55 protein-coding genes (2 of these 55 running past the window's edge) are annotated in these 55683 nt (G+C 71.7%); 15 read left to right on the top strand and 40 right to left on the bottom strand.

Annotation, left to right across the window (positions count from 1 at the left end; translation table 11 throughout):
• Positions 1 to 615, top strand: the 3' portion of a protein-coding gene (locus tag ACIBBF_RS16085; protein ID WP_397415070.1) for a DivIVA domain-containing protein. 933 nt of this gene lie to the left of the window's left edge; the window shows 615 of its 1548 coding nt (coding positions 934-1548); its start codon lies off the left edge, out of view; it ends in the stop codon at positions 613 to 615.
• Positions 616 to 681: 66 nt separating this feature from the next.
• Here the strand turns inward: ACIBBF_RS16085 and ACIBBF_RS16080 are convergent, their stop codons facing one another.
• The 3 genes from ACIBBF_RS16080 to ACIBBF_RS16070 are packed head-to-tail and all read right to left on the bottom strand — an operon-like array spanning position 682 to position 2675.
• Entirely contained in the window at positions 682 to 1515 is an 834-nt protein-coding gene (locus ACIBBF_RS16080) for an alpha/beta fold hydrolase (protein WP_397415067.1), read from the bottom strand.
• Between the two features lie 58 nt (positions 1516 to 1573).
• Positions 1574 to 2338 carry an alpha/beta hydrolase gene (locus ACIBBF_RS16075; RefSeq protein WP_397415064.1) on the bottom strand — a complete coding sequence of 255 codons (765 nt, stop codon included), beginning with the start codon at positions 2336 to 2338 and terminating at the stop codon, positions 1574 to 1576.
• A gap of 37 nt (positions 2339 to 2375) precedes the next feature.
• Positions 2376 to 2675, bottom strand: coding sequence for a hypothetical protein (locus tag ACIBBF_RS16070; RefSeq protein WP_397415062.1), 300 nt, complete (start codon positions 2673 to 2675; stop codon positions 2376 to 2378).
• A gap of 138 nt (positions 2676 to 2813) precedes the next feature.
• Between ACIBBF_RS16070 and ACIBBF_RS16065 the strand changes: the two genes are divergently transcribed.
• Together ACIBBF_RS16065 and ACIBBF_RS16060 are read left to right on the top strand one after the other, a co-directional pair.
• Positions 2814 to 3788 (top strand): FKBP-type peptidyl-prolyl cis-trans isomerase, encoded by a 975-nt coding sequence (locus ACIBBF_RS16065; protein ID WP_397415060.1) that lies wholly within the window; start codon positions 2814 to 2816, stop codon positions 3786 to 3788.
• A 154-nt stretch (positions 3789 to 3942) separates the two neighbouring features.
• Entirely contained in the window at positions 3943 to 4470 is a 528-nt protein-coding gene (locus ACIBBF_RS16060) for a phosphoribosyltransferase (RefSeq protein ID WP_397415058.1), read from the top strand.
• On the opposite strand, the gene ACIBBF_RS16055 is transcribed toward ACIBBF_RS16060, so the two are convergent.
• Positions 4412 to 5164 (bottom strand): phosphatase PAP2 family protein, encoded by a 753-nt coding sequence (locus ACIBBF_RS16055; protein ID WP_397415056.1) that lies wholly within the window; start codon positions 5162 to 5164, stop codon positions 4412 to 4414. The genes ACIBBF_RS16060 and ACIBBF_RS16055 overlap by 59 nt on opposite strands.
• Positions 5165 to 5306: 142 nt before the next feature.
• Between ACIBBF_RS16055 and ACIBBF_RS16050 the strand changes: the two genes are divergently transcribed.
• Positions 5307 to 6884, top strand: a complete 1578-nt coding sequence (locus ACIBBF_RS16050) for a sensor histidine kinase (RefSeq protein ID WP_397415054.1) — start codon at positions 5307 to 5309, stop codon at positions 6882 to 6884.
• On the top strand, positions 6881 to 7552 hold the full coding sequence (locus ACIBBF_RS16045) for a response regulator (RefSeq protein WP_397415052.1): 672 nt from the start codon (positions 6881 to 6883) through the stop codon (positions 7550 to 7552). The genes ACIBBF_RS16050 and ACIBBF_RS16045 overlap by 4 nt, the downstream gene beginning before the upstream one ends.
• Positions 7553 to 7571: 19 nt before the next feature.
• Here the strand turns inward: ACIBBF_RS16045 and ACIBBF_RS16040 are convergent, their stop codons facing one another.
• Positions 7572 to 8000 (bottom strand): pyridoxamine 5'-phosphate oxidase family protein, encoded by a 429-nt coding sequence (locus ACIBBF_RS16040; RefSeq protein WP_397415050.1) that lies wholly within the window; start codon positions 7998 to 8000, stop codon positions 7572 to 7574.
• A gap of 423 nt (positions 8001 to 8423) precedes the next feature.
• Here ACIBBF_RS16040 and ACIBBF_RS16035 point away from each other — a divergent pair, with 423 nt between their 5' ends.
• The 3 genes from ACIBBF_RS16035 (at position 8424) to ACIBBF_RS16025 (ending at position 11954) form a co-directional block, all read left to right on the top strand.
• The gene (locus ACIBBF_RS16035; RefSeq protein ID WP_397415048.1) at positions 8424 to 10283 is read left to right on the top strand and encodes a glycoside hydrolase family 15 protein; all 1860 of its coding nucleotides are present in this window, start codon (positions 8424 to 8426) and stop codon (positions 10281 to 10283) included.
• Positions 10284 to 10508: 225 nt separating this feature from the next.
• The gene (locus tag ACIBBF_RS16030; RefSeq protein WP_397415045.1) at positions 10509 to 11516 is read left to right on the top strand and encodes a cupin domain-containing protein; all 1008 of its coding nucleotides are present in this window, start codon (positions 10509 to 10511) and stop codon (positions 11514 to 11516) included.
• 27 nt (positions 11517 to 11543) lie between these two features.
• The gene (locus tag ACIBBF_RS16025) at positions 11544 to 11954 is read left to right on the top strand and encodes a DUF4260 family protein (RefSeq protein WP_397415043.1); all 411 of its coding nucleotides are present in this window, start codon (positions 11544 to 11546) and stop codon (positions 11952 to 11954) included.
• A 121-nt stretch (positions 11955 to 12075) separates the two neighbouring features.
• Here ACIBBF_RS16025 and ACIBBF_RS16020 read toward each other — a convergent pair whose 3' ends face one another.
• Positions 12076 to 12774, bottom strand: coding sequence for a GNAT family N-acetyltransferase (locus tag ACIBBF_RS16020; RefSeq protein ID WP_397415041.1), 699 nt, complete (start codon positions 12772 to 12774; stop codon positions 12076 to 12078).
• Between the two features lie 2 nt (positions 12775 to 12776).
• Positions 12777 to 13229, bottom strand: a complete 453-nt coding sequence (locus ACIBBF_RS16015) for a carboxymuconolactone decarboxylase family protein (protein ID WP_397415039.1) — start codon at positions 13227 to 13229, stop codon at positions 12777 to 12779.
• Between the two features lie 189 nt (positions 13230 to 13418).
• Here ACIBBF_RS16015 and ACIBBF_RS16010 point away from each other — a divergent pair, with 189 nt between their 5' ends.
• Both ACIBBF_RS16010 and ACIBBF_RS16005 read left to right on the top strand, forming a co-directional pair.
• The gene (locus ACIBBF_RS16010) at positions 13419 to 14117 is read left to right on the top strand and encodes a response regulator transcription factor (protein ID WP_397415036.1); all 699 of its coding nucleotides are present in this window, start codon (positions 13419 to 13421) and stop codon (positions 14115 to 14117) included.
• Positions 14114 to 15241, top strand: a complete 1128-nt coding sequence (locus ACIBBF_RS16005) for a sensor histidine kinase (RefSeq protein ID WP_397415034.1) — start codon at positions 14114 to 14116, stop codon at positions 15239 to 15241. Before ACIBBF_RS16010 ends, ACIBBF_RS16005 begins: the two co-directional genes overlap by 4 nt.
• Before the next feature lie 92 nt (positions 15242 to 15333).
• Here ACIBBF_RS16005 and ACIBBF_RS16000 read toward each other — a convergent pair whose 3' ends face one another.
• From ACIBBF_RS16000 to ACIBBF_RS15950, 11 genes are all read right to left on the bottom strand, one after another.
• On the bottom strand, positions 15334 to 15843 hold the full coding sequence (locus tag ACIBBF_RS16000) for a hypothetical protein (RefSeq protein WP_397415032.1): 510 nt from the start codon (positions 15841 to 15843) through the stop codon (positions 15334 to 15336).
• Positions 15844 to 16079: 236 nt separating this feature from the next.
• Positions 16080 to 17060 (bottom strand): class 1b ribonucleoside-diphosphate reductase subunit beta, encoded by a 981-nt coding sequence (gene nrdF, locus ACIBBF_RS15995; RefSeq protein WP_397415029.1) that lies wholly within the window; start codon positions 17058 to 17060, stop codon positions 16080 to 16082.
• A 51-nt stretch (positions 17061 to 17111) separates the two neighbouring features.
• A complete protein-coding gene (nrdE, locus tag ACIBBF_RS15990) occupies positions 17112 to 19193 on the bottom strand; it encodes a class 1b ribonucleoside-diphosphate reductase subunit alpha (RefSeq protein WP_397415199.1) in 2082 nt (693 codons plus the stop codon).
• A gap of 62 nt (positions 19194 to 19255) precedes the next feature.
• A complete protein-coding gene (nrdI, locus tag ACIBBF_RS15985) occupies positions 19256 to 19690 on the bottom strand; it encodes a class Ib ribonucleoside-diphosphate reductase assembly flavoprotein NrdI (protein WP_397415027.1) in 435 nt (144 codons plus the stop codon).
• A 35-nt stretch (positions 19691 to 19725) separates the two neighbouring features.
• Positions 19726 to 19968, bottom strand: coding sequence for a glutaredoxin-like protein NrdH (gene nrdH, locus ACIBBF_RS15980; protein WP_020017613.1), 243 nt, complete (start codon positions 19966 to 19968; stop codon positions 19726 to 19728).
• Positions 19969 to 20346: 378 nt separating this feature from the next.
• A complete protein-coding gene (locus ACIBBF_RS15975; RefSeq protein WP_397415024.1) occupies positions 20347 to 21768 on the bottom strand; it encodes a serine hydrolase domain-containing protein in 1422 nt (473 codons plus the stop codon).
• 151 nt (positions 21769 to 21919) lie between these two features.
• Positions 21920 to 23356 (bottom strand): GH1 family beta-glucosidase, encoded by a 1437-nt coding sequence (locus tag ACIBBF_RS15970; RefSeq protein WP_397415021.1) that lies wholly within the window; start codon positions 23354 to 23356, stop codon positions 21920 to 21922.
• Positions 23353 to 25629, bottom strand: coding sequence for an alpha-xylosidase (gene yicI, locus ACIBBF_RS15965; RefSeq protein ID WP_397415018.1), 2277 nt, complete (start codon positions 25627 to 25629; stop codon positions 23353 to 23355). Before yicI ends, ACIBBF_RS15970 begins: the two co-directional genes overlap by 4 nt.
• Before the next feature lie 34 nt (positions 25630 to 25663).
• A complete protein-coding gene (locus ACIBBF_RS15960; RefSeq protein ID WP_397415015.1) occupies positions 25664 to 26551 on the bottom strand; it encodes a carbohydrate ABC transporter permease in 888 nt (295 codons plus the stop codon).
• 1 nt (position 26552) lies between these two features.
• A complete protein-coding gene (locus ACIBBF_RS15955; protein WP_397415012.1) occupies positions 26553 to 27530 on the bottom strand; it encodes a carbohydrate ABC transporter permease in 978 nt (325 codons plus the stop codon).
• Positions 27523 to 28827: an ABC transporter substrate-binding protein gene (locus tag ACIBBF_RS15950; RefSeq protein ID WP_397415009.1), complete on the bottom strand. Its 1305-nt coding sequence runs from the start codon at positions 28825 to 28827 to the stop codon at positions 27523 to 27525. The genes ACIBBF_RS15955 and ACIBBF_RS15950 overlap by 8 nt, the downstream gene beginning before the upstream one ends.
• A 214-nt stretch (positions 28828 to 29041) precedes the next feature.
• Between ACIBBF_RS15950 and ACIBBF_RS15945 the strand changes: the two genes are divergently transcribed.
• Positions 29042 to 30061 carry a LacI family DNA-binding transcriptional regulator gene (locus ACIBBF_RS15945; RefSeq protein ID WP_397415006.1) on the top strand — a complete coding sequence of 340 codons (1020 nt, stop codon included), beginning with the start codon at positions 29042 to 29044 and terminating at the stop codon, positions 30059 to 30061.
• On the opposite strand, the gene ACIBBF_RS15940 is transcribed toward ACIBBF_RS15945, so the two are convergent.
• From ACIBBF_RS15940 to ACIBBF_RS15930, 3 genes are all read right to left on the bottom strand, one after another.
• On the bottom strand, positions 30058 to 30666 hold the full coding sequence (locus ACIBBF_RS15940; RefSeq protein WP_397415003.1) for a GNAT family N-acetyltransferase: 609 nt from the start codon (positions 30664 to 30666) through the stop codon (positions 30058 to 30060). The genes ACIBBF_RS15945 and ACIBBF_RS15940 overlap by 4 nt on opposite strands.
• 85 nt (positions 30667 to 30751) lie before the next feature.
• Positions 30752 to 31372: a DUF402 domain-containing protein gene (locus ACIBBF_RS15935; RefSeq protein WP_397415000.1), complete on the bottom strand. Its 621-nt coding sequence runs from the start codon at positions 31370 to 31372 to the stop codon at positions 30752 to 30754.
• 25 nt (positions 31373 to 31397) lie between these two features.
• Positions 31398 to 32675 (bottom strand): N-acetylglucosamine-6-phosphate deacetylase, encoded by a 1278-nt coding sequence (locus ACIBBF_RS15930; RefSeq protein ID WP_397414997.1) that lies wholly within the window; start codon positions 32673 to 32675, stop codon positions 31398 to 31400.
• 262 nt (positions 32676 to 32937) lie between these two features.
• On the opposite strand from ACIBBF_RS15930, the gene ACIBBF_RS15925 reads away from it, so the two are divergent.
• Genes ACIBBF_RS15925 through ACIBBF_RS15910 form a run of 4 tightly spaced genes read left to right on the top strand, consistent with a single transcriptional unit; the run spans position 32938 to position 38108 of the window.
• Positions 32938 to 34242 carry an ABC transporter substrate-binding protein gene (locus ACIBBF_RS15925; protein ID WP_397414994.1) on the top strand — a complete coding sequence of 435 codons (1305 nt, stop codon included), beginning with the start codon at positions 32938 to 32940 and terminating at the stop codon, positions 34240 to 34242.
• 5 nt (positions 34243 to 34247) lie between these two features.
• Positions 34248 to 35141, top strand: a complete 894-nt coding sequence (locus tag ACIBBF_RS15920) for a carbohydrate ABC transporter permease (protein WP_397414991.1) — start codon at positions 34248 to 34250, stop codon at positions 35139 to 35141.
• A complete protein-coding gene (locus ACIBBF_RS15915; protein WP_397414988.1) occupies positions 35141 to 36037 on the top strand; it encodes a carbohydrate ABC transporter permease in 897 nt (298 codons plus the stop codon). Before ACIBBF_RS15920 ends, ACIBBF_RS15915 begins: the two co-directional genes overlap by 1 nt.
• A 34-nt stretch (positions 36038 to 36071) precedes the next feature.
• Positions 36072 to 38108, top strand: coding sequence for a beta-galactosidase (locus ACIBBF_RS15910; RefSeq protein ID WP_397414985.1), 2037 nt, complete (start codon positions 36072 to 36074; stop codon positions 38106 to 38108).
• Between the two features lie 477 nt (positions 38109 to 38585).
• Here ACIBBF_RS15910 and nucS read toward each other — a convergent pair whose 3' ends face one another.
• The 19 genes from nucS to thrC all read right to left on the bottom strand — a co-directional run.
• Positions 38586 to 39281, bottom strand: a complete 696-nt coding sequence (gene nucS / locus ACIBBF_RS15905) for an endonuclease NucS (protein WP_397414982.1) — start codon at positions 39279 to 39281, stop codon at positions 38586 to 38588.
• Positions 39281 to 39706 carry a DUF2550 domain-containing protein gene (locus tag ACIBBF_RS15900; protein ID WP_397414979.1) on the bottom strand — a complete coding sequence of 142 codons (426 nt, stop codon included), beginning with the start codon at positions 39704 to 39706 and terminating at the stop codon, positions 39281 to 39283. The genes nucS and ACIBBF_RS15900 overlap by 1 nt, the downstream gene beginning before the upstream one ends.
• A gap of 13 nt (positions 39707 to 39719) precedes the next feature.
• Complete coding sequence (locus ACIBBF_RS15895) at positions 39720 to 39980, bottom strand: F0F1 ATP synthase subunit epsilon (RefSeq protein WP_253837753.1); 261 nt, start codon at positions 39978 to 39980, stop codon at positions 39720 to 39722.
• An 88-nt stretch (positions 39981 to 40068) separates the two neighbouring features.
• Complete coding sequence (gene atpD / locus ACIBBF_RS15890; protein ID WP_397414975.1) at positions 40069 to 41550, bottom strand: F0F1 ATP synthase subunit beta; 1482 nt, start codon at positions 41548 to 41550, stop codon at positions 40069 to 40071.
• A gap of 57 nt (positions 41551 to 41607) precedes the next feature.
• Positions 41608 to 42501 (bottom strand): F0F1 ATP synthase subunit gamma, encoded by an 894-nt coding sequence (locus ACIBBF_RS15885; protein WP_397414972.1) that lies wholly within the window; start codon positions 42499 to 42501, stop codon positions 41608 to 41610.
• Between the two features lie 2 nt (positions 42502 to 42503).
• Positions 42504 to 44129 (bottom strand): F0F1 ATP synthase subunit alpha, encoded by a 1626-nt coding sequence (atpA, locus tag ACIBBF_RS15880; protein ID WP_397414969.1) that lies wholly within the window; start codon positions 44127 to 44129, stop codon positions 42504 to 42506.
• A 56-nt stretch (positions 44130 to 44185) separates the two neighbouring features.
• Positions 44186 to 44998: a F0F1 ATP synthase subunit delta gene (locus ACIBBF_RS15875; protein ID WP_397414966.1), complete on the bottom strand. Its 813-nt coding sequence runs from the start codon at positions 44996 to 44998 to the stop codon at positions 44186 to 44188.
• A complete protein-coding gene (locus tag ACIBBF_RS15870; protein ID WP_397414963.1) occupies positions 44998 to 45588 on the bottom strand; it encodes a F0F1 ATP synthase subunit B in 591 nt (196 codons plus the stop codon). The genes ACIBBF_RS15875 and ACIBBF_RS15870 overlap by 1 nt, the downstream gene beginning before the upstream one ends.
• Positions 45588 to 45824 (bottom strand): ATP synthase F0 subunit C, encoded by a 237-nt coding sequence (locus ACIBBF_RS15865; protein ID WP_192861434.1) that lies wholly within the window; start codon positions 45822 to 45824, stop codon positions 45588 to 45590. The genes ACIBBF_RS15870 and ACIBBF_RS15865 overlap by 1 nt, the downstream gene beginning before the upstream one ends.
• Before the next feature lie 129 nt (positions 45825 to 45953).
• Entirely contained in the window at positions 45954 to 46847 is an 894-nt protein-coding gene (atpB, locus tag ACIBBF_RS15860; RefSeq protein ID WP_397414960.1) for a F0F1 ATP synthase subunit A, read from the bottom strand.
• Between the two features lie 136 nt (positions 46848 to 46983).
• Entirely contained in the window at positions 46984 to 47433 is a 450-nt protein-coding gene (locus ACIBBF_RS15855) for a hypothetical protein (RefSeq protein WP_397414957.1), read from the bottom strand.
• Positions 47430 to 48668, bottom strand: coding sequence for an MraY family glycosyltransferase (locus ACIBBF_RS15850; protein ID WP_397414955.1), 1239 nt, complete (start codon positions 48666 to 48668; stop codon positions 47430 to 47432). Before ACIBBF_RS15850 ends, ACIBBF_RS15855 begins: the two co-directional genes overlap by 4 nt.
• The gene (locus tag ACIBBF_RS15845) at positions 48665 to 49372 is read right to left on the bottom strand and encodes an L-threonylcarbamoyladenylate synthase (protein WP_397415196.1); all 708 of its coding nucleotides are present in this window, start codon (positions 49370 to 49372) and stop codon (positions 48665 to 48667) included. Before ACIBBF_RS15845 ends, ACIBBF_RS15850 begins: the two co-directional genes overlap by 4 nt.
• 2 nt (positions 49373 to 49374) lie before the next feature.
• Entirely contained in the window at positions 49375 to 50376 is a 1002-nt protein-coding gene (locus ACIBBF_RS15840; RefSeq protein ID WP_397414953.1) for a N5-glutamine methyltransferase family protein, read from the bottom strand.
• 105 nt (positions 50377 to 50481) lie between these two features.
• The gene (prfA, locus tag ACIBBF_RS15835; protein ID WP_397414951.1) at positions 50482 to 51570 is read right to left on the bottom strand and encodes a peptide chain release factor 1; all 1089 of its coding nucleotides are present in this window, start codon (positions 51568 to 51570) and stop codon (positions 50482 to 50484) included.
• A gap of 187 nt (positions 51571 to 51757) precedes the next feature.
• Complete coding sequence (gene rpmE, locus ACIBBF_RS15830; RefSeq protein ID WP_119142620.1) at positions 51758 to 51976, bottom strand: 50S ribosomal protein L31; 219 nt, start codon at positions 51974 to 51976, stop codon at positions 51758 to 51760.
• A 134-nt stretch (positions 51977 to 52110) separates the two neighbouring features.
• Positions 52111 to 54009, bottom strand: a complete 1899-nt coding sequence (gene rho / locus ACIBBF_RS15825; RefSeq protein ID WP_397414949.1) for a transcription termination factor Rho — start codon at positions 54007 to 54009, stop codon at positions 52111 to 52113.
• A gap of 331 nt (positions 54010 to 54340) precedes the next feature.
• Positions 54341 to 55336 (bottom strand): homoserine kinase, encoded by a 996-nt coding sequence (gene thrB / locus ACIBBF_RS15820; RefSeq protein ID WP_397414947.1) that lies wholly within the window; start codon positions 55334 to 55336, stop codon positions 54341 to 54343.
• Positions 55336 to 55683 carry the end of a threonine synthase gene (gene thrC / locus ACIBBF_RS15815; RefSeq protein ID WP_397415193.1) on the bottom strand. It continues 768 nt past the right edge of the window, so the window shows 348 of its 1116 coding nt (coding positions 769-1116); the start codon falls outside the window, past its right edge; its stop codon occupies positions 55336 to 55338. Before thrC ends, thrB begins: the two co-directional genes overlap by 1 nt.

Genomic DNA, 55683 nt, shown 5'->3' with positions numbered 1-55683 from the left:
GCCGCCGAGGCGGAGAAGCGCGTGGCCGTGGCGCTGGAGCAGGCGGAGAAGATCCGCTCGGAGTCCGACGTCTACGTCAAGGACCTCGTGGCCGACGCCCGCAAGTCCGCCGACCGGATCGTCGCGGAGGCCCGCGAGTTCGCGGAGCAGACCATCGACGACGCCCGCGCCGAGGCCGAGTCCAGCCGGTCCGCCGCGCAGCACCAGCTCGAGGACCTCACGCGTCAGCACGACTCGATCAACTCCTACCTGGACGAGCTGCGTGGCATGCTCGGCACGCCGGGCGACGCCGCTCCGGCCAAGCCCGCGCTGCCGGCCAAGCCGAAGGGTCTGTCCGGGGCCACCCCGGCGCAGCAGGCACGGTTCGCGGTCGTCGGCGACGGCACCGAGGCCGAGCCCGAGGTCTCGACCGACACCGGGTCCATGCCGGCCTCGATCCCGCCGAGCAACCCGACGCCGGTGCCCGTCGGCAACGCCACCGTCGTGATCCCGTCGGTCAAGGGCACGAAGGCCAGCACGAAGGCCGGCCAGAGCGCGGCCGACTCGGCCTCGTCCCCCGCCGAGAGCGAGGACGCCGAGGAGCCGGTGGCCGAGAAGGCCGGCGCCTCCAGCTGACGCCCGTCTCGTACGACGAACGGCGGCCCTCCCGTGCGGGAGGGCCGCCGTTCGTCGTACGGGCGCTCAGTGGTGGTGGTGGGCGACCACCTGGTTGTGCAGCAGGGCCAGGGCCGCGGCGACCGCCTGCGGGTCCTCGACCACACTCATGTGGCCGACGCCGGGCACCACGGTGAGGGCGGCGTCGCCCGTGGTGGCCCCCGAGGGGGAACCGGCCGCGGCCCGCACCATGTGCTCGGCCTCGGCGAGCGGTGTGATCGTGTCCTCGGTGCCCACCACCACCGCGACCGGCGCGTCGAAGCGTTCGAGCACCGCCGTCCGGTCGGGACGCGCCGCCATGGCGCGCTGGGCCCAGGCGACCCCCGCCGGGGACTGCGCCCGGATCCACGAGTCGAGCACGGGGAAGAGCTGCCGGCGGTGCTCGGTCGTCGTGGTGCCGACCAGGGCGGCGGGCATGCCGAGCACGGCGTCCACGGTCTGGCTGTCGTCCGCCGCGGCGGCGATCCGGAGCCGCTTGGCTCGGGCCTCGTCGGTGTCTGCGGTGGACTTGGTGCCGACCAGGCCGAGTCCGGCCACGAACCCCGGGTGCCGTTCGGCCAGCGCGAGAGCCACGTACCCGCCCATGGAGTGCCCGACGACGACGGCGTTGCCCTCGCCCTGCTCGACCATGGTCCGGTAGACGCAGTCCGCGGCGTGCTCGATGCTCGGGGCGTACCCGTCCAGGTCGCTGTGCCCTGCGCCCGGCAGGTCCACGCCGATCGCCCGCGTACCGGGCGGCAGGTGCTGCGCGCAGGTGGCCCACATGCGGTGGTCGAGGGGGAAGCCGTGCAGCAGCACGAGCGGAAGGCCCCCGCCCTCGTGCAGCGGATAGGTCGCCAGGGTTCCGTGGGATGAGGTCATCGTCGTCCTCCTGTGGTCGTTGCTGCCATGGTGCGTCGATGCCGCCCGGTACGCGCGCTCAGGACGTGCCCAGCGGCCCGTCCCAGTGCGTGGGCAGCGGGAGCGGGTGGCCGGGCAGCACGTGGGCGACGATCTCGTTCAGCACGCGCGCGACGGCGGGCTCGCCGACCCACAGGTGCTTCGCCCCGTCGACCCCGATCACCTCGGCCTGCGGCACCCGCGCGAAGCGGCGGCGCGCCTCCTCGGGCCGGAGGTAGTCGTCGAGCTCCGGCACCAGGACCACGAGCGGCTTGCCGAACGCGGCCCAGCGGTCCAGGTCCTCGTCCGTCGCGCGGTGCAGTGGCGGGGACAGCAGGATCGCGCCCTCGACGGCGGGGTCGGCGCCGTGCTTGAGCACCAGCTCCGTGCCGAACGACCAGCCGACCAGCCACGGCCGGGGCAGGCCGCGGAACTCGGCCAGCTCGATGGCGGCGGCGACGTCGTACCGTTCGGCGTCGCCGCCGTCGAAGGCGCCCTCGCTCGTCCCGCGCGGCGAGGAGGTGCCCCGGGTGTTGAACCGCAGGACCGCGAGGTCGGCCAGCGCGGGCAGGCGCCAGGCCGCCTTGCGGTACACGTGGGAGTCCATGAAGCCGCCGTGGGTGGGCAGCGGGTGGAACGTCAGCAGGGTGGCGGCAGGCTCGGCGTCCGCGGGCAGGGCGAGCTCGCCGACCAGGGTGAGGTCGTCGGCGGTGTGCAGCTCGACGTCCTCGCGCTGCGCGGGCAGCACGGTGAGCGAACGGATCTGGTGGGCCGCGGGCTTGGCTTCGGAAGTCATCGGTCCCATTCTCTCCCCCTCGGCCCGCACGTCCGACGAGCGCGCGTCACCGCAGGTTCGCGCGGCGCTGCCAGCAGCTCGTGTGCCAGTGCCGGCGGGCGTCCAGGCCGGCGTCGGGGCCGCCGAACCCGTCGGTCCGCCACGCGACCACGTGCGCCGTCCCCGGGGTGACCTCCTGGCGGCAGGCCGGGCAGACATAGGTCTTGTCGGACGAGCGGATGTGCTGCACCACCCACTCGCCGTCGGCGGCGGACTCGCTGCGGCGGCCGCCCGTCGCGCGGTCCACGTCGAGGGGGACGTGGCCCGCGGCGTACGGACGCTTGCTGGAGCGGCGCTTCGACGGCATGGCATCTATTCTTCCGCAGGGTGGGGCGGATGGCTCGACCCCCGCCCGAACCTGCCCGCAGCCTGAAAGCCTCACTCATCCGAGCCCGCTAGAGTGTGGCGGTCCCCAGCAAGGCGCACACCGACCGAAGGACTACTCGTGAAGCACCGCACCACCGCCGGCCTGGCGGCCGTCGCGCTGGCATCCATCGCCCTCACCGGCTGCGCAAGCGGCGACGACGCCGCGGACGGCGGCGCCGCCTCCGACGGCAACGTCTGCGAGGTGACCCCGGCCGCCGCGCCCTCGCCCGCGCCGAGCCCGTCCGAGGAGGACGTCAAGGCGGTGGAGGGGATCGAGGTCTCCGGCCCCGTCGGCAAGGCCCCGGAGGTCTCGTTCAAGACCCCGCTGGAGGTCAGCACCCCGTCGTCCCGTGTGGTCGACGAGGGCACCGGCGACGAGCTCGCCGAGGGCGCGCAGGCCACCATCGACTACGTGGTCCTGGGTGGCAAGGACGGCAAGCAGACCTACTCCACGTGGGAGACCAAGAAGCCCGAGTCGTTCACGCTGGGCGACCCGCAGTACGACCTGCTCAACGACCGCCTGATCGGCCAGAAGGTCGGCGCGCGCATCGCCATGGCGAGCACCGCGATGGACCAGACCGTCCAGGTCACCGTCGTCGAGGTCTCCGGCGTCAAGGACATCCCGACCCGCGCCGAGGGCACCGCCGTCGAGCCCGAGGCAGGCCTGCCCACCGTCGAGCTCGCCGACGACGGCCAGCCGACCGTCACCATCCCCGAGGGCTACGAGGCGCCGACCGACCTGGTCGTGCAGCCCCTGGTCCAGGGCGACGGCGCCGAGGTCACCAAGGACCAGACCGTCACCGTGCAGTACGCGGGCTGCCTGCTCGACGGCACGTCGTTCGACTCCTCGTGGAGCCGCGGCACGCCGACGTCGTTCCCGCTCAACGGCGTGATCCCCGGCTGGACCAACGGGATCGCCGGCCAGAAGGTGGGCAGCCAGGTGCTGCTCGTCGTCCCGGCCGACCAGGGCTACGGCGACCAGGAGAACGGCGCCATCCCGGCGAACTCGACGCTGGTCTTCGTCGTCGACATCCTCGAGGCCAAGGCGGCCTGACCCGACGGCCGCTCCGTCGCGGCACCCTCGCGTCACCGGGCGCTGCCTCGTGACGTGAGACGTGCCGCACGCAGCCTGCGCATCCTCGCTGGTCAAGACCGAGACGTGGCGGGCACCCGAACCGGGTGCCCGCCACGTCTCGTAGGGTCGTCCCATGACGTCGACTGAACTGCCCGCCCCCGAGCCCGTGACGCCGCCGGAGCGCGAGGTGCTCACCTGGGAGACCTTCCCCGACGCGGTCCGCGACCTGGCCCACCAGGTGGTGGACAGCGGATTCGTGCCGGACGTGGTGATCGCCGTGGCGCGCGGCGGCCTGGTACCCGGCGGTGCGATGGCGTACGCGCTCGGCACCAAGGGTGTCGGCACGCTGAACATCGAGTTCTACACCGACATCGGCAAGACGCTCGACGACCCGCGCGTGCTGCCGCCCCTCATGGACACCTCCGACCTCCCCGGCGCGAAGGTCCTGGTGGTCGACGACGTCGCCGACTCCGGCCGCACCCTGGCGCTGGTCATGGACCTCCTGGCCAAGCAGGGCGCCGAGGCCCGCTCGGCCGTGCTGTTCACCAAGCCGCGCACGATCATCCAGCCCGACTACTCGTGGAAGGACACCGATCTGTGGATCACCTTCCCGTGGTCCGCCGAGCCGCCCGTGACGGGCGCGCGGTCGATCGAGGCGTGACGGGCGTGGCCGGCCCCGCCGGGGTCGGCCACCTCCGGGACGCGAGGCGCCGACCGGCGGCATGAACCGCCAGGCTCACCAGGACGGTGAGGAGGACTGCGAGGGCCAGACCGGACGCGACGTCGTGCACGTAGTGGACGCCCGCGGCCACCCGGGCCCCGGCGACGGCCAGTGCGAGCGGTACGACCGCGGGCCACAGACGCGGCGCCACCAGCAGGCAGGCGACCGCGAGCGCCCCCGCGATCGTCGCGTGGTTGCTGGGCCAGGACCAGTCGCCCGGCACGGGACAGTCCAGCACGGTGGCGACGTCGACCGTGCGGCACGGTCGCTCCTCTGCGACGAGGACCTTCACCGCCTCGCTCGTCGCGTATGCGGTGACGGTGCCGGCTCCGGCGGCGACGAGCAGCCAGAAGGCGGGCCGGTCGCGGCGCCAGGTGACGAGCGCGAGGCAGGCCGTGACTCCGACGAGGAGCAGCAGCCCCTTGTCGGCGACAAGGCCCGCGAGGCCGGCGAGAGGTGAGGCGGCGGTCGCACCGGCGACGGCCTCGAAGAGACGTTCGCGTGCGGGCCAGGCCAGCGTGGCGACGGCGGCCAGCACCAGGAAGGTGCCCAGCGAGAAGGGCAGCACGGACCGTGGGACCGGCCCTCGGACCGACACCGCGGAGCGGGCCGGGGCATGGCGTGTTGTGGACATGTCGAGAACGCTAGGAATCGGCGATGCCGTGCGGATCTGGCCTGGGTCAGGAACCAGCTATGACCTTGGTGGTAGTGGGCCGGCCCGAAGATCAGACCGGGGCCGGAGGCGGAGGATGCGGGGCGTCGGCGACGATGGTGCGGTGACCCACGAGCCCTGGACGCGCGACGTCGAGCACTCCCCCGCGCACCTGCCCGTGCGGGGCCTCGCCCTGCTCGTCGCTGCGGCAGCCTTCGCCGCGCTGCTGGTCCTCGCCGGGGTGAGTCCCTGGTGGATGGTCCCGCTGGCCGCGGTCGCCGCCCTCCTCGGGCTGCTGCGCGGCGGAGGACGGCTCGGGGTCGTGGCCATGGCTGTCGGGGCCGCCGCAGGCGCAGGCGCCGTGCTGGCCGGGTGGGCCGACCTCCGTGACGCGCTGGTCGCCACGGCCCGCGGCGTCGTGACCGGTGTGCTCCCGTGGGCGGTGGCCCTGGCATGGCGGGCACGCCGGAACGCCGAGGCCGACGCGGCGTCGGCCCTCGTCCGCGAGCAGGACACGGAACGGCTGCGCGCCGAGACCGACCTCGCCCGGCAACGCCTGCAGCTCGCCGAGAGCCTGCACGACGACCTCGGGCACGCGCTCAGCCTGGTTGCCGTCAACCTGGGCCGGCTGGAGCTGGAGCTGGAGCGTGGCACGAGCGCCCCTCGGCCGTCAGGTGCTGCCGACCCGGCCACCTCCGTGCAGGAGTCGGTCTCGCTCGCGCGGCGTCAGGTCTCCGATGCCGTCGCCCGGCTGGGCGCGTCCGTCCAGACGCTGCGCACGGGGCGGGCCGACGCGCGACCTTCGCCGGGCGGGCAGGCCGACGTGGAGGCGCTCGTGCAGGAGGCGCGCCGAGCCGGCGCCGACGTCGTGCTCACCGCGCCGCCCGGCGACGATCTCGTCTCGGCCTACGACCCGGCGGTGACCCGTGTGGTCCGGGAAGGGCTGACCAACGCCCTCAGGCACGCCCCGGGCCGGCCGGTCCGGGTCACGCTGGTCCCCGGGGCGTCGCAGGTCTCCCCCGCGCCCGGCGAGGCGGCGGCACGCCGGCTCGTCGTGACCGTGAGCAACCCGCTGCCGCCGTCCACCGGTCCGGTGGAGCGCGATCACGAACGAGCGGCGTCCGACGGCGGCACCGGGCTCCGCTCGCTCGCCGAGCACGTGCGCAGGACCGGCGGATCTTTCGAGGCAGGCCCCCGGTCGGGCACCTATGTGCTGACCGCCGAGCTGCACCCCGTGCCGGAAGGGCGGTCGTCCGGCGGCGTGCCTGAGGACGGCGCGCGGCCGGCAGGCCACGAGCCCGGCCCCCGAGCCAGGTCGCCGCGGGATGCCCGCGCGGTCACCGACGGCCTGGCCCGCGCCCGGCGGCGAGGCGGAGCGCTGCTGCTGGCCGCGGTGCTGGCGCCGTCGGCCGCGCTGGTGGCAGTCGCGACAGCGATCCAGCTCGCGGACAACCTCGACGCCCGGCGTGCGATGCTCGGCCCGGCGGCGTTCGCCAGGATCGACGTCGGCGACGCCCGGGCCGACGTCCAGCCGCTGTTGCCTGGTACGACCCTCGATCCGCCGCCCGGTGCCGACCCGGCCTGCGACTACTACGCCGTGACCGCCGACCCGCTCGACGATGCGTCGGGTGACGCCTATCGGATCTGCTGGGCGGAGCACCACGTCACGTCGGCCGACGTCGTGGTCGGAGTCGCGCAGTGAGTGCGGTACCCCGGACCGCACCGCTCCGGGTCCTCCTCGCTGACGACGAGCCCCTGGTGCGCGCAGGCCTCGCCGGAATCCTCGGGACCGACGACTCGGTCCGTGTCGTCGCGGAGGTTTCCTCCGGTGAGGAGACGCTGGCGGCTGTCCGGGCGAACCGTCCGGACGTCGTGCTCCTGGACGTCCGCATGGGGCCGATGAGCGGTCTGGACACTCTGGCGGAGATCCGGCGCACCACCGGCTCTCCGTCGTGCCTCATGGTCACCACGTTCGGTGAGGACGAGTACGTCGCCGAGGCGATCCGGCTGGGCGCCGACGGGTTCGTGCTGAAGTCCGGTGACCCCCGCGAACTGCTGCTCGCAGTGCACGCGGCTGCGGAGGGCGGCGCCTACTTCTCCCCGGCGGTCTCGCGTCGCCTGCTGCAGACCGGTATGGGCACCCGTTTCATCGCACGGCAGCATGCCCGGGAGCGCTTCGAGCGGCTGACACCGCGTGAGCAGGAGGTCCTGGCTCTGGTCGGCGACGGCCTCTCGAACGCCGAGATCGCTCGGCGGCTCCACCTCGCCGAGGGCACCGTGAAGGTGCACGTCACCTCGATCCTGCGGACCACCGGTGCGCGGAACCGGGTGGAGGCGGCACTCATCGCGGCCCAGGCCGCCGCCTGGTAACGGCGGCCCTGCAGCCGGTTCAGTACGTGTACCGGCGCACCCGCTCCGGGTGGATGACGACGCGGAGCAGCTCCCCGGCCAGGATCGAGGCGAGGTCGCCGGCCCGTGCCGGGTCGTCCAGGTCCCAGTACCGCGCGGCGAGGCGCGAGGCGAGGTCGTGCGCGCCGTCGGCCTCGACGGTGGCCGGGCCGGCGACGGACACCCACCGTTCGCGCTCCCCCACGGGGGCCGCGACGACCAGCGAGGCGCGCGGGTCGCGCGCCAGGCGTCGCACCTTCACCGAGCCCGCCTCGGTGAAGAGCTGGACGGTGCCCTCGGCGGTGGCCTCGAACCACACCGGCCGGGGTTCCGGCGGCTCCGCCGCACCGGCCACGGACAGGAAGCCGTACAGCGGGCGCCCGAGGAACTCGAGGTCGGCGGCGGTCAGCGGGCTGGTCTCCGTACTCATGCGGACGATTCAACGGCACGCCACCGACCGGTTCAACCGCCGGGGCTCAGCCGCCCCGCCGGACGGGGAGCACCGCGACGGCCGGTCCCGCGGCCTGGCGGTGCTCTGCCCGAACGAGATGACGCCGAGGTCCCGCGCGGTCGCGTCGCGGTCGGGCAGGAGATCGATGACGAACCGGTGCGGCCCGTCGGGGAATCCTTACGACGGTGCAAGAAACCTCCCCCGTGGTCCCCCCTCGCCTACCGTGCGAGAGGACCGGCGCCGAGGCCGTCGTTCCGCTCGGCTGGTAGACCTGAGGGTGCCGGGAGCTTCGCGGTCCCGCGCACCCGTGACGGAAGCGAGGCCCTTCGTGGAGACGTTCCGACCGGACGACGCCGGACGACGACAGGGGGCGGCGATGACCCGCCCCGAGGTCCCGGCGCCATGAGCCGGCAACCGATCGCCGACTACGGGCTGCTGTCCGACCGGCACTCCGCGGCCCTGGTCGGCCGCGACGGCTCGGTCGACTGGCTCGGGTTCCCGCGCTTCGACAGCCCGTCCGTGTTCGGCCGGCTGCTCGACGACGGCGCCGGCACGTGGACGATCCGGCCGGCCGGCGTCGACGCCGGCGCCGTCCAGGTCCGTCGGGAGTACGTGCCCGGCACCCTGGTGCTGCGGACGGTCTTCACCACGCCGACCGGCTCGGTCGAGCTGACCGACGCACTCGCCCTCACGGACGCCCGGACCGGAACCGACGACCCGGCGGAGGATCCGCACCGGCTCGGTGAGCACGCCCCGCACACCCTGCTCCGGCGGCTGCGCGGGATCAGCGGTGCGGTCGATCTGGAGGTCGTGGTGCGGCCGCGCCCGGAGTACGGGTTGATCGTGCCGCTGCTGACGCAGGCGGACGGCGTCGTCGGCTGCTCCGGAGGTGCGAGCCGCCTGCTGCTGTCGTCCACCGTGGACTGGGAGCTCGGTGGCGGGGAGGCTCGGGCCAGCGTCCGGATCGTCGCCGGCCGGACTGCAGGTTTCGCGCTCCAGCACGCGCAGCTCGCCGACCCGCCGCTACGGCCCTCCTCGCCCGAGCAGATCGCGGCGTCCCTGCGGGCCACGACGGACGCGTGGCAGGCCTGGTCGGCCGCGCACCAGACCTACGACGGGCCGTGGCGTGACCTGGTGCTCCGGTCCGGACTGGTGCTGCAGGGGCTGAGCTACCAGCCGTCCGGGGCGATCGTCGCCGCCGCGACCACGTCGCTCCCCGAGGAGATCGGAGGCGAACGGAACTGGGACTACCGCTACGCGTGGGTCCGCGACGCGAGCCTCACCATGGACGCCCTGTGGGTCGCGGCCTGCCCGCACGAGGCGGACGAGTTCTTCGACTTCATGGCCGCCGCGGCGGCGCACGGTCCCGGCGGGACGCTGCAGATCATGTTCGGCGTGGGTGGTGAGCACGACCTGACGGAGCGGACGTTGCCCCACCTTTCCGGCTGGCGGGACAGCCGCCCGGTCCGGGTGGGCAACGCCGCGTGGACGCAGCCGCAGCTCGACGTGTACGGGGAGCTCCTGGCCTCCGCGCACCGGCTGCGTCACCAGATCGGGGAGCCGGCGGAGGCGACACGCGACTTCCTGGTCGGTCTGGCCGACACCGCCGCCGCGGTGTGGGAGCAGCCCGACAACGGCATCTGGGAGATCCGCGGCGCACCGCGGCAGTTCCTGTTCTCCAAGCTGATGTGCTGGGTCGCGCTGGACCGTGCGGCGGCACTGGCGAGCCAGCTGCGCGCCAGGGACCGGGCCGGGCGCTGGCGCGCGGTCGCCGCGCGGATCCGGTCGGCGATCCTGGAGCAGGGCTGGAACGCCGAGGCCGGCGCCTTCACGCAGTCGTTCGGCTCACCCGACCTCGACGCGTCCGCCCTGATGATCCCGATCGTGGGGTTCCTGCCCGCGGACGATCCCCAGGTGCTGGCCACGATCGACGCGATCGCCGGGCGGCTCACCGACGACCGGGGCCTGGTCTACCGCTACCGGACCGCCACGGGGGTGGACGGGCTGGCCGGCGAGGAGGGCAGCTTCCTGCTCTGCACCTTCTGGCTGGCGCAGGCGCAGGCCCAGGCCGGGCGGCTGGAGCAGGCCGAGGCCACCTTCCGCCGGGCGGTCCGGTACGCCAACGACCTCGGCCTGCTCGCCGAGGAGGTTGCCGGCGGGGAGCTGATCGGCAACTTTCCGCAGGCCTTCAGCCACATCGGCCTGGTCAACGCCGCCTGGGCGATCCACCAGGGACGCTCCGCGGCCGGCCGGACGCCGTAGGCCGTCTCGCCGCAGCGAGCCTCGGGCGATTTCTTCCGGGTTCGTTAGAACTCCCCGAAGGGGATGCGCAACCCTGCACGATGCTCCTGGCGCAGTCCTCGGGTACCGGGCCGGACCTGGAAGTGTCGGCGGGTGCCTGGACGGTCCGTCGGCGCGCGCACGCCCGCCGACGGACCGCACCTCGACGCACCGGTCCGGCGCGCACCCCCACCGGAAGGACGGAAGATGGCAACCCCCTACGCGGCGACCGCTGCTGACCACGAGATGCTGGAGTGGCTCGGCGGCGGCATGATGCAGGTGCTCCTGGACGGCACCCGGACCGACGGACGGCTCGCGATGTTCCGGTCTGCCGCTCCGGCCGGTGCGGCATCGCCCGCGCACCTGCACACGCGGGAGGACGAGATCTTCGTGCTGCTGCGCGGCAGCGCGATCATCTGGGTGGGTGCCGAGCGGTTCGAGCTGGACGCGGGCGGTGTCGCGTTCCTGCCCCGCGGGGTCCCGCACGCCTACCGCATCACCGCGGAAGCCGACCTGCTGGCGCTGAGCACGCCCGCCGGCCTGGAGGGCTTCTTCCGCGGGGCCGGCCGGGACGCCCGCACGCCCCGGCCGAAGGGCTGGGAGATCACACCGCAGACCATGGGCGAGGCGGCGGCCGGCAACGGGCAGGTCGTCCTCGGCCCCCCGCTGTGTCCCGACGACCTGCTGCCCGCGTACTCCGGAACCCCGGACCTGGCCCCGCACGTGGCACGAGCCGACCAGCACGAGATCCTCGAGTGGCTCGGCGGCAGCCGGATCCACGTGCTGCTCGACGAGGAGCACACGGGCGGCCGGCTCTCCCTGTTCCGCTCGACCGACGCGCCCGCAGGGTCGGCGTCCCCGGTCTACGTGCAACACCACGAGGACGAGATCGTCGTCATGCTGTCCGGGAGCGGCACCTACTGGGTCGGCGACCACCGCTACGAGCTGTCGCCCGGCGGGGTCGTCGTCATCCCCCGCGGGGTCCCCACTGCCCATCGCATCACCGCCGACGCCGAGACCCTGACGGTCACCACACCCGGCGGGGCAGAGGCCTTCTACCGCGCGGCCGGGCGTGACGTGCGCCTGCCACGTCCGGACGGCTGGGAGGTACCGTTCGACGCGCTGACCCGGGCGTCCGAGGCAGCCGGCCAGACGATCCTGGCCGCACCGTTGGCGGCGCACGAGATGATCCCGGAAGAGCTGCTCGTCCGCTGACCCCCGCCACTGCGCGAAAGGAAGACAGTGAGTTCTCCCCGCCCTGCCCAGGACCCTCCGCGTCCTGGCGGCCTCACCGGCCCGATCCCCGTCCAGCGCATCGAGTCGGTGGTCATCGCCGCGCTCGCGCTCGTCGCCGCCCTGGTCCTGTATCCCGACCGGTGGTGGATGGTCCTGGCTGTGTTCCTCGCCTTCGACCTGTCGATGCTGGGCTACCTCCGTTCCCCGGCGGCCGGAGCGGCTTCCTACAATGCCGTGCACAACACCTGGCCCGCGATCGCGGCGACGGTCGCCCTGCTCACCGCCACGTCCTCCCCCGCGGTGTCCTCCTGGTGCGGGTTGCTCGCCTGCGCCTGGGCCTTCCACACCGCCTTCGACCGCGCGATCGGCGCCGGCCTGAAGCTGCCCGACGCCTTCGGCCACACCCACCTGAGCTGAGCCGACGGCGAGGCACCCGGGCGGCCGGTTCAGCGGCCGCCCGGGTCTCATCACCGCCGTCCCGGTGCGCCCCCGGACCCGGCCAGGTCCAGGGAGACCTGCCAGAGTCTCCGGGCAGCGCTCACCCAGGTAGCGCCGGACCCACCGCCACCGCTTCGGTGGCCTGCACGCTGCGCCGGACCTCGCACCCGAGCTCCTCGTAGAGCCGCAGAGCGCTCGTGTTCGCCCCGACGACGTGCCCGAAGACCTCTCTGCCCTGTCGCCGTACGTGGTCGGCCAGGGCTGCGACCACCATCGTCGCGTACCCGCGACCACGCCAGTCCGGGTGCGTGCACACCGCACTGACCTCGACCCAGTGGTCGGTCTGCAGCCGCTCGCCCGCCATGGCGACGAGCCGGCCCTCCTTCCGGATCCCGAGGTACGTCCCCGTCTCGGCCGTCCGGGCGCCGAACGGGCCCGGCTCGGCCACCGCGGCGAGGGCGCGCATCTCGGGCACGTCCGCAGGTCCGAGCACGACGACGTCGTCCGCGGTCCAGGCCTTCGTCCGGACCCCGACCATCTGCACCCCCTCGATCCGGTGCAGCACGGACCAGCCGGCGGGCAGGTCCGCCGCCGGCCGGAACAGCAGGCCCGGCACGCCGTGGGACAGGCGGGCCAGGGCCTGCCAGTCCTCGTCGTCGGCGTCGTCCGGGACCGCCATGAAGGGCCCGACCTCGGGACGGAAACGCGCGGCTCGGCCGTCCAGCAACGCGAGGTCGCGGTGCCGGCCCGTGAGCGAGCGCAGGACCGGGTCGTCGAGCTCGTGCTCCGCGGTCGCCACGGTCAGGATCCCACGGGGAGGTGACTGGTCACCGCGATCCGGTTCCAGCCGCCGATCTCGATCGCGATCCAGGTCACCGCGGCGACCTGCGCCGGCGTGAGCACCTGTGCGACGTCGATCCCGGCGGGCGGCGCGGTGTGCTCGTCCGCGACCCGCGTCACCCGCTCGGCCAGGGACAGTGCCGCCTGCTCCTGCTCGGTGAAGTACTGCGACTCCCACCAGGCGGGCAGCACGGCGAGCCGGTCGGCGGACTCGCCGGCTGCGACGGCGGCCCGGGTGTGCGCGCGGAGGCAGTACGCGCAGCCGTTGAGCTGTGCGACGCGGATCCTGATCAGCTCCACGAGGATGGTCGACAGGCCGGCGGACGTCGCCGCCGCCTGGACCTCCTTGCCGAACGCGAGGTACGCGTCGCGGGCGCTGGGGAACTGCTTGGTGATATCGACGTGAGGAAACATGTCCGCCGTTCGGTCGGGTGCGGTGTGCGGGGTGCGCCCGGCGCTGCCGGGCAGCCGGCGACATGCGAGAGGCATCGGACATGCCGCCGACCTCGCACAACGTAGCCACGGCGGGTGTCCGGCACGGAAAGTCTTTCAGCGGCGTAAGAACTGCGGGTGCCGGCGACCGCCCTGGTTAGGCTGGCCGGCATGGAGACGACGGCGGAGATCATGGTCGTGGAGGACGATGCCACGGTCCTGGCCGTCGTCTCCGACTACCTGCGAGGACGCGGCTACCAGGTCACCGAGCACGACGACGGGACCGCGGCGCGCCGGGCGCTGCGCACCGCGCGACCGGACGTGCTGGTCCTGGACCGGATGCTGCCCGGGGTCAGCGGCGACGAGCTGTGCCGCGAGGTGCGCCGGACGGCGCCGCAGACGTCGATCATCATGCTCACCGCCCTGGGCGCGGTCGAGGACCGGATCGACGGGCTGGAGCACGGCGCCGACGACTACATCGCCAAGCCGTTCGCGCTGCGCGAGCTCCGCCTGCGGATCGACGCCCTGCTGCGCCGTAGCCGCGGCAAGCACGTCTCCCCGGGGCCGTTCACCCTCGGGCCGTTCCGGGTCCAGCCCGCACACCGGCGGATCTGGCTCCGGGACAACGAGATGACGCTGACCAACCGCGAGTACGAGCTCTTCCTGTTCCTGCTGCAGAACCCTGACCGTCTGCTGACCCGCGACGACATCCTGCGCGAGGTGTGGGGGTGGAGCTTCGGCGAGACCTCGACGGTGACGGTCCACGTCCGCCGGCTGCGGGAGAAGATCGAGCCCGAGCCCCGCTTCCCCCGGTACCTGCTCACCGAGTGGGGCCAGGGATACCGGTTCACCGTCGAGGGGGTCGCATGACGCTCACCCCGGGTGACCTGATCCTGCTCCTGTCCATCGCGCTCGGCTGCACCACCGCGATCACGGCCGCCGCCCTCCTGATCCTGCGGCTGTGCCCACCGCGCTCCATCACGTTCCAGTTCACCGTGGTCGTGGTCACCGCCATCGCGTCCATCGTCTGCTCCGTCGTGGCGGTCTCCGCCCTGATGTATCTCTCCGGGCACGACCTGCTGGTGCTCCTGTGGGTCACGGCTGCGTCCGCGGTGCTCAGCGTGGCCGCGACGCTGCTCACCGCACGCGCCGCCAGCAGGGCGTTCGCCAGCCTGCGGTACACCGTCGAGCGCGTGGGCGACGGCGCCGTCGTGGACGCGCAGGACCACGCGGGCAAGGAGTTCACCGACCTCTCCGCTCAGCTCGCCGAGACCTCCGCCCGCCTCGCGGCGGCACGCACGGAGATCGAGCAGCTCGACGCCTCCCGGCGGCAGTTCTTCGCGTGGATCTCGCACGACCTGCGCACCCCGCTGACCGGCGTCAGCGCCCTGGCCGAGGCACTGGACGACGGCGTCGTGGACGACCCGGCCGACTACGTGCGACGCATCCGCATGCAGGTCACGACGATGAGCCGGCTGGTCGACGACCTGTTCGCGCTCTCCCAGATCCACAGCGGGGGCCTGCAGCTGCGACCGGAGAACATCGAGCTGCTGGACGTCGTGTCGGACGCCGTCGCCGACGTGCACCAGCTCGCGTCCGCGAAGGACGTCCGGATCGTGCACACCGACATCGAGGGCCGGATGCTCCTGGCCGACCCGCACAAGCTCACGCGCGTGGTGGTGAACCTGCTCACGAACAGCATCCGGCACGCCCCGCGCGGGTCGGAGGTCACCGTCTCCGCCGAGCGCCAGAACGACCGTCTCGTGCTGTCGGTGCTCGACCAGGGCAGCGGCGTCGATGCCGAGGACCTGAGCCGGATGTTCGAGGTCGGCTGGCGGGCCTGTTCCGCCCGGACCCCGGAGACCGACGCCGGGTCGCCGGGCGCAGGGCTCGGGCTGGCGATCGTGCGCGGCATCGTCCAGGCGCACGGCGGCGACGTGCACGCCGAGCACGCGCCACAGGGCTTCCGGCTGAACGTCGCACTCCCGGCATGACGGCGGATCCGGTGCAATGCCCCGGCTGATGACGGGACACCGCACCGGATCCCGCACGACGTGCGTACGAACCTAGGCGCAGAACGCGACGGTCAGCACGGGTCGACGCGGTCGTACGGGAGCGGGTTGAACCCGTGGACCTCGCCGTCCGGGTAGTGCCTGCCGATGGCGCCGGGGCCGGTGAACACCACGACGGCGTCGTCCGACTGGTTGTTGTTGATCGCTCCGGCGTCGATGAAGTTGGTCAGGGTGCGCGTGTCGCACTGATAAAGAACGAACACGGTATGGAGGCCGTCCCCCTGCCCGACCGCGATGCACGCACGGCCGGCCTTGCACCCGTTCAGGAGGGCGTTGCGCCAGAACGTGGTCTGGTTCCGGAACACGGCTTCGTTGTTGCTGGTATGGAGCGGGGTGATGTCGGGCCTCCAGGCTGCGGCCGCCCTGTCGCCGGCGCTCGCGCCGTCGGTCTCGGTGACCCGGGTACCGTCGGGGTGGATCACGTTGCTGTCGTAGGCCTGCGCTGCCTGTGTGCCACCGACGGCGCACACCAGCACCACCAGTACCCCCGACAGCGTGGCGAGCCATCGCTTCTTGACTGTCATCTGAGTTTCCGTCCTGCCCCGCACCCGGTCCGGACCCGGTGCCCGGCGTCGCGCGGAGCACGGCGAACCTACGAGCCGAACGACCAGGCCGGCGACATACTTCGGAAGAACCCGAAACTGGCGTTGCCGATGTATCACGCCGCAGCCGGTTGCCACACATGAAGAGGCCCGGAGCCGCAGGAATCTGCGGTTCCGGGCCTCTGCTCAGGCGGTGCGCGACGAGCTCCGACGTGGTGTCAGAAGTCCCAGTCGTCGTCCTCGGTCTCCACGGCCTTGCCGATCACGTACGACGAGCCAGACCCCGAGAAGAAGTCGTGGTTCTCGTCCGCGTTCGGCGACAGCGCCGCGAGGATCGCGGGGTTGACGTCGGTGTCCTCCTTGGGGAACAGCGCCTCGTAGCCCAGGTTCATCAGGGCCTTGTTGCCGTTGTACCGCAGGAACTTCTTGACGTCCTCGGTCAGCCCCAGCTCGCCGTAGAGCGAGTCGGTGTACTCGACCTCGTTCTCGTACAGCTCGAACAGCAGGTCGAACGTGTACGCCTTGAGGTCGTCCTGCTCGGGCTGCGTCAGCTTCGCGAGGCCCTTCTGGTACTTGTAGCCGATGTAGTACCCGTGCACTGCCTCGTCACGGATGATGAGGCGGATCAGGTCTGCCGTGTTCGTGAGCTTGGCCCGCGAGGACCAGTACATCGGCGCGTAGAAGCCGGAGTAGAACAGGAACGACTCGAGCATCGTCGAGGCGACCTTGCGCTTCAGCGGGTCGTCGCCCCGGTAGTAGTCGAGGACGATCTCCGCCTTCTTCTGCAGGTGCTCGTTGTTCTCGGACCACTCGAAGGCCGCGTCGATCTCCGGCGTCGACAGGAGCGTCGAGAAGATCGAGGAGTAGCTCTTCGCGTGCACGCTCTCCATGAAGGCGATGTTGGTGTACACCGCCTCCTCGTGCGGGGTGAGCGCGTCCGGGATCAGCGACACCGCGCCGACCGTGCCCTGGATGGTGTCCAGGAGGGTCAGGCCGGTGAAGACCCGCGAGGTCATCGTCTTCTCGTGCTCCGAGAGCGTGTTCCACGACTGGATGTCGTTGGACACCGGCACCTTCTCCGGCAGCCAGAAGTTACCGACCAGACGGTCCCAGACCTCGAGGTCCTTCTCGTCCTCGAGGCGGTTCCAGTTGATCGCCGTCACGCGATCGATGAGCTTGAGCTTGCCGGTTGGCGACATGGGAGTTCCTTCAGAGACTACGGTCGGCGGGGATCTGGCAGAGGGTGCGCGTCACAGCATGCAGGAGACGCAGTTGTCCACCTCGGTACCCTCCAGCGCGAGCTGGCGCAGGCGGATGTAGTAGAGCGTCTTGATGCCCTTGCGCCAGGCGTAGATCTGCGCCTTGTTCACGTCGCGCGTGGTCACCGTGTCCGGGAAGAACAGGGTCAGCGAGAGGCCCTGGTCCACGTGCTGCGTCGCCGCGGCGTACGTGTCGATGATCTTCTCGTAGCCGATCTCGTACGCGTCCTGGTAGTAGTCCAGGTTGTCGTTCGTCATGTACGGCGCCGGGTAGTAGACGCGGCCGAGCTTGCCTTCCTTGCGGATCTCGATCTTGGCCGGGACCGGGTGGATGGACGACGTCGAGTTGTTGATGTAGCTGATCGAACCCGTGGGCGGCACGGCCTGGAGGTTCTGGTTGTAGATGCCGTGCTCCATGACCGAGGCCTTGAGCGCACGCCAGTCGTCCTGCGTCGGGATCGCCACGCCGGCGTCCGCGAAGAGCTGCGCGACCCGCGCCGTGGCCGGCTTCCACTCCTGCTGGACGTACTTGTCGAAGTACTCGCCCGTCGCGTACTTCGAGTCCTCGAACCCGCCGAACTTCTGCTTGCGCTCGATCGAGAGACGGTTGGACGCCGCGATCGCGTGGTAGGCCACGGTGTAGAAGTAGATGTTCGTGAAGTCGACACCCTCCTCCGAGCCGTAGTAGATGTGCTCGCGGGCGAGGTAGCCGTGCAGGTTCATCTGGCCGAGGCCGATGGCGTGCCCCTGCTCGTTGGCCAGCTTGATCGACGGCACCGACTCGATCGAGGTCTGGTCGCTCACCGCGGTCAGCGCGCGGATCGCCGTGTCGATGGTGCGGCCGAAGTCCGGCGAGTCCATCGCCTTGGCGATGTTCAGCGAGCCCAGGTTGCAGGAGATGTCCCGGCCGACCGTGTCGTAGGAGAGGTCCTCCTTGAACGTCGACGGGGTCGAGACCTGGAGGATCTCGGAGCACAGGTTCGAGTGGGTGATGCGGCCCTTGATCGGGTTCGCCTTGTTCACCGTGTCCTCGAACATGATGTACGGGTAGCCCGACTCGAACTGCAGCTCCGCGAGCGTCTGGAAGAAGTCGCGGGCGCTGATCGTGGTCTTGCGGATGCGGTCGTCGGCGACGAGCTCGTCGTACTTCTCGGTGATCGAGATGTCGGCGAACGGCTTGCCGTAGACACGCTCGACGTCGTACGGGCTGAACAGGTGCATGTCCGCGTTCTTCTTGGCCAGCTCGAACGTGATGTCCGGGATGACCACGCCCAGCGAGAGGGTCTTGATGCGGATCTTCTCGTCCGCGTTCTCCCGCTTGGTGTCGAGGAACCGCATGATGTCGGGGTGGTGCGCGTGCAGGTACACCGCGCCCGCACCCTGGCGCGCACCGAGCTGGTTCGCGTAGGAGAAGGAGTCCTCCAGGAGCTTCATCACGGGGATGACGCCCGAGGACTGGTTCTCGATGTGCTTGATCGGCGCGCCGTGCTCGCGGATGTTGCTCAGCAGCAGCGCCACGCCGCCACCGCGCTTGGAGAGCTGCAGTGCGGAGTTGATGCCGCGCGCGATGGACTCCATGTTGTCCTCGATGCGCAGCAGGAAGCAGGACACGGGCTCGCCGCGCTGCGCCTTGCCGACATTGAGGAAGGTCGGCGTCGCCGGCTGGAAGCGCCCGGAGATGACCTCCTCGACGATGTCGCGCGCCGTCTGCTCGTCACCGTCGGCCAGGCCGAGGGCGACCATCGCGACGCGGTCCTCGAAGCGCTCCAGGTACTTCTTGCCGTCGAACGTCTTGAGCGTGTACGACGTGTAGTACTTGAAGGCGCCGAGGAACGTCTCGAAGCGGAACTTCTTCGAGTACGCGAGCTGGAACAGCTCCTTGACGAACGCGCGGGAGTACTTCGCCAGCACGGTCGGGTCGTAGTACTGGGCCTCGACGAGGTGGTCGAGCTTCGCGTCCAGCGTGTCGAACTCGACGGTGTTCGGGTTGACGTGCTGCAGGAAGTACTGGCGGGCCGCCTCACGGTCCTTCTCGAACTGGATCTTCCCGTCCGGACCGTAGAGGTTGAGCATGGCGTTGAGCGCGTGGTAGTCGAGCTGGAGAGACTCCAGCGGGATCTCGCTCAGGCCCTCAGTCAGGCTGAGAGACTCAGTGGTTGTTGCTGCCAAAATCGTCCCAATCCGTTGCGGACGCGCGTGACGTCCTGCGCCGTTCCCAGTAGTTCGAAGGCGTAAAGATAGGGGACATCACACTTCGCAGCGATGATGTCCCCGGTGATGCAGTACGCAGCCCCGAAGTTGGTGTTCCCCGCGGCGATGACGCCGCGGATGAGCGACCGGTTGTGTTCGTCGTTGAGGAACTTCCTCACCTGCCGCGGGACGGCCCCGCCCTCGTTGCCGCCACCGTAGGTGGGGGCCATGAGGACGTAGGGCTCGTCCACGCGCAGGAAGCCGTCGGCCGGGCGGAGCGGTATCCGGTGCACCGGCATCCCCAGCTCGTCGAGCGCGAGCTTCTGGACGAACCGGTGCGTGTTCTCGGACACGCTGGAGAAGTAGACGAGAGAACCCACGTCACGCCCCCTTGCCGACGTAGCTGTGGTGCTGGTCAGGCCGAAGCGGCCTGGAGCGCGGCGACCGCGCTGATCTGGTCGGGGCGAAAGCCCGACCAGTGGGTGTCACCGGCCACGACGACCGGTGCCTGGAGGTAGCCGAGGCCGCGAACCATCTCGAGCGCCTCGGCGTCCTGCGTGATGTCCACGACCGTGTACTCGACACCCTTGCGATCCAGTGCCCGGTACGTCGCGTCGCACTGCACGCATGCCGGCTTGCTGTAGACCGTGACGCTCATGTCCGCCTCCTCTGACCTCGAAGAACACCCGTGAACTTACGTCGGTGTGCTTTGTTCGCGGGTCTGCGTCTCCCGCTGAACCAAACACTACACCTAGTGTCTGACGCTCGCTCGCTTACGACATGTTGTGGTTGGTGACGAACGGCGCACTACGGCACAGCCGCCCGGAACGCTCAGGGACCATGCTGCCACGAGCCTCTGACACTGCACGGCAGGCGGCACGCCGGGCTTTCCCGGGCGGTTCCGGGAGGCCCCTCCGGGGCGCGCGAAGACGCACCTCGCGGGGCTCGGAGGGGTCCGAAAATCAGATCCGGACGACGGCGTGTCGCGACCGCTTGGGCGTGTCGCGCCGGCCCGAGCGGCACGCGGTGCGAAATGTCACAGCGCGTGCCAACCCGCCTCGTCGTGACCACCCGGGAGGTCCGCGTCCGCGGCGTACGGCGTGCGCGTCAGGCAGAACGTCCCCACGTCCAGCGCGACCACACGTCCCTCCCGTTCCACGCCGCGGAGCGTCTCTCCCTGCCAGTACCCGGCCGTCACACCCACCCAGGTGCCGGGCTCGGCACCGGGCTCGAACTCGGTACCGCGCCCGCTGGACACACCGGCCAGGGCCAGCCGCCCGCCCACGGCGGTCAGCGTGTACGGCACCGGCCCCCAGTACCAGTCGCCCGCGAGCGCCGCGGCGCCGGGCGCCGAAGCGGCAGCGGCACCCGCACCGGCACGACCGGCACCCGCGCCGGCTCCGCCGTCGTCCGACGCCCGGGAGCCCAGGCCGCGCCACGCGGCCAGGAGCCCGGTCCCGTCGCCGAACCCGGCGGTGCTCGACCCGACCACCGCCACGGCGTCGCCCGTCGCGAGGTCCACCCGCAGGTCGGCGGTGAAGCCCGGGACCGACCCGGAGTGGCCCACGGTGCGCACGAGCTCCCCGTCCAGCACGTCCTTGCGCACCCGGACGCCCAGGCCGTACGCACCGGTCCAGGCCGCGCCGGGCTCGTCCACCACCACGCGCGGCGTCGTCATGAGCCGGCGGGCGGCCACGGGCAGCACGGCGTCGCCCGCGGTGCCCAGCGTGTCGTGGCAGGCCAGCCACGTCCCGAAGCGCACCAGGTCCGACGGCGTGGACCACAGCTCGCCGGCCGGCCCCATGGCCAGGTAGGCGGGCACGGGCTCGGCGTGCACCAGGTCGGCGTGGGGGTGCACGGCGTAGCCCGTGACGTGCGGCCCCACGGGCGCGCGACCGGTCGAGGTCATGCCGAGCGGCCTCCACACCTCGTCGCGGAGCACCTCGTCCCAGGCCCGGCCGCGCACGTCCTCCACGAGGCGGCCGAGCACCGCGTAGCCCACGTTCGAGTAGTGGTACCGGGTGCCGGGTGCGGCGAGCCGTGGCAGGCCCGAGGCCACGATCTGCCCCCAGGTCGAGCCCCCGGCCCGTTCCCACCAGGGACCCGCGGGCTCGGCGGGCAGGCCGGCACTGTGGCTGAGCAGCTCGGCCACGGTGGCGTCCGCCGCCGGGGCGTCGGGCACGTGCGCGCCGACGGGGTCGTGCAACGTGACCTCGCCGTCCTCGACGAGCCGCAGCACCGCCACGGCGAGCATCGTCTTGGTCACGGAACCGATGCGGAAGGCGTGGTCCGGCGTCGGCCCGTCGCCCGGTGCGCGGCCCGCCGAGGCGGGGGCCGCGACGGCGTCCGCCCACAGCACCTCGCCCCCGCGCCCGACGGCCGCCGACAGTGCCGGCACCCGCCCGGCCGCCCGCGTCCGCTCCAGCCAGCCGGTCAGCACGTCACGGAGCTCGTTCATGGCCAGAAGGTATCCCGTCGCCGGCGCCGTCATCACCGGCGCCCGCGGGCCTCGTGCACGAACGCAGGAATCGTCGGCGCACACGCACGCGTGCACCGACGATCCCTGCGTTCGACGGACCGGACCGGCGGCGCCGGGTCAGGTCAGGGCGTCAGGCCGGGGCCACCTCGTCGACGGACGGCAGCACGTTCGTCGTGGCCAGCCGGCGGTACCAGTGCGCCGAGTCCTTCCACGTGCGCACATGCGTCTCGTAGTCCACGCGGATGATGCCGAACCGGCGGTCGTACCCGTAGGCCCACTCGAAGTTGTCGAGCAGCGACCACGCGAAGTAGCCGCGCACGTCCACACCCTGGTCCCGGGCGAGCCCGAGTGCCTCGACGTGGTCGTGCAGGTAGGAGACGCGCTCCACGTCGTGCACGCGCGCCACGCCGTCCTCGACCACGACGGTGTCCGCGAACGCGGCGCCGTTCTCGGTGACCATGAGCGGCTGGTCGGGGTAGGTGTCCCGGAGCGAGACCAGCAGGTCCGTGAGACCGGCGGGCTCGATGTTCCAGCCCATGGCGGTGTACGGGCCGGGCTGGGGCAGGAACTCGACGTCGTCGGCCGCGATCCACGGGGTGCCCGCGGAGTCCTTGTGCCCGTCGGCCTGCTGCCGCTCCCCCTCGCCGGAGTAGTGCCGCACGCGTGCCGTCGAGTAGTAGTTCACGCCCAGGACGTCGAGCGGCTGCCGGGCGATCTCCAGGTCACCGTCCTGCACGAACGACCAGTCGGTCACCGAGGCGGTGTTCTCCAGCAGGTCGGCCGGGTAGGCGCCGTCCAGCACCGGCCCGAGGAAGGCCCGGTTGGCCAGCGCGTCGACCTGGCGGACGGCGGCCTGGTCGGCCTCCGACGACGGGTCGTCCGGCCGGAACACGTGCAGGTTCAGCGTGATCGAGGTCTTGGCGGCGTCGCCGAGCACCTCCCGGATCTGCTGCACGGCGAGGCCGTGCGCCAGGTTGAGGTGGTGCACCGCCTGGAGCGCGGCCAGGGGCTCGGTGCGGCCCGGCGCGTGCACGCCGGAGCCGTAGCCCAGGTAGGCCGTGCACCACGGCTCGTTGAGCGTGGTCCAGACGTCGATCCGGTCGCCCAGCTCCTCGGCCATCCTGCGGGCGTACCGCGCGAACGCGTAGGCGGTCTCGCGGTTGGTCCAGCCGCCGGCGTCCTCCAGCTCCTGCGGGAGGTCCCAGTGGTAGAGCGTGACGACGGGCTTGACGCCCGCGGCGATCAGGCCGTCCACGAGGTCCGAGTAGAACCGGATGCCCTCGGCGTTGAACTCGCCGGAACCGCCCGGCTGCACCCGCGGCCACGCGATCGAGAACCGGTAGGCACCCAGGCCCAGGTTCTTGATGTGCTCGACGTCCTCCTGCCAGCGGTGGAAGTGGTCGTCCGCGACGTCTCCCGTGTCACCGTTCAGCGTCTTGCCGGGGGTGTGCGAGAACGTGTCCCAGATGGACGGCCCGCGCCCTCCCTCGGTCGCGCCGCCCTCGATCTGGTACGACGCGGTCGCCGATCCCCAGAGGAAGTCAGCAGGGAAACTCCGTGCACTCACAGTGCCACCTCTCCCGGGCCGGTGGCCCGAACGGTCTTGCCTTCGTTCTCGACGCTCCATTCGCCAGGAGCGTCAGCGCTGGTCACGTGCACGACGCCGGCCTCGTACCGCACACGGAACGTCGCCGGGGCGCCGGTGCCACCGGGGACCAGGATCTCTTCGTCGAACCCTTCGGGCAGACGGGTGCAGCGTAACGTCACGCCCTCGGCCCACGCGTAGTCGGGCCGGTCGTCGCGCGCGCCGACCGGCAGCACGGTACCCGGCCGCACGAGCACGGGCAGGGTGTCGAAGCCGTGCTCCTCGGCGACCCAGCGGCTCCCGGGGACCGTCTCCGCCAGACCGTCCGCGGCGACCTCCGCGAGCCGGGTCCACTCCCCCGGCGGCAGGTAGTACTCGGTGTGCGACTCGCCGAACACGGGCGCGACCAGCAGCGACGGCCCCAGCATGTACTGGGTGTCGACGACGGCCGCGGTCCGGTCCCCCGGGAACTCCAGCACCATCGGCCGCATGACCGGCACGCCCTCGGCCGCCGCGACGTGGCCGAGTCGGCCGAGGTACGGCATCAGCCGCATCTTCAGCCGGGTGAACTTGCGCGTCACGTCGACGGCCTCGTCGTCGAACGCCCACGGCACGCGGTACGAGCTGGACCCGTGCAGGCGGGAGTGCGAGGACAGCAGGCCGAACGCCGTCCACCGCTTGAAGACGGCCGGGTCGGGTGTGCCCTCGAAGCCGCCGATGTCGTGGCTCCAGTAGCCGAACCCGGACAGCGAGAGCGACAGGCCGCCGCGCAGGGACTCCGCCATGGACACGAAGGTGGACTCGCAGTCGCCGCCCCAGTGCACGGGGAAAGCCTGGGTGCCCGCCGTCGCGGACCGGGCGAACAGGACGGCCTCGCCGGTGCCCCGCTCCTGCTCCAGCAGGTCGAACACCGTCTTGTTGTACAGGGAGGCGTAGAAGTTGTGCATGCGCTGCGGGTCGGACCCGTCGTGCCAGACGACGTCGGTGGGGATGCGCTCCCCGAAGTCCGTCTTGAAGCAGTCGACACCCTGGTCCAGCAGCACGCGCAGCTTGTCCTGGTACCAGGCGGCGGCCTCGGGGTTGGTGAAGTCGACCAGCGCCATGCCGGCCTGCCACTTGTCCCACTGCCAGACGTCGCCTTCCGGCGTCTTGACCAGGTACCCCTTCTCCTGACCCTCGCGGAACAGGTGGGACCGCTGTGCGATGTACGGGTTGATCCACACGCAGACCTTCAGGCCCCGCTCGTGCAGCCGGGTCAGCATGCCCTCGGGGTCCGGGAACGTGGCCGGGTCCCACACGAAGTCGCACCAGTGGAACTGCCGCATCCAGAAGCAGTCGAAGTGGAAGACCGACAGCGGGAGGTCCCGCTCGGCCATGCCGTCGACGAAGCTCATGACCGTGGACTCGGAGTAGTCCGTGGTGAACGACGTGGACAGCCACAGCCCGTACGACCACGCGGGGACGACGGCGGGCCGCCCCGTCAGGGCCGTGTACCGGCGCAGGATCTCGGCCGGGGTGGGCCCGTGGATCACGTAGTACTGCAGCGACTGCCCCGGTACGGAGAACTGGGTGCGGCTGACCACCTCGGAACCCACCTCGAACGAGACGTGCTCGGGGTGTGCCACGAAGACTCCGTAGCCGCGGTCGGTGAGGTAGAACGGCACGTTCTTGTAGGCCTGCTCGCTGGCGGTGCCGCCGTCCTCGTTCCAGATGTCGACGCTCTGGCCGTTCTTGACGAACGCGCCGAACCGCTCGCCCAGCCCGTAGACGTGCTCACCCACGGAGAGCCCGAGCTGCTCGTGCACGAAGTCGCCGTCGGGCGTGCTCGCCAGCCCGACACTCCGGGCGGACGACGTGGTGAGCACCTCGCCGCCGGCCACGAAGTCGACGCGCCACTCGCCGTCGGTCGACACCCGCGCCGTGAGGCCGCCCGAGGTGAGCTCGGCGGGGCCCTCGCCCGGAGCGGCCGGCGTCACGACCTTGACCACGCCCGGCTCCCGGTTGACCGCGAAGTGCGGCCCGGGGTCGCGGCGGCCCTGGTGGTGCTCGATGCGCACCCCGATCACGTCGTCCGCAGGAGCGTCGAACGTGACGGTCACGACCGGGCGGTTCAGGGTGTCGCCGCGCTTGGTGATGGGCGCGGTGGGCGCGTACACGGTGAGCGTCCCGTCGCCCGCCTCGACGGAGTCGATGTCGCGGGGGCGCAGCACCTCGACGCCGGGGCGGAACTGCCAGTAACCGTCGGTGAATCTCATGCGTGGGACCTCGTCACTGCTCGGTGGGGCGTCGTCACTTGACCGCCCCGGCGGTCACGCCCCGGGTCAGGGTGCGCTGGAAGATCAGGAAGAAGATGACGGCCGGCACCAGCGACACGAGCGAGCCCGCGTTGATCGTCGGTGCATCCATCATGCGGTCGCCCTGCAGGGATGCCAGGGCGATGGGGATGGTCTGGGTGTCGTTGCTGGTCAGCATGACCAGCGGGATGAAGAACTCGTTCCAGGTCCAGATGAAGAAGAAGATCATCAGCACCGAGAGCGTGGGCCGCACGATCGGGAACACGACCTGCCAGAGGATGCGCCAGCGGCTCGCGCCGTCCAGCGCGGCCGCCTCCAGCAGCGCGGGCGGGAACGTGCCGAGCACGGACGACAGCAGGTAGGTGCCGAACGCCGACTGGATGACGGTGAAGATGATGATCACCGACCACTGCGAGTTCGACAGGCCCACCGACTGCGCCATCGTGAACAGCGGGTAGATCAGCGCCTCCTGCGGCAGCATGTTCGCCAGCAGGAACAGCGCGATGATCCACAGGCGCCCCTTCACCCGGCCGATGCCGATCGCGTACGCGTTCAGCAGCGACAGCAGCGCGCCCCCCACGGCCACGAGGGCCGAGATGAACACCGAGTTCCAGAGCTTGACCGGGAAGTCGGTGCGCTCCCAGAACGCGACCACGCCGTCCAGGTACAGCGAGGACGGCCACGACAGCGGTCCGTTGGCCGCGTAGTCCTGCGGCGACTTGAACGCGTTGAGCAGCATGATCCCGAACGGTGCGAGCACCGCGAGCCCCACGAGGACCGCGGCGGCCAGGACGAGCCAGCGGCCGGCGCCCCGGCGGTACCGGGAGTCGACGGCGGTGGCGCGCACCTGCGCGGGCCGCGGGTCCGTTGCGACGACGGCCATGTCAGATCCCCTCCCTCTCACGTCGTTCGGCCCGGTTCTGCAGGCCGAGGATCACCAGCGCGACGACCACGATCACGAGCGTGAGCACCGTGGCGATCGCGGACCCGTAGCCCACCTGGGACTTGTCGAAGAAGTTCAGGTACGAGTAGTAGCTCGGCACCAGGGTCGAGCTCTCGGGCCCGCCGCGCGTCAGCACGTAGATGGGTCCGAACACCTTGAGCGCCGCCACGGTGCAGGTCAGCGTCACCACGAACGTCTCCGGGCGGATCTGCGGCACGGTGATGGCCCGGAACCGGTCCCACCAGCCGGCACCGTCCAGCTCGGCCGCCTCGTAGAGCTCCGGGTCCACACGCTGCAGGGCCGCCATGAAGATGACCACCGGGTAGCCCATCTGCACCCAGATGAGCACGAGCATCACCGAGGGCAGGGCCGTGTCGGGATCGCCCAGCCAGTTGGGCGGCGTCTCGACGCCGATCCCGCGCAGGATCACGTTGAGCGCGCCGGTCTGGGAGTTCAGGATCCAGTTCCACAGCACGCCCGCCACGGCGACGGGCAGGATCTGCGGCAGGTAGTACGTGGCGCGCAGCACGGAGGAGACACGCTCGCCGAACCGCCGCCCGAGGTAGTCGAACAGGACCGCCGCGAGCACCAGGCCCAGCAGCGTGGGCACGAGCACCATCGCGACGATCATCGCGAGCGAGTTGCCGAACGACGTCCAGAACTTGTCGTCGCCCAGCAGGTCCGCGTAGTTGCCCAGCCCGTACCAGCGCAGCGGCGCCATCCCGCCGCGCCACTTGAACAGGCTGAAGTACACGTTGGTCAGCAGCGGGTAGCCGATCACCACGCCGAACGCGACCGCGCCGGGCAGCAGGTAGGGCAGGTACGCCACCCACTCCGCCCGACGGCGGCGCGTCCCGCGCGGCGCGCGCGGGCGGAGGTCCGCCCGCGAGCGCCGGTCGGTCAGGGCGGTGTCAGCCATCGAGCAGGTCGGCCTTGCCCTCGTCGTACGAGCTCTGCAGCCCGTCGAGCACCTCGGCCGGCGTCTTGGACCGGTTGACCAGGGACTGCAGCTCGCTGACGATCACGTCGTAGTAGCCGGCCACGGGCCAGTCGGGGTAGTACGCGAGGCCGTCCTCGTCGAGGATCGCCTGGAAGTTCTCGGTGAGCTCGCGGGTGCGCTCGTCCTCGATGACGGAGGCGTCACCGGCCACGGGCAGGCCGCCCTCGGTGGCCAGCACGTTCTGCACCTCGGGGCGCAGCGTGATGTCGATGAACTCCTCGGCCAGGCTCGGGGAGTCGGCGTTGGCGGGGACCACCCAGAGGTTGCCCGACGAGCCGGTGTGCAGCGAGTTGCCCGGGAAGTTGAACTGGCCCCAGTCGGCCTCGACCTCGGTGGCCAGGCGGCCGAACCACCAGGAGCCGCTGACCATGAGCGGGTAGGTGCCGTCGATGAACGACACGCCCATGTCCTCGGCCGTGAGGGCCGCGGAGTCGGAGGCGATGTAGCCCTTCTCGATCCACTCGTCGAGCCTCGTGGTGGCCTGGGTCATCGCGTCGTTGTGGAAGTCGACGTCGTTCGCGAAGAGCTGGTAGTCGTCCACGAGCTGACGGTCGCCGTAGGCGAGCACGAGCTCGTACCAGAGCTGGCCCAGCGGGTACTCGGCCCCCGCCTCGGCCAGGGGCGTGATGCCCTCCTCCTTGAAGGCGGCCAGGACGTCCTCGAACTCGTCGAGGGTGGTCGGCACCTCCAGGTCGTGCTCGGCGAACATGTCCTTGTTGTAGTAGACGCCCACGAACTCGCCGTAGTTGGGCACGCCGTACCACTCGCCGGAGCCCATGAGGCCCTGCTCGTCGTAGGTGGCCGTGGTGGCGAGCGAGCCGGACAGCTTCTCGTCCCAGCCGCGCTCGGTGGCGGCGTCGGTCAGCGGGGTCAGCAGGCCCTGCGCGGCGAGCTGCCCCGCGGTGGCGTTGCCCTTGTTGAACTCCATGACGTCGGGCACGTCGTCGCCCGTGAGCACGATCTTGGCGTTCTTCTGGATCTGCTCGAACGTCTGCTTCTGGACGTCGACGGTGACGTCGGGGTTCTCCTCCTCGAAGATCTCGATGGCCTTGGCCCAGGCCTTGCCCATCGCCGAGTCGTCGTTCTCGTAGTGCCAGATGGTGAGCGTGCTGTCGTCGGTGTCGCCGCCGCCGGCGCTCTGACCGGTGCATCCGGTCAGAGCCAGGGCTCCGGTGAGCACGGCCGCCGCGACGGCCGTCGTCCGCTGGTGCTTCATCGCATCTCCTCGATGTTCGGTGCTCGACGCCGGCCGGCCCAGCGTCGTCACGGGCCGCCCCCGAACCTCTGCGATCGGGTTGTCGAAGCGGTTCAACACGCTAGCTCGTTGGTATCACTAATGTCTAGCCCCTCTCTTGGGGCCGCCATGGGCTATCTTGTCGAAGCGCTTGCTCCCGTGAGGCACACTGCTACCAGACCGAGTGAGAGGCACCATGGCAACGATCGACGACGTGGCAAAGGCGGCAGGGGTCTCGGTCTCGACCGTCTCCTACGTGCTGTCCGGCAAGCGACCCATCTCCGCGCCCACCCGGGCGCGGGTCGAGCGGGCGATCGACAGGCTGGGCTACCGGCCGCACGCGGGAGCGCGGGCGCTGGCGTCCGCCCGCACCACCGTGATCGCTCTCATGGCACCGCTCCGTGTCGGCGTGAACGTGCCCGTGATCATGCAGTTCGTCGCGGGCGTGGTCACACGGGCCCGGGACTTCGAGCACGACGTGCTGCTCCTGACGCAGGACGACGTCAGCGGCCTCGACCGCGTGCTCAGCGGCTCCATGGTCGACGCCCTGGTGATGATGGACATCGAGGCGGACGACCCGCGCGTCCCCCTGGTCGCGGCCGCCAAGCAGCCCACCGTGCTCATCGGCCTGCCCCAGGACCCGGAGGGGCTGAGCTGCGTGGACCTCGACTTCGAGGCCGCGGGCCGGCTCGCGGTGCGGCACCTGGCGCAGGCCGGGCACACCGACGTCGCACTCATCGGCTCCCCGCCCGAGGTGCTGCGGCGGCACACGTCCTACGCCGAGCGGCTGATGCGGGGGCTGCGTGACCAGGCCCGGGGCTCCGGCGTGACGGTCACGGTCGAGCCGTGCGACGCCACGCCGTCGGGGGCGGTGCAGGCCGTGGACACCCTGCTGGCGACCGCGCCGGAGACCACGGGGATCATCGTGCACAACGAGGCCGCCCTGCCCCACGTGCTCGCCCGCCTGGCCGAGCGCGGTGCGACCGTGGGCACCGACATGTCGGTCGTGGCGGTGTGCCCCACGGACGTCGCGCTGGCGCAGCGGATCCCGATGACCAGCATCGACCTGCCCGCCGAGGACATCGGCAAGGTGGCCGTCGACATGGTGATGGCCCGGCTCGGAGGCGAGCAGCCCTCCGAGACCAGGCTGCTCGCCCCGGTCCTCACCGAGCGGGAGAGCTCGGCCCCCGGACCGGGGCCGGGCGCGGCACGCTAGGCGTCGAACTCCCGGTCGAGGATCGCGTAGACCACCTCGGTGGACCACTCGCCGTCGCGCACGTCGCTCTCGACCAGGCGGGCCTCCTGCCGCATGCCCAGCCGCTGCGCCACCCGGACCGAGGCGCCGTTCTCCTCGTCGATGCGCGCGTAGACGCGGTGGAAGCCGTACGTGCCGAAGGCGAGGGCGAGGGTGGCGCGCGCGGCCTCGGTGGCGAGGCCACGGCCTGCGGTGTCGGGCCGCAGGGCGTAGCCGAGCTCGGCCTGCTGCGGCCCGGCGGCCCACTTCAGCATCGTCTCGCCGACGACGGCGCCGTCCAGCTCGACGGCCAGCACGATGACGTCGCCCACGTCGTCGAACGGGGCGCGCGACCAGGCCCGGAGCTTCTGCTCGGCCGCGGCGCGGTCCCACGGCGGCTGGTACATGTAGCGCACGACGTCGGGGCGGGAGCGCCAGACGAAGAACGCCTCGGCGTCCTCCGGCCGGACCGGACGGAGCAGCAGACGGTCGGTGGTCAGGGGCCAGGCCGGTTCGGCGCGGAGGCCGGTACCGGCGGGACGGGAGCCAGGTGCGGCAGGTCTGGGGACGGACGCGGAAGAAGGCACGCTCCGACCGTAGCGCCCGGCGACCCGGCTGCCACCAGAATTGCGCGATATCGCCGGGCCGACGCCGCCGCCCGGGGCCGGCCGCTCAGCGCACCTCGAACGGCACGCCCTCCCAGCCCTCGGGCACCTCGCGCGGCTGCCACGCCGGGTCCGGCGTCCAGTCGGCCCAGGCCTTGTCCCACCAGAGCTCGCCGGCATCCAGCAGCCCGGCGATCCGGGCACCCTCCGCGCGGATCTGCTCCATCCGGCCGGGGTAGCGCGCGGGGCCCGTCTCCTCGAACTCGGCGACGTCCTTGAACTCGTAGGTCTCGGCGTCGGCACCCCACCAGACGTCCAGCTCGTGGTCGAGCGTGTCGAACCCCATCGGGGTCCGCCGGGGCGCGTCCTCCAGGTTGAAGTACCAGCCCTGGAAGGCACGCTGCGGGCCGTCCCAGAACAGGAAGAGGGAGTGCTCCACGCCGGCCCAGTGCAGCTCCAGCCGCCCGTGGCCCCGCCAGTGGGTGCTGCCCGCGAGCTTCCAGGGGTGCTCCCCCACCGGGAACGTGCCGGAGCCCGGGTACACCATCGGGGTGCCGCCGGGCGTGTAGGTGACCAGCAGGTCGCCGTCGTCCTGGACGCAGACCTGCGGGATCGCGATCCACGGCTCGCCCCGCATGATCTCGCGGCGCACGACGGTCTGGCCGGGCTGGAACACGGGAGGCGTCATGGTTCAGAACGCTAGCAGCGGGGCGTTACAGGCCGGCGACATCGATGTCAACGCCTGCTGTCCGGTCGGCCACATCAGCCACGTCCGTACCGTGCCGCAGCACGCGTACCGGGCGCAGGCCGGCGTCGGTGACCAGCACGTCGGCGCGGGCGCCCGGCACCAGGGTGCCGACCTCGCCGGCCAGCCCCAGCACGCCGGCGGGCACCACGGTGGCGGACCGCACGGCGTCCACGAGCGGGACGCCGCCCCGCACGGCGCACCGCACCACGTCGACCAGGTGGGCGGTGCCGCCCGCGATCGGCCCCTCCTCAGGAGCGGCCTGGGTCTCCGTGACGACGCGGGCGACGCCCTCGCGCACCTCCACCGACATCGGCCCCAGCTCGTACCGGCCGTCGGCCACCCCGGCCGCCGCCATCGCGTCGGTCACGAGCGCCACGTGGTCCGCACCCACCATGTCGAACACCGAGCGCACGGTGGCGGCGTCGAGGTGCACGCCGTCACCGATGAGCTCGACCACCATGTCGCCCCGGGCCGCCGCCGCCAGGCACGCGGCGATCGGTCCCGGCACCCGGTGGTGCAGGGGGCGCATTCCGTTGAACAGGTGCGTGGCCGTCATCGGGCCCCGGGTACCGCCCGCGAGCGCCGCCGTCACCTGCTTGATCAGCGCTTCGGCCTGCTCGGTGCTGCCGTCGGTGTGCCCGAGGGACGGCAGCACGCCGGCCGCGGTCAGTGCCTCGGCCACGCCGCCGGGGCCGGTCACCCCGGGCACCTCGGGAGCCACGGTCATGGTGCGCAGGCTGCCGCGGGCCGCCCGGACCAGGTCGCGGACCAGGTCGACGCTGCCTTCTTGCAGGTCAGCCGGGTTGTGCGCGCCTCGGCGCCGGTGGGAGAGGAACGGCCCTTCGGCGTGGATCCCCTCGATCTCGCCGGCCGTGGCCAGCTCGGCCAGCACCGCCGCGCGGCGCAGCAGCACGTCCGGCTGGGCCGTCACGAGCGACGCGAGCAGCGTCGTGGTGCCGTGGCGCCGGTGTTCCAGCACGCCCGCCATCGCCTCGTCGGCCGAGCCGGCGTCGGGGAACGAGGCGCCGCCACCGCCGTGGTTGTGCAGGTCCACGAGCCCCGGCAGCACGTACGTCCCGGGGGCGGGCGGCACCCGGTCGACATCGGGCCCGAGGCCCGCAGCCGTGGCCTCGGCCATCGAGCCGGCGAACGTGACGCGTCCGCCCGAGGCGACGACGACGCCGTCGTCCACCACCGCGGACGGCTGGACCAGGCGGCCACGTACGACGAGGGGTTCAGTCATGCGGAACATCCTGCCAGCGTCCGGCGGGTGCTCCCCAGCCGCCGCGATCTGCGGCGGGACGCCACTGCCGGGCGGAACCGCTTCGACTGAACCGGCCTGCAATAGTCACACCTGAAGCAAGGCCCGAATGCTCACCACCCAGGTTCCCCTGTTTTACCAAGCCTTGACAGGCCGAGTTTCGTCCGGAAATGATGACGCCCATCATCGAAGCGCTTCGCCATGACGGCGCGGTGGTTCGTCGGACACGTCAAGGAAGATGTGAATGATGCGAAGGACTGTCTCGCTCGCGGCCACCGTCTCGGCCCTCGCCCTCACCCTCGCCGCCTGCTCGTCGGGCGCGGCCTCCGGCGGCGACGCCGGTGACGACGGCCCCGTCACCCTCGAGTACTGGGCGTGGGGCACCGCACAGCAACCCATGGTCGACGCCTGGAACGCCGCCCACCCCGACATCCAGGTGAAGCGGACCGACGCGGGCGGCGGGACCGACTCCTCCGCCAAGCTCGTGACCGCGACCCGCGGCGGCAACGCCCCCGACGTCGCCATCGTCGAGTACAACACCCTGCCGGCGATGATCGTCGCGGGCGTCGCCGCCGACATCTCCGAGCACGTGGACGGGCTCGACCAGGAGTTCGCCCCGGGCGTGTGGAGCCAGGTCACGTTCGACGGCGCCACCTACGGGGTGCCGCAGGACGCCGGCCCGCAGGCTCTCACCTACAACAAGGCGCGGTTCGAGGAGCTCGGCATCGAGGTGCCGACCACGTGGGACGAGTTCGCCGAGGCCGCCGAGCAGGTCCACGAGGCCGACCCCGACACGTACCTCACGACGTTCGCCCCTGCGGAGTTCGGCGGGTTCGCCGGGCTGGCGCAGCAGGCCGGCGCCGAGTGGTGGTCGGTCGACGGCGACGCATGGACGGTGGACTTCGACGACGAGGCCTCGGTGGCGGTCGCCGACTACTGGCAGGACCTGATCGACCGGGACCTCGTGCTGGCCGAGCCGCTCCTGACCCCCGAGTGGAACGCCCAGGTCAACAAGGGTCAGGTGCTCTCCTGGCCGGCCGGCCTCTGGGCCGCCGGGGTGCTCTACGGCGTCGCCGAGGAGAGCGCGGGCGACTGGGCGATGGCCCCGCTGCCGCAGTGGACGGAGGGCGACCCGGCCGTCGGGTTCCAGGGCGGGTCCGCGGTCGTGGTGACGACGTCCACCGAGCACGCCGAGGCGGCCGCCGAGTTCGCCCGGTGGATGGGCACCGCCGACGAGGCCTCCGCGGCGCAGATCGAGCAGGGCCAGTACCCGGCGTCCCTGGCCGGGCAGGAGCTGACGCTCGAGAGCGACCCGCCGCTGCTCATGCCCGAGCAGGACGACTACTGGCAGACCGCCGCCCGGATCACGCGGGACACGATCCCGGAGATCAGCTGGGGCCCCAACGTGAACGTCGCCTCGAGCGCCTTCCAGGACGCGATGTCGGCGGCCGTCACGGACGGCACGCCGCTGCGCGACGCCCTGACCGCGACCGAGGCCGAGGTGGTCGACGACATGACCACCACCGGCTTCGAGGTCACGCAGAAGTGACCGCCGTGCGCAGGCGCTGGGGAGCCCCGGCCCTCTTCCTCCTGCCCGCCGCGGTGCTGTTCGTCGCGTTCCTCGCGATCCCGATCGGCTACGCCGTCTACCTGAGCTTCCGCGGCATGCGGGTCTCGGGCGGCGGGCCCTTCGGCGTCCGCCAGGAGTCCTGGGTGGGGCTGGACAACTACGTCACCGCGTTCACCGACCCCGAGCTCCTCGCGGGGTTCGGCCGGCTCGGGATCTACGGGATCATCGCCGTACCCCTCACCCTCGGGCTCGCGCTCACGTTCGCGCTGCTGCTCGACCTGCCCCGCGTGCGGGGCGCGCGGTTCAGCCGTACCGCGATCTTCATCCCGTACGCCGTGCCGGGTGTCGTGGCGACGCTCCTGTGGGGCTTCCTCTACCTGCCCTCCACGAGTCCCGGCAACTGGATCCTCGACCGGCTCGGCCTGCCGGGCGTGGACGCGCTGCACGGCGGGATGCTGTTCCCCTCGATCGCGAACATCGCGATCTGGGGCGGGGTCGGGTTCAACATGATCATCCTGTACACGTCCCTGCGGGGGATCCCCGCGGACGTGTACGAGGCCGCCCGCCTCGACGGTGCCGGCGAGTGGGACATCGCCTTCCGGATCAAGATCCCGCTCGTCGGGCCGGCCCTGGTCCTGACCGGTCTGTTCGCCCTCATCGGCACGCTCCAGGTGTACGGCGAGCCCACCACGCTGCGGCCGATGACGAGCGAGATCTCGCAGACCTGGGTGCCGCTCATGCTGATCTACCGCGACGCCTTCACCCGGGACGACCTGTCGCTGGCCGCGGCGTCGTCGGTCGCCCTCGCCCTCGGCACGCTGGTCGTGTCGCTCGTCCTGCTGCGCATGACGCAGAAGCGTTCGTTCGGGGAGTCCTGATGAGCACCGTCACCGCACCCCGGCCCGTGGGCACCCGGCCGCTCGCCGCCGACCGTCCGCGTGCCGGACGCCGCGGGGCCGTGCTGCCGAGCATCGCCCTGTTCCTCGGCGCGCTGTACTGCCTCGTGCCCGTGGTCTGGGTGCTGGTCGCCTCGACCAAGTCCAGCTCCGAGCTCTTCTCGACCTTCACCTTCCTGCCGGGCACCGGGCTCCTCGACAACCTGCGCGACCTGTTCGCCTACGGCGACGGCCAGTACGCGCAGTGGGCCCTGAACAGCCTCCTGTTCGCGGGGGTCGGCGCCGCCGCGTGCACGCTCGTCTCGACGATGGCGGGGTACGCGCTCGCCAAGTACGACTTCCCGGGACGGCAGGCCGCGTTCTACGCGATCCTCGGCGGCGTGCTGCTGCCGGGCATCACGCTGGCGGTGCCACAGTACCTGCTGATGTCGAAGATCGGCCTGGCCGGCACCTACTGGTCGGTGCTCCTGCCGTGCCTCATCTCCCCCTTCGGCATCTTTCTCGCCCGCGTCTACGCCGCGTCGGCGGTGCCCACGGAGACGATGGAGGCGGCCCGGATCGACGGCGCCGGAGACGCCCGGATCTTCACCTCCGTGGCCCTGCCGATGATGGTCCCGGGCATGGTGACGGTCTTCCTGCTGCAGTTCGTCGGCATCTGGAACAACTTCCTGCTGCCGTTCATCATGCTGTCCGACGAGCGGATGTACCCGCTGACCGTGGGCCTGTACACGCTGCTGTCCAAGGGGTCCGGGACGCCGTCGCTCTACACCCTCGCGATCATCGGCTCGGCCGTGGCGATCATCCCGCTGGTGGTGATGATGCTCGTGCTGCAGCGCTACTGGCGTCTCGACCTGATCAGCGGCGGGCTCAAGGGATGAGCACCGCCGCGCACCACCGACCCGAGGAGCGACCATGACGGCCCCCTTCGACCCCGCGCGCCTGCTGTTCGGCGGCGACTACAACCCCGAGCAGTGGCCGCGGGACGTCTGGGCGCAGGACATGGCCCTGATGCGCCGGGCGGGCGTGAACACGGTGACCATCGGGGTGTTCTCCTGGGCCGCCCTGGAGCCCCGGGAGGGCGAGTTCGAGCCCGGCTGGCTGGACGACGTGGTGGCGCTCCTGGACACGAACGAGATCGGGTTCTTCCTGGCCACGCCCACCGCCTCCCCGCCGCCGTGGTTCACCCGCGCCCACCCCGACGCGCTGCCGGTGCGCGCCGACGGCACGCGGCTCTGGCACGGGTCGCGCGACACCTACGCGATCAGCGCTCCCGCCTACCGTGAGGCCGCACGGCGCGTGGCCCGGTTCCTCGCGGAGCGGTACGGCGACCACCCGCGGCTGCGGGGCTGGCACGTGCACAACGAGTACGGCACGATCGACCACGGCCCGCACGCGGCAGTCGCCTTCCGGCGCTGGCTGCGCGCCCGGTACGGCACGCTCGAGGCCCTGAACGACGCCTGGTACACAGTCTTCTGGTCCCAGCGGTACGACGACTGGGACGAGATCGTGCCGCCCCGCGCCACGCAGTACCTGCACAACCCGGCCCAGCTCGTGGACTTCAAGCGGTTCTGCTCCGCCGAGATGCTCGCCGCCTTCACCGAGCAGCGCGACGAGATCCGTGCGGCCGGCTCCACCGCGCCCGTCACGACGAACTTCATGCTGCCCACGTGGAACCACCTCGACCAGTGGGACTGGAGCGACCGGCTCGACCTCGTCTCCGTGGACCACTACCTCGACACACCGGGCCCCGACGGCGAGGCGCACGTCGCCTACGGCGCCGACCTGACCCGCTCCTGGGGGCGGGGCCCGTGGCTGCTGATGGAGCAGAGCGCCTCCGGTATCCGGCAGGGGCAGCGGCAGGTGTTCAAGGACCCCGACCGCATGATCCGCAACTCGCTCGGCTACGTCGCGCGCGGGTCCCAGGGCGCGCTGTTCTTCCAGTGGCGGGCGTCGGCCGGTGGCTCCGAGACGTGGCACAGCGCGATGGTGCCCCACGCCGGGCCGCGCAGCCGCACGTACGAGGGCGTCGTCGAGCTGGGCACCGTGCTGGGCCGCCTCCAGGAGATCGCGACGCCGCCCGACGACGGGCCGGTCGTGGCCGCCGACGTCGCGATCCTGTGGGACGCCGAGGGCTGGTGGTCGCTCGAGACGCCGCACCTGCCGAACGACGACCTCGACTACGCGGCGGAGGTCCGGGCCACCCACCGGGCGCTCTGGCGCGCCGGGGTGGCCGTGGACTTCGTGCGGTCCGGGGCCGACGTCGCGCGGTACCGGGTGCTGTTCGTACCGACCCTCATGGCGCTGGACGCCGCGACCGCGGCCTGGCTGACCCGGTACGCCGAGAACGGCGGGCACCTGGTCGTCGGCCGGTTCACCGGCGTCGCGGACGAGCACCAGCGCGTGGTCCCCGGCGGCTACCCCGGGCTGCTGCGGGACCTGCTGGGCGTCCGCGTCACCGAGCACCTGCCGCTGGCGCCCGGAGACACCCAGGAGCTGGACGACGGCTCGATCGTCGCCCAGTGGACCGAGCGGACGGAGGCGACCGGCGCGGACGTCGTGGCGCGGTACGCCGAGGGCCCGCTCGCCGGCTCGCCCGCGGTCACCCGCCACGCCGTCGGGGACGGGGCCGCCGTGTACGTCTCGGCGGGGCTCGTCCAGGAGTCGTGGGACACGTTCGTCGCGGCGGTGCTGGCCGAGCGGGACGTGCGCGCGGTCGTACCCGAGGCGGTCGGCACCGGGCTGGAGGCCGTCCGGCGGCGCGGCGCGGCGGCCACCTACCTCTTCCTGCTGCACCACGGGGAGCGGCCGCTACGGGTCACCGGGGCGGGGCACGACCTCGTGTCCGGCACCTCGACCGAGCAGGGCGTCGTCGTCGCGCCGGGCGGGTACGCCGTCGTCCGCGAGGCGCCGGGTGCCACGTGGACGGTGGAACCGCTGCCCGCGGGCTGACCGACACGGTTCCGTGCGCGTCGTGCGAGATCGTCCCCGTGCCGGTCACGGTGCCCGGTTCGGGGAGGCCTCGCCTCGCCAGCCGTCCCGGGCCGAAACCGTCCCGGGCCCAAGCCAGGCCGGGCCGCGCCGAAGCCAGGCCGGGCCGAAGCCGGGCCGAAGCCAGGCCGGGCCGTGGCCGTGGCCGTGGCCGGGGTCGGGGTCGGGGAGAAGGTGCCCCGCGGAGGCGTGTTGCCCCGTGTAGACGTTGTCTACTGTCTGCAACACACCTCCGCGGGGCACCTTCGGGCTCCCCTCACCTCAGGCCTCCGGCCGCACGTCCGGCCGCGGTCGCGAGTCAGAAGCCGCCGGCACGGATCAGAAGCCGCGGTCGCGGATCAGAAGCGGCCGGCACGGATCAGAAGCCGCCGGCGCCGATCAGGAGCGGCCGGCACGGGTCAGATGCCGCTGGCGCGGATCAGGAGCAGCCGGCACGGGTCAGAAGAGGCGCGAGGTCGGGTCGTCGACGCCGCGCATGGCGTCGTAGTCCAGCAGGAGGGTCGCGATACCGCGGTCCTTGGCCAGGACCCGCGCCTGCGGCTTGATCTCCTGGGCCGCGTAGACGCCGCGGACCGGCGCCAGCAGCGGGTCGCGGTTCAGCAGGTCCAGGTAGCGCGTGAGCTGCTCGACGCCGTCGATGTCGCCGCGGCGCTTGATCTCCACCGCGACCGTGGCGCCGTCGGCGTCGCGCGCGAGGATGTCCACGGGACCGATGGCGGTCGGGTACTCGCGGCGCACCAGGGTGTGGCCGTCGCCGAGCAGCGCGATCTGCTCGGCGAGCAGCTCCTGGAGGTGCGCCTCCACGCCGTCCTTCACGAGGCCCGGGTCGATACCCAGGTCGTGGGCCGAGTCGTGGTGCACGGTGAACAGCTCCACCTCGAGGCGGTCGTCCGACTTGGCGTGCTGCACGGTCCACACCTCGGTGACGCCGCGTTCGACGGCCTCCGCGGAGGGCTCGCGCACCGCGAGCGTGCAGGGCGGGCTCATCCAGTTCAGCGGCTTGTACGAGCCGCCGTCGGAGTGGATGAGCACGCTTCCGTCGGCCTTGACCACGAGCAGGCGCGTCGCCTGTGGCAGCATCGCGGTCAGGCGGCCCGTGTAGAGGGCGGAGCAGTCGGCGACGACCAGCCGCATCAGAGAACCAGATCCTGTCGTCCGGGAGGGGCGGCCTCGAGCCAGGAGGCGAGGCCGAAGTAGTCGCCGGCGGCGAGGTCGAGCTCGAAGTCGAGCCCGTCGTACCGGCACTGCACGAGGTAGTGGTCGCCCTGACCACGCTCGTCGGGGTCCAGCGGGGTACGGCCCGTGACCGTCAGCCGCTCGCGGTACCACGTGCGGGCCGGACGGGGCGCCAGCGACCAGCACCGCCACCACTCGATCCGGCCCACCGCGTACTGGGCGATGCCCGGCGTCCAGGAACCCTCGGGGTTACCGGCCGGCCGGGCGTTGCAGCTGAACGAGCCCACCCTGCGGGAGAGCGCCCGCAGCCGGGAGATGCCCGCCGCGAGCACGAGCGCGAGCGCGCCGAGCACCGCTATCGCGATCCATATGACGCCCGGCACTCGCGCCCCTCCCTCAGACCAGGGAGATCTCGTCGACCACGAGGGTGACGAGGTTGTCGTCCACGGAGACGAAACCGCCGGTGACCTGGGCCTCCAGGGCCGTCCCCGACGTCGTCTCCACCTTGACCGTGCCCGGGCGCAGCACGGCGAGCAGCGGCGTGTGGTTCGCCAGGATGCCCACCTGACCGTCCGCGGACGGTGCGCTCACCTGGACCGCCGCACCGCTCCAGACCTTACGGTCGCGGGACACGAGGTCCACGCTCAGCTCTGCCACGAGAGCTCCTTCCGATGTAGCGGGCGTGACGCCGCCCCCGCGGGGGTGCCCCGGAGGGCGGCGTCACGCACCGGGAACGTCCGAGGCGTCAGGCCCCGTACTCCTTCTGGATACGGGCCCAGTTCTCCTCGAGCATCTCGAGTCCACCGATGTTGTAGAAGGCCTGCTCGGCGATGTGGTCGAACTCGCCGTCCGCGATCTTCTTGAATGCCTCGATGGTCTCCGACAGAGGCACCGTCGAGCCCACCACACCCGTGAACTTCTCGGCCATGTAGGTGTTCTGGGAGAGGAACTGCTCGATGCGACGCGCACGCGCGACGACCGTCTTGTCCTCTTCCGAGAGCTCGTCCACACCGAGGATGGCGATGATGTCCTGCAGCTCCTTGTTGCGCTGCAGGATCGACTTCACGCGGGTCGCGACGTCGTAGTGCTCCTGGCCCACGTAGCGCGGGTCGAGGATGCGGGACGTCGAGGCCAGCGGGTCGATCGCCGGGTACAGACCCTTCGACGCGATCTCGCGCGAGAGCTCGGTCGTGGCGTCCAGGTGGGCGAACGTCGTGGCCGGGGCCGGGTCGGTGTAGTCGTCGGCGGGCACGTAGATGGCCTGCAGCGACGTGATGGAGTGACCACGCGTCGAGGTGATGCGCTCCTGGAGGAGGCCCATCTCGTCGGCCAGGTTCGGCTGGTAGCCCACGGCGGACGGCATGCGGCCGAGCAGCGTGGAGACCTCGGAACCGGCCTGCGTGAAGCGGAAGATGTTGTCGATGAACAGCAGCACGTCCTGCTGCTGCACGTCGCGGAAGTACTCCGCCATCGTCAGCGCCGACAGGGCGACGCGCAGACGCGTGCCCGGCGGCTCGTCCATCTGGCCGAACACGAGCGCCGTCTTGTCGAAGACGCCCGCCTCCTCCATCTCGCCGATGAGGTCGTTGCCCTCACGGGTGCGCTCGCCGACACCGGCGAACACCGACACACCACCGTGGTCCTGCGCCACGCGCTGGATCATCTCCTGGATGAGGACCGTCTTGCCGACGCCCGCACCACCGAAGAGGCCGATCTTGCCACCCTGCACGTACGGGGTCAGCAGGTCGATGGACTTGATGCCCGTCTCGAACATCTGGGTCTTCGACTCGAGCTGGTCGAAGGCCGGCGGCTTGCGGTGGATCGGCCAGCGCTCGGTGACCTCGAAGCGCTCGCCCTCGGCGAGGTTCAGCACCTCACCGGTGACGTTGAAGACCTTGCCCTTGGTGATGTCACCGACGGGCACGGAGATGGGAGCGCCCGTGTCGGTCACCACGGCGCCGCGGACCAGGCCGTCGGTCGGCTTGAGCGCGATGGCGCGCACCAGGGAGTCGCCCAGGTGCTGCTCGACCTCGAGGGTCAGCGTGAACTTGTTCTCGCTCTCGCCCTGGTTCGACAGGTCGATCTCGACGGTGAGCGCGTTGTAGATGTCGGGAATCGCGTCCTCGGGGAACTCGATGTCCACGACAGGGCCGATCACCCGGGCGACCCGGCCGGTGCCGGGGCCGCTCGTGTGCTCGACCGTGGCTTCCACGGTGGTGGCGGTCATACTTGCCTCGCTTCGGTGGGCCGGAGGGTCCTCCGGCGGGGAGTCTGTTCGGTCTGTTCAGGACGCCAGGGCGTCGGCACCGGAGACGATCTCGCTGATCTCCTGGGTGATGTCGGCCTGGCGGGCCTGGTTGGCCAGTCGGGTGTAGGTGCGGATCAGGTCCTCGGCGTTGTCCGTCGCCGTGTGCATGGCACGCTGGCGGGCGGCGAGCTCGGAGGCCGCGGCGTCGAGCAGCATCGCGTAGATGCGCTGCTGCACGTACCGCGGGAGCAGCTCGTCGAGGACCGCCTCGGGAGACGGCTCGAAGTCGTAGAGCGGCAGGGCCTCGTGCTCGTCGGCCTCGCTCACACCCTCGACCACCTCGAGCGGCAGCATGCGCACCACCCGGGTCCGCTGGGTCACCATGTTGACGAACTGCGTGGAGACCACGTGCAGCTCGCTGACGCCACCCTCCGGCTCGTCCGCGAGGAACACCTCCAGCAGCGTCTCGGCGATGTCCTCGGCGGCCTCCGGCGTCGGCTTCTCCGACCCGTAGGACCAGGTCTTGGTCAGCTCCCGCCCGCGGAAGGCGTAGTACGCGATGGCACGGCGGCCGGCCACGTAGAGCAGGACCTCCTTGCCCTCGGACGTGAGCTGCCCGACGAGCTTCTCGGCCTCACGGACGATCGCCATCGGGTACGAGCCGGCCATGCCGGAGTCCGAGGACACCACGAGCACGGCGACGCGGTTGCCGCCCTCCTCCCGCGTGAGCGGGTGGTCGACGTCGGTGTGCGACGCCACGGCGGACACCGCACGGGTGATCGCCTGCGCGTACGGTGCCGCCGCCGCGGCCGCCGCCCGGGCCTTGCCGATGCGGGAAGCCGCGATCAGCTCGCGCGCGCGGAAGATCTTCTTCAGCGACTGCGTCGACTTGATCCGCGCCTTGTAGACGCGCTGAGCTCCACCGGCCACGGTCAGGCCTTCTTCTTGACGACGATCTGCTCCTGCTGGACGTCCACATCGCCCTCGACGTCGCCGCCGACGAGCGCCGTGCCGTCACCGCGCTGGAATCCGGCCCGGAAGTCGTCCACGGCGGCGCCGAGCGCCTCCTCCGTGTCCGCCTCCAGCTTGCCCGTCTCCAGGATGGTCGGCAGCACGTCGGTCTTGCGCCGCAGGTGGTCCAGCAGCTCGGACTCGAAGCGCCGCACGTCCTCGACCGGGACGTCGTCGAGCTTGCCCTTGGTCCCGGCCCACACCATGGCGACCTGGTCCTCGACCGCGTACGGCGTGTACTGCGGCTGCTTGAGCAGCTCGGTCAGCACGGCGCCGCGCTGCAGCTGGGCACGCGAGGACGCGTCCAGGTCGGACGCGAACATCGCGAACGCCTCGAGCGACCGGAACTGCGCGAGCTCCAGCTTCAGCGTGCCGGAGACCTTCTTCATCGCCTTGATCTGCGCGTCACCACCGACTCGCGACACCGAGATACCGACGTCCACGGCGGGACGCTGGTCGGCGTTGAACAGGTCGGACTGCAGGAAGATCTGACCGTCGGTGATGGAGATGACGTTCGTCGGGATGTACGCCGACACGTCGTTCGCCTTGGTCTCGATGATCGGCAGACCGGTCATCGAACCCGCACCCAGCTCGTCGCTCAGCTTGGCGCAACGCTCCAGCAGGCGGGAGTGCAGGTAGAAGACGTCACCCGGGTACGCCTCGCGGCCCGGCGGGCGGCGCAGCAGCAGCGACACGGCACGGTAGGCCTCGGCCTGCTTCGACAGGTCGTCGAAGATGATCAGGACGTGCTTGCCCGAGTACATCCAGTGCTGGCCGATGGCCGAGCCGGTGTACGGGGCCAGGTACTTGAAGCCGGCCGGGTCGGACGCCGGAGCCGCGACGATCGTCGTGTACTCCAGGGCGCCGGCCTCCTCGAGCGCGCCACGCACCGAGGCGATGGTCGAGCCCTTCTGGCCGACGGCGACGTAGATGCAGCGGACCTGCTTGGTCGGGTCGCCGCTCTCCCAGTTCGCCTTCTGGTTGATGATGGTGTCGACCGCGATCGCCGTCTTGCCGGTCTGGCGGTCGCCGATGATCAGCTGACGCTGACCACGGCCGATCGGGATCATCGAGTCGATCGCCTTGATGCCCGTCTGCAGGGGCTCGTGCACCGACTTGCGCTGCATGACGCCCGGCGCCTGCAGCTCCAGGGCACGCGTGCCCTCGGTCTCGATGGCGCCGAGGCCGTCCACCGGGTTGCCCAGCGGGTCGACGACGCGGCCGAGGTAGCCCTCGCCCACCGGCACCGACAGCACGTCACCCGTGCGGCGGACCTCCTGGCCCTCCTCGATACCGGTGAACTCGCCGAGGACGACGACACCGATCTCCCGGACGTCCAGGTTCTGCGCGAGGCCGAGCGTGCCGTCCTCGAAGCGCAGCAGCTCGTTGGCCATCACGCCCGGGAGGCCCTCGACGCGGGCGATGCCGTCCGCGGCGTACGCGACGCGGCCCACCTCCTCGGCGGCAGCTTCCTGGGGCTCGTAGGCCTTCACGAAGCTGTCCAGTGCGGCGCGGACCTCGTCCGGCCGGATCGTCAGCTCAGCCATTGCTCTTCTCCTGTCGTGGCCGCGAGAGCCGCGGCGGAAGGTTCTTGTTCACGTTTTCAGCCGGCCAGACGACGCGACGCGTCAGCAAGGCGCGACAGGACGGTGGAGTCGACGACGTCCGCGCCGACCTGGATGCGCATGCCCCCGACGATGGCCGGGTCCACCGTGACGTTCAGCTGCACCGGCCGGCCGTACGAGCGCTCGAGCACCGCGCCGAGGCGCTGCTCCTGCTCGCGGGTCAGGACCGTCGCGCTGGTCACGGTGGCGACGAGCCGCTTGCGGCGTTCCGCCGCGATGTCGCCGAACCAGCCGAGCGTCTGCACGAAGCGCCGGCCGCGCAGCGACGACGTCGCCCGCCGGGCCAGGCTCTGGGTCACGGTGTCCACCTTGCCGGCGACCAGCGCGTCCACGAGAGCCACCCGGCGCTCGGGCGCCGTGGTGCCGTCCGAGAGAGCCTGCTTGGCCTCCCGCTGACCGTCCAGGGCCCGCGTGAGACGGAACAGCTCGTCCTCCACGGTCTCCAGCGTGCCGCGCGCCTCGGCGGACGCCAGCACGGCGTCCAGGCCGAGGCGCTCGACGGCGTCGGCCAGGTCCGCGTCGCCCGCCCAGCGGGCCCGGACCATGCCGGACACCAGGTCGACCACGCGCTCGTCGAAGCCGTTCAGCAGGTTGGCCACCAGGCCGGCCTTGGCCTCGCCCTCACGCGACGGATCGGCGAGCGAGCGGCGCAGCGCGGCCGAGTCGTCCAGCGCGGACACCAGGGTGAGCAGCTGCTCGCCCAGGTTCAGCGCGTCCGCACCCGCGGCACGCAGCACCGGCTCGAAGCGCTCCTGCGCCTCCTTCAGCGATGCCCCGCTCGTTCCCCGCATCACGCCTCCTTGCTTGCCGGGCTGCTGCTCGCGACGGACTGGCTCGCCTCGAGCTCGTCGAGGAAGCGGTCCACCACACGGGACTGCCGGGCCGAGTCCTCGAGGGACTCGCCCACGATCTTCGACGCGAGCTCGGTCGCGAGCGACCCGACCTCGGTGCGCAGGGAGACCACGGCGGACTGCCGCTCGGCCTCGATCTGGCGGTGCGCCGTCTCCGTGATGCGCTCCGCCTCCTCGTTCGCCTTGGCCCGCAGCTCCTTGACGATGGCCGTGCCCTCGGCACGCGCCTCCTCACGGACCTGCGCGGCGTCGGCCCGAGCCTCGGCGAGCAGCTGCTGCTGCTGCGCCAGCGCCTCGTCGGCCTGCTTCTGCGCGGCCTCGGCCTTCTCGATGCCACCCTCGATGAGGGCGGCACGCTCGTCGAGCACCGCGTTCATGCGGGGCAGCACGAGCTTGTAGAACACGGCGGCGATGACCACGAGGATCACGGCCGACCAGAGCAGGTCGTAGCCGGCGGGCAGGAACAGGTCGATGCCCGCGGGCTCCTCTTCTGCTGCCATGACGGCGGCAGCGCTCGGGAGCGCAGCCATCACGCGGCGGGGAAGAGGAAGCCGGCAACCAGGCCGAGAAGCGCGAGCACCTCGACGAAGGCGACACCGAGGAACATGGTGGCGCGGAGCTGGCCGGCGACCTCGGGCTGGCGAGCCATGCCCTCGATGGTCTTGCCGATCAGGATGCCGAGACCGATACCCGGGCCGGTGGCGGCGAGGCCGTAGCCGACAGCGTTCAGGTTACCGGTGACCTCGGCGAGAGTGATGGCGTCCACGTACGTCTTCCTTCCGTTGGGCGCCGGACCGGTGTGGTCCGGCGTCGCGTGGTGTGCGAAGGCGCTGGTGCGCCCGTCGCGGGTTTTCCAGGTGAAGCTATGCAGCGCCGCCCGGAGGAACGAGCACCGTCAGTGCTCCTCCTCCAGCGACATGTTGATGTAGACCGCGGCCAGCAGGGCGAAGATGTACGCCTGCAGGAACGCGACCAGAAGCTCGAACAGGGTCACGAAGATGCCTGCCGGGAGGGTCAGCACCCCGAACGCCATCAGGCCGGAGCCGGCCGAGTCGATCAGGAAGAACTGGGTGGCCGCGAAGCAGAGCACGAGCATGATGTGGCCCGCGACCATGTTGGCCACCAGTCGGACCGCCAGCGAACCCGGCCGGATGACCAGGAGCTGCAGCAGCTCGATCGGCGTCAGGATGAAGTAGATCGGCCACGGGACCCCCGGCGGGAAGAGGTTCGCCTTGAGGTACCCGCCCAGGCCGTGCTTGCGGATGCCGACCGCCCAGTAGGTGACGAACACCCAGAGCGCGAGGAGCAGCGGGACGCCGATCCGGGAGGTACCGGCCAGGTTCAGGCCCGGTATCACGCTCGTGACGTTGAACGCCAGGATGGTCAGGAAGATAGTGGTGAGCATGGGCACGAAACGCCGGGCGTTCTCCTTGCCCAGGATCTCTTCGCCGATCTGCACCCGGACGAAGTCCAGGAGGAACTCGACACCGGCCTGGAAGCGGCCCGGCACCACCTTGGCGCGGCGCGCGGCGATCACGAAGACCGACAGCAGCACCAGCGTGGCGATGATGCGGATGATCCAGATGCGGTCGATCTGGAAGATGGTGCCCTCGAAGAGGATGCCCGACGGGAAGAAGTCGGCGATCGACGGCGTGTGGAAGCCGCCCTCACCCTCGTGGCCTTCTGTGGCGGCGAGGATTACGGACGTCGCATACGTGGACAGGAGGACTCCCAGGTGGTCATTAGGCCCTGCGCGCGTCACCGCAAAGGGGCGGAACGGGCGCGCCATCGGGCCTGGCCGTCATGGATTCGTCGTAAGCCTAACCTATGTCCCGCGTGAATCTGGCCGCGGAACGGCATGGCACGGCCCCTTGTGACTTATTGCGCAACCTCGGGACCGGTCCGCTGCGCCCCACGACGGCCCGTCAGGCGCTCGCGCCCGGCTCGACGTAGGGGACGCGGGCGTTCCTGACCGCCCGGTAGTCGAGCAGCGCCGAGCCCACGGCACCCAGCAGGAGCACCACGAACAGGACGATGCGATCGTAGAAGTCGAAGCGCGTCAGCACCGCCATGACCACGACGAGCACGACCATCTTGGCGATCCAGCCGCCCATCACGACGGCGCCCATCGTGACCGCGCCCTTGCCCACGGTCCAGAGCATCGACAGCACCGTGGCGCCGCAGAAGAACGCGGCCAGGGCGGCGCCGATCAGCCCGCCCCAGAGACCCGGCAGGCCCGCGATCAGCAGACCCGCGAGCGACCCCAGCACGGCGAGCCCGGCCACCAGGACGAGGCTGTCGCGCAGGGCGGTGCGCAGCATCGCCTGCTCGGCGCCGCGTGCGGCGTGGGGGGCGTCGGGTACGTGCTCGGTCATTCGATGGTCTCCTTGATGGTGGTGGCACCGGGGCGGACGCCGCCCTGCGGTGCGGACTGCGCGGTCACGGGGGTCCCGGCCCCGACCCCGGCCGGGACCTTGGGGACCTGGCCGGACAGCGCGACGTCGTCGTCCAGGAAGCGGCCCCGGTGGCGCAGCGGGCCGAGCGTGGCCAGCAGCGCCAGCACCACGAACACGCCGGTCCAGACGAGCACGATCTCCCAGTCCCACAGCACCAGCGCCGCGGCGCTGAACGCGAACACGGCGGTCCAGACGTACAGGATCACCACGGCGCGGCGGTGCGAGTGGCCGAGGGCCAGCATGCGGTGGTGCAGGTGCATGCGGTCGGGTGCCATGGGCGACTTGCCCGCGGCCAGCCGCCGGATCACGGCCAGCCCCATGTCGAGCAGCGGGAGCATCAGCACCGCCACCGGCAGCAGCAGCGGGATGAACGCCGGCAGGGCCTGCGCGCCGGTCATGACCTCCGGCTGGACGTTGCCCGTCACGGTGATCGCGGCGCCGGCCATGACGAGGCCGATGAGCATGGAGCCGGCGTCGCCCATGAAGATGCGTGACGGGAAGAAGTTGTGGGGCAGGAACCCGACACAGGCACCGACGAGCACGGCCAGCATGAGCGAGGCGAGGCTCGCGAAGTCGTCCGGCGTGGCCTCCGCCGTCAGCCGGTAGGTGTAGAGGAAGAAGGCGGTCCCGCCGATGGCGATGATGCCGGCGGCCAGCCCGTCGAGCCCGTCCACGAAGTTCACGGCGTTCATCGCGACCACGACCACGAGGACCGTCGCCGCGAGCGACATGCGCGAGGACGGGATGGTCGTCCCCGCGATCGGCAGCGTGATGAGCTGTACGCCCTGCAGCGCCATGAACCCCGCCGCCAGCACCTGGCCGGCCAGCTTGGTCACCCAGTCGAGGTCCCACTTGTCGTCGGCCCAGCCCAGGGCGCACACGATCGCCGCGCCGCCCACGATGCCCCACACCTGCGAGACCTGCCGGGCGTCGAACACCCCGGAGAGGAACGGCATCTGGGAGGCCAGCAGCACGGCGACCACGATGCCGATCAGCATGGCCAGCCCGCCCAGGCGCGGGGTCGGCACGAGGTGCACGTCGCGGGCCCGGACGGCCGAGATGGCCGAGGTCCTCAGCGCCACCCACCGGGCAAAGGGCGTCGTCAGGAACGTGACCGCGGCGGCCACGAGCATCAGGAGCAGGTACACCCTCACTCGTCGTCCTCCGGCTCACCTGCCGCGGCAGGCTCCGGTCCCTCCTCGGGCGTCGCCTGAAGACCCTCGACGTCGGCCACCCGGCGCAGCTCGTCGAGCGAGACCGCGCCCTCGCGCACGACGCGCAGCGTGGGGCCGGTGGCGTCCACGATCGTGGAGGCGACGCCGCCGGGCGCCTCGCCGCCGTCCAGGTAGACCGCCACGGACGCACCGAGCTGACGCTCCGCGTCGGCCACGTCCTGCGCGGCCGGGCTGCCGGACTTGTTGGCGCTGGAGACGGCCAGCGGGCCGGTGCGCTTGAGCAGGGCCAGCGCCGCCGGGTGGTCCGGCATGCGCAGCGCCACCGTGCCGCCCGTGTCGCCGAGGTCCCACTGCAGCGACGGCTGCGCGCGCAGGATCACGGTGAACCCGCCGGGCCAGAAGGCGTCGACCAGGCGGCGGGCGTCCTCGGGCACGTCGGTGGCCAGGCCGTCGAGGGTGGCCACCTCCCCCACCAGGACGGGCGGCGGCATCTGCCGGCCGCGGCCCTTGGCCGCCAGGAGCGCGGCCACCGCCTCCTTGTCGAACGCGTCGGCACCGATGCCGTACACGGTGTCGGTGGGCAGGACCACGAGGCCGCCCCGGGAGATCGCATTCACTGCCTCGTCGATCGCGGGGCCCCAGGTCTGGGGGTCGGTGGCGTCGAGCACGGGCTGCACAGGCACACTCACGCGGACCAGTCTTTCACGATCCGGGACTCCGGTGGAGCCGCACGGCGTGCGACCACCATCCGGGGCCGTCCCGTCAGGTCCTTGCGGGTCTCGGGCTCCTCGAAGGCCGGCCGCCCCTCGGCGTCCGTCGTCGCCGCGACCATGGCACGAGCCGCCTCCGCCTGGACCTCGGCGTGCTCCATGACGTAGAGCCCGCCCGGTCGCAGCAGGCGCGCGGCGGCCGCCGTGATGCCGCGGGGCACCTCCAGGCCGTCGGGGCCGAGCCCGTACAGCGCGACGGCCGGATCGTGCTCCGCGACCTCCGGGTCCACCGGCACGGCGTCCGAGGGCACGTACGGCGGGTTCGAGACGACGACGTCGGCCGTCCCGTCGATCCCGTACAGCGCGGTGCGGGCATCCCCCTTGACCAGGCGGACGATCCGCTCGGGCGGGTCGTCCGGCGTCGTGCCGGCTCCGGGCGCACCGCCGTCCGCAGGCGTCCGGCCGGCGGCGACCGCGCTCAGCGCGTCGACGTTGCGCTCCGCCCAGGCGTGCGCGTCCTTGTCCAGCTCGACGGCGTGCACGCGCGCTCCGGGCACCTCGGTGGCCACCGCCAGGGCGATGGCTCCGGACCCGGTGCACAGGTCCACGACGACGGCGCCCGCACCCGCGCGCTCGGCCGTGACCTTGGCCGCCTCGTCGACGGCGACCTGGGCCACCTCCTCGGTCTCGGGGCGGGGCACGAACACGCCGGGGCCCACCGCGAGCTCCAGGTGCCGGAACGCGGCACGCCCGGTGAGGTGCTGCAGGGGTTCGCGGGCGGCCCGGCGCGCGACGAGGGCCTCGAACGCACGCACCGCGTCGTCGGGCACCTCGCGGCCCAGCACCGCCAGCCGGCGCACCTCGGACCGGTCCACGCCGAGCGCGTGCGCCAGCAGCGCCTCGGCATCGGCGCGCGGCGACGCGACCCCGGCGTCGGCCAGCTCCTCCTGCGCCCACTTCAGCAGCTGCGCGCTCATCGCACTCCTCCGGCCACGGCACGAGCCTGCCCGACCGCACCGGACGGCGCCAGACCCGCCGTGATCCGTCCGGCGGGGACGGCCGTCGTGCCCCGGCCTCCGGGCTCAGGCACCTGCCGCCTCCGCGAGCCGTGCCGCCTCGTCGGCGTCGATCGCGGACCGCACCACCGGGCCCAGGTCGCCGTCCAGCACCTGGTCGAGGTTGTAGGCCTTGTAGCCGGTGCGGTGGTCGGCGATGCGGTTCTCGGGGAAGTTGTACGTGCGGATCCGCTCGGAGCGGTCCACGGTGCGCACCTGCGAGCGGCGCAGCTCGGCGGACTCGGCGGCGGCGGCCTCCGCCTGCGCCGCCAGGAGGCGGGCGCGCAGCACGCGCATGGCCTGCTCCCGGTTCTGCAGCTGCGACTTCTCGTTCTGCATCGAGACCACGATGCCGGTGGGCAGGTGGGTGATGCGCACCGCGGAGTCCGTGGTGTTGACGGACTGCCCGCCCGGACCCGAGGACCGGTAGACGTCGATGCGCAGGTCGTTCTGGTCGATCTCGAGCTCACCCGGGTCGTCCACCTCGGGGAACACGAGCACGCCCGCCGCCGAGGTGTGGATGCGGCCCTGCGACTCCGTGACGGGCACCCGCTGCACGCGGTGCACGCCGCCCTCGTACTTGAGGCTGTGCCAGACGCCGTCCTCGGGGCCCTGCACGCTCTTGGCCTTGATCGCCACCTGGACGTCCTTGTAGCCGCCCAGGTCGGACTCGGTGGCCTCCAGGACCTGCGTGGACCAGCCGCGCTGCTCCGCGTACCGCAGGTACATGCGCAGCAGGTCGCCCGCGAACAGCGCCGACTCCTCGCCGCCCTCGCCCGCCTTGATCTCGAGGATGACGTCGCGGCCGTCGTCGGGGTCGCGCGGGACGAGCACACGGCGCAGCCGCTCCTCGGCCGCCGCCTCCGCCTCGCGCAGGCCCGGCAGCTCCTCGGCGAACGACGCGTCCTCGGCGGCCAGCTCGGCGGCGGCCTCGGCGTCGTCGTGGGCCTGCTCCCACGCCTTGTAGGCGCCCACCACCTGGTTCAGCTCGGCATACCGCCGGCCGAGGGTCCGGGCGCGGCCGGGGTCCGCGTGCACGGCGGGGTCCGCCAGTGCCGTCTCGATCTCGGCGTGCTCGCTGAGCAGCGGCCCGACACCGGCAAACGCTTCGGTCACGATCTCTCCTCGGTACAGCTGCCGCCCCGTTGAGTGCTGGCTCTTCGCCCTTTCCGGAGCCGCGGAAGGGCGAATGTCCCGCACTCAGCGGGGATGGTGGGGTCGGGCAAAGCAACAGCGCCGGTGGTCCGGTGCCCGACTGCCCCTGGAGAGGTTGTCGGACCGGACCACCGGCGCTGCGGAGTCGCTACTTGTCGGCGGCCTTCTTGCCGTAGCGCGCCTGGAACCGGGCCACGCGGCCACCGGTGTCCATGATCTTCTGCTTGCCCGTGTAGAACGGGTGGCAGGCGCTGCAGACGTCGGCGCTGATCTTGCCGGACGTCTCGGTGCTACGCGTCGTGAAGGTGTTGCCACAGGTGCAGGTGACCTGGGTGACGACGTACTCGGGGTGGATTCCAGCCCTCATGGTGCTCCTTGGTTGTGATGCCGCTGGGTCGCCCTGCAGAACCGCAGGCGCGTGAACCAGCGAGCCAGCCAGTCATTCTGCCACTACCTCGCCCGGACGGGCGAGGCAGCGGGGTGTGACGTGGACCGTCCGGATCAGACGGTCTCGCCGACGTTGTCGTCCTCGGTCAGACCACCCGGCGTCGTCTTCTGCACGTGCAGCAGGAACTCGACGTTGGTCTTGGTCTTCTTGAGCTGACCGAGCAGCAGCTCGGCCGCCTGCGTCTGGTCGAGCGCGCCCATGACACGGCGCAGCTTGTAGACGATCGCGAGCTCGTCCTTCGACATGAGGATCTCCTCGCGCCGGGTGCTCGAGCCGTTGACGTCGATCGCCGGGAAGATGCGCTTCTCGGCCAGGGACCGCGACAGGCGCAGCTCCATGTTGCCGGTGCCCTTGAACTCCTCGAAGATCACCTCGTCCATCTTCGAGCCGGTCTCCACCAGCGCGGTGGCGAGGATGGTCAGCGAGCCGCCGTCCTCGATGTTGCGGGCGGCACCGAAGAACTTCTTGGGCGGGTAGAGCGCCGCGGCGTCCACACCACCCGACAGGATGCGGCCCGACGCCGGGGCGGCCAGGTTGTAGGCGCGCGACAGGCGGGTGATGCCGTCGAGCAGCACCACGACGTCCTGACCCAGCTCCACGAGGCGCTTGGCCCGCTCGATGGCGAGCTCGGCGACCAGCGTGTGGTCGGAGGCGTGGCGGTCGAAGGTCGAGGAGATGACCTCGCCCTTGACCGAGCGCTCGAAGTCGGTGACCTCTTCCGGGCGCTCGTCCACCAGCACGACCATGAGGTGGACCTCAGGGTTGTTCGTGGTGATCGCGTTGGCGATCTGCTGCATCATCAGCGTCTTGCCGGCCTTGGGCGGCGCGACGATGAGGCCGCGCTGGCCCTTGCCGATCGGCGCGACGATGTCGATCACGCGCGGCGTCAGCTTGGTCGCCTCGGGGTTCTCCAGGCGCAGACGCTCCTGCGGGTACAGCGGCGTCAGCTTGGTGAACTCGGGGCGCTCCCGCGCCTCCTCCGGCGTCATGCCGTTCACGGTGTCCAGGCGCACCAGGGCGTTGAACTTGTTCACCTTGGCGTTGCGCCCGGTCGGCTGCTGGGGCGGCTCCTCGCCCTCGCGCGGCTGGCGGACGGCGCCGACGACGGCGTCACCGCGGCGCAGGCCGGCCTTCTTGACCTGGTTCAGCGACACGTACACGTCGTTGTTGCCCGGCAGGTAGCCCGACGTCCGCACGAACGCGTAGTTGTCGAGGATGTCGAGGATGCCGGCGACGGGCAGCAGCACGTCGTCCTCGCGCACCTCGACGTTCTCGAGGCCCGCGACGTCCGGACCCTGGCGGCCGCGGCCGCGCTTGCGGTCCCGGCCCCGGTCCCGGCCGCGGCGGCGGCGCGAACCGCGCTCGTCGTCGAGGTCGTTGTTCCGGTCGGCGTTGCGGTCGTTGTTCCGCTCGCCGCCACGGTTGCTGCCGCGCTCGTTCCGGTCGGCGCCGCGCTCGCCGCCACGCTCACCGGAGCGGTCGTTGCGGGAGCCCTGCCGGCCGCTGCCGGACTGGCCGTTACGGGTCTCGGAAGTCTTGTCGCCGTTCTGCTCGGCGGCACCCTGGCCGCGGCCGGAACGACGGCCGCCCTGCTCGCGCGGAGCGGCCACGGCCTCGGCGAGCTGGGCCAGGCGGGCGGCCTTCTCGGCCTCCGTGCTGGCGTCGGCGCGCACACCCGAGGTGGCGACCTCGGCGGCGGCGACCGGCGTCTCGGCGCGGGCGGGCTTGTCGGTGGTGGGCTGCTCCACGGTGGCAGCGGCACGGCTCGGACGCTTCGTCGCGCCGCCCGTCTTCTCGCGGATGGTCTCCACGAGGTCGCTCTTGCGCATCCTGGAGGTGCCCTTCACGCCCAGGTCTCCGGCGAGTGCCTGGAGCTCGGCGAGGCGCATGCTGCTCAGCGCTCCGGCGGTACGGCCGGCGGCTTCCTGAGCGTTATCGGTGGTGTCTGTCACGAAGGACCCTTCCCCCTCGAACTGCGGCTGATCGCGTGATCGCGGGCCGCGGGATAGTGGGCGTCCGGCACGAGATGGCCGAGGCGCGAAAAACCTCGCATCAGTGGTACGACGACGACGGCGGACGGGGGCGTTGTCTGCCTTCTCGCGAGATGCGGTAGCCGTGGGTCACGGCCTGCAACGGGCACGGCTGAGCAGCCGAGGTTCACTGGATCAGAACTCTGCCGATCAGGCGGTGAGGAACCGAGAAGATTCCGGGCTCCCGCCACCATGGCTCAGGACGTGCGATCCCGAAGGTTCACTGCATACTACCACCCCGTACTGCCCGTGATCATGGCCCGACACGGTGCGTTCCCGGACGACCCGTCGCACCTGCCGAGCCGGACGATAGCGCACCCGTGTTTCCGGAAACTCTCCGTGCGCGTGCACCGGTCATGTCGATTCCCGGACTCAACCGTCGCCAACCCGCCGACTCGTCCACCAGCTCCGCCAGGACCGCGTCACGACGGGCCCTGTGCTCCGGCCCGGCGAGCACCAGGACGGTGGGCCCGGCGCCCGAGACCGTGGCCGGTACGCCGGCCTCCCGCAGCGCCCGCAGCAGCTCGCTGGACGCCCCCAGGACGGGCGCCCGGTAGGACTGGTGCAGCCGGTCCTCCGTGGCGTCGAACAGCAGCTCCGGCCGCCGGGCGAGCGCCTCGACGAGGAGTGCCGCGCGGCCCGCGGTGAACGCGGCGTCGCCGTGCGACACACGGGCCGGCAGGGCCGCCCGGGCCCGGGCCGTCGCCAGCCGGGCGTCCGGCACCAGCACGGTGGCCTCGATCGTGGGATCCACGTCCAGGCCGACGGCGCGCGGGCCGTCGTCCGTGGTCCAGGCGACCGTGGCCCCGCCCTGGATGGCCGGGGCCGCGTTGTCGGGGTGCCCCTCGAACTCGGTGGCCAGCGCGAGCACCGTGGTGGCGTCGATCGCGCGCGGGTCGGCTAGCAGCGCACGCGCCGCGACGATCCCGGCCACGACCGCGGCCGACGACGAGCCGAGCCCCCGTCCGTGCGGGATCACGTTGTGGCACGTCATGTGGATGCCGGTCGGGACGGCCCCGGCCAGGTCCATGGTGCGGCGCAGCGCACGGACCACCAGGTGGTCCTCCCCCAGCGTGACCTCGCCCGCCCCCTCGCCCTCGACCTCGACGAGCACCTCGTCGCTCGCGACGAGCCGTACCTCGACCTCGTCGTACAGCGCGAGGGCCAGGCCCAGCGCGTCGAACCCCGGGCCGAGGTTCGCGCTGGTGGCGGGCACCCGGACCCGCACGTGGTCGGCGCCGAGCTGCATCAGAGCGACAGGGCGTCGGCGATCGACACGACGTCGGCGGAGACCCGTACGGGCTCCACCTCGCCGCCGTCGGGCGTGCGCAGCGCCCAGCCCGGGTCCTTGAGCCCGTGACCGGTCACCGTGATGGTGATGCGCGCCCCCGCGGGCACCAGGCCACGCTCGTGGCGTGCCAGGAGGCCCGCGACGCCGGCCGCGGAGGCCGGCTCGACGAACACACCGACCTCGGCCGAGAGGATGCGGTGCGCCGCGAGGATCTGCTCGTCGGTCACCGCCTCGATGACGCCGCCGGACGTGTCGCGGGCCTGCTCGGCCTGCTCCCACGAGGCGGGGTTGCCGATCCGGATGGC

Origin of the sequence: Promicromonospora sp. NPDC050880 (assembly GCF_044456525.1) — a bacterium.
GTDB lineage: Bacteria > Actinomycetota > Actinomycetes > Actinomycetales > Cellulomonadaceae > Promicromonospora.
The sequence above is the reverse complement of the archived record's forward strand: the minus strand, read 5'-3'. Positions and strand labels throughout refer to the sequence as shown.

Excerpts from the sequence above, each read along its gene's own strand:
- ACIBBF_RS16080 (WP_397415067.1), bottom strand. The coding sequence starts at position 1,515 with ATGACCTCATCCCACGGAACCCTGGCGACCTATCCGCTGCACGAGGGC.
- ACIBBF_RS16075 (WP_397415064.1), bottom strand. The coding sequence starts at position 2,338 with ATGGGACCGATGACTTCCGAAGCCAAGCCCGCGGCCCACCAGATCCGT.
- ACIBBF_RS16070 (WP_397415062.1), bottom strand. The coding sequence starts at position 2,675 with ATGCCGTCGAAGCGCCGCTCCAGCAAGCGTCCGTACGCCGCGGGCCAC.
- ACIBBF_RS16060 (WP_397415058.1), top strand. The coding sequence starts at position 3,943 with ATGACGTCGACTGAACTGCCCGCCCCCGAGCCCGTGACGCCGCCGGAG.
- ACIBBF_RS16055 (WP_397415056.1), bottom strand. The coding sequence starts at position 5,164 with ATGTCCACAACACGCCATGCCCCGGCCCGCTCCGCGGTGTCGGTCCGA.
- ACIBBF_RS16040 (WP_397415050.1), bottom strand. The coding sequence starts at position 8,000 with ATGAGTACGGAGACCAGCCCGCTGACCGCCGCCGACCTCGAGTTCCTC.
- ACIBBF_RS16035 (WP_397415048.1), top strand. The coding sequence starts at position 8,424 with ATGAGCCGGCAACCGATCGCCGACTACGGGCTGCTGTCCGACCGGCAC.
- ACIBBF_RS16030 (WP_397415045.1), top strand. The coding sequence starts at position 10,509 with ATGGCAACCCCCTACGCGGCGACCGCTGCTGACCACGAGATGCTGGAG.
- ACIBBF_RS16015 (WP_397415039.1), bottom strand. The coding sequence starts at position 13,229 with ATGTTTCCTCACGTCGATATCACCAAGCAGTTCCCCAGCGCCCGCGAC.
- ACIBBF_RS16010 (WP_397415036.1), top strand. The coding sequence starts at position 13,419 with ATGGAGACGACGGCGGAGATCATGGTCGTGGAGGACGATGCCACGGTC.
- ACIBBF_RS16005 (WP_397415034.1), top strand. The coding sequence starts at position 14,114 with ATGACGCTCACCCCGGGTGACCTGATCCTGCTCCTGTCCATCGCGCTC.
- ACIBBF_RS16000 (WP_397415032.1), bottom strand. The coding sequence starts at position 15,843 with ATGACAGTCAAGAAGCGATGGCTCGCCACGCTGTCGGGGGTACTGGTG.
- nrdF (WP_397415029.1), bottom strand. The coding sequence starts at position 17,060 with ATGTCGCCAACCGGCAAGCTCAAGCTCATCGATCGCGTGACGGCGATC.
- nrdE (WP_397415199.1), bottom strand. The coding sequence starts at position 19,193 with ATGCTCAACCTCTACGGTCCGGACGGGAAGATCCAGTTCGAGAAGGAC.
- nrdH (WP_020017613.1), bottom strand. The coding sequence starts at position 19,968 with ATGAGCGTCACGGTCTACAGCAAGCCGGCATGCGTGCAGTGCGACGCG.
- ACIBBF_RS15975 (WP_397415024.1), bottom strand. The coding sequence starts at position 21,768 with ATGAACGAGCTCCGTGACGTGCTGACCGGCTGGCTGGAGCGGACGCGG.
- yicI (WP_397415018.1), bottom strand. The coding sequence starts at position 25,629 with ATGAGATTCACCGACGGTTACTGGCAGTTCCGCCCCGGCGTCGAGGTG.
- ACIBBF_RS15960 (WP_397415015.1), bottom strand. The coding sequence starts at position 26,551 with ATGGCCGTCGTCGCAACGGACCCGCGGCCCGCGCAGGTGCGCGCCACC.
- ACIBBF_RS15955 (WP_397415012.1), bottom strand. The coding sequence starts at position 27,530 with ATGGCTGACACCGCCCTGACCGACCGGCGCTCGCGGGCGGACCTCCGC.
- ACIBBF_RS15950 (WP_397415009.1), bottom strand. The coding sequence starts at position 28,827 with ATGAAGCACCAGCGGACGACGGCCGTCGCGGCGGCCGTGCTCACCGGA.
- ACIBBF_RS15945 (WP_397415006.1), top strand. The coding sequence starts at position 29,042 with ATGGCAACGATCGACGACGTGGCAAAGGCGGCAGGGGTCTCGGTCTCG.
- ACIBBF_RS15935 (WP_397415000.1), bottom strand. The coding sequence starts at position 31,372 with ATGACGCCTCCCGTGTTCCAGCCCGGCCAGACCGTCGTGCGCCGCGAG.
- ACIBBF_RS15930 (WP_397414997.1), bottom strand. The coding sequence starts at position 32,675 with ATGACTGAACCCCTCGTCGTACGTGGCCGCCTGGTCCAGCCGTCCGCG.
- ACIBBF_RS15925 (WP_397414994.1), top strand. The coding sequence starts at position 32,938 with ATGATGCGAAGGACTGTCTCGCTCGCGGCCACCGTCTCGGCCCTCGCC.
- ACIBBF_RS15915 (WP_397414988.1), top strand. The coding sequence starts at position 35,141 with ATGAGCACCGTCACCGCACCCCGGCCCGTGGGCACCCGGCCGCTCGCC.
- ACIBBF_RS15910 (WP_397414985.1), top strand. The coding sequence starts at position 36,072 with ATGACGGCCCCCTTCGACCCCGCGCGCCTGCTGTTCGGCGGCGACTAC.
- nucS (WP_397414982.1), bottom strand. The coding sequence starts at position 39,281 with ATGCGGCTGGTCGTCGCCGACTGCTCCGCCCTCTACACGGGCCGCCTG.
- atpD (WP_397414975.1), bottom strand. The coding sequence starts at position 41,550 with ATGACCGCCACCACCGTGGAAGCCACGGTCGAGCACACGAGCGGCCCC.
- atpA (WP_397414969.1), bottom strand. The coding sequence starts at position 44,129 with ATGGCTGAGCTGACGATCCGGCCGGACGAGGTCCGCGCCGCACTGGAC.
- ACIBBF_RS15875 (WP_397414966.1), bottom strand. The coding sequence starts at position 44,998 with ATGCGGGGAACGAGCGGGGCATCGCTGAAGGAGGCGCAGGAGCGCTTC.
- ACIBBF_RS15870 (WP_397414963.1), bottom strand. The coding sequence starts at position 45,588 with ATGGCTGCGCTCCCGAGCGCTGCCGCCGTCATGGCAGCAGAAGAGGAG.
- atpB (WP_397414960.1), bottom strand. The coding sequence starts at position 46,847 with ATGGCGCGCCCGTTCCGCCCCTTTGCGGTGACGCGCGCAGGGCCTAAT.
- ACIBBF_RS15855 (WP_397414957.1), bottom strand. The coding sequence starts at position 47,433 with ATGACCGAGCACGTACCCGACGCCCCCCACGCCGCACGCGGCGCCGAG.
- ACIBBF_RS15840 (WP_397414953.1), bottom strand. The coding sequence starts at position 50,376 with ATGAGCGCGCAGCTGCTGAAGTGGGCGCAGGAGGAGCTGGCCGACGCC.
- rpmE (WP_119142620.1), bottom strand. The coding sequence starts at position 51,976 with ATGAGGGCTGGAATCCACCCCGAGTACGTCGTCACCCAGGTCACCTGC.
- thrB (WP_397414947.1), bottom strand. The coding sequence starts at position 55,336 with ATGCAGCTCGGCGCCGACCACGTGCGGGTCCGGGTGCCCGCCACCAGC.